58 protein-coding genes (1 of these 58 running past the window's edge) are annotated in these 55667 nt (G+C 62.7%); 36 read left to right on the top strand and 22 right to left on the bottom strand.

Going from position 1 to position 55667, the window contains the following annotated elements:
• Together recG and AAGW23_RS17260 are read right to left on the bottom strand one after the other, a co-directional pair.
• Positions 1-2004 carry the 5' portion of an ATP-dependent DNA helicase RecG gene (gene recG / locus AAGW23_RS17265; RefSeq protein ID WP_342407568.1) on the bottom strand. It extends 72 nt beyond the left edge of the window, so only the first 2004 of its 2076 coding nucleotides appear in the window; its start codon is at positions 2002-2004; its stop codon lies off the left edge, out of view.
• Between the two features lie 4 nt (positions 2005-2008).
• Positions 2009-2929: a hydrogen peroxide-inducible genes activator gene (locus AAGW23_RS17260; protein ID WP_342407567.1), complete on the bottom strand. Its 921-nt coding sequence runs from the start codon at positions 2927-2929 to the stop codon at positions 2009-2011.
• 168 nt (positions 2930-3097) lie between these two features.
• On the opposite strand from AAGW23_RS17260, the gene AAGW23_RS17255 reads away from it, so the two are divergent.
• Positions 3098-3958 (top strand): SDR family NAD(P)-dependent oxidoreductase, encoded by an 861-nt coding sequence (locus tag AAGW23_RS17255; RefSeq protein WP_342407566.1) that lies wholly within the window; start codon positions 3098-3100, stop codon positions 3956-3958.
• A 134-nt stretch (positions 3959-4092) separates the two neighbouring features.
• On the opposite strand, the gene AAGW23_RS17250 is transcribed toward AAGW23_RS17255, so the two are convergent.
• A complete protein-coding gene (locus tag AAGW23_RS17250) occupies positions 4093-4329 on the bottom strand; it encodes a hypothetical protein (RefSeq protein ID WP_342407565.1) in 237 nt (78 codons plus the stop codon).
• Between AAGW23_RS17250 and AAGW23_RS17245 the strand changes: the two genes are divergently transcribed.
• From AAGW23_RS17245 to AAGW23_RS17235, 3 genes are all read left to right on the top strand, one after another.
• Positions 4329-5501 (top strand): zinc-dependent alcohol dehydrogenase, encoded by a 1173-nt coding sequence (locus tag AAGW23_RS17245; RefSeq protein ID WP_342407564.1) that lies wholly within the window; start codon positions 4329-4331, stop codon positions 5499-5501. The two genes, AAGW23_RS17250 and AAGW23_RS17245, sit on opposite strands and share 1 nt — an antisense overlap.
• Positions 5502-5625: 124 nt before the next feature.
• Positions 5626-6150 carry a transcriptional regulator gene (locus tag AAGW23_RS17240; protein WP_342407563.1) on the top strand — a complete coding sequence of 175 codons (525 nt, stop codon included), beginning with the start codon at positions 5626-5628 and terminating at the stop codon, positions 6148-6150.
• Between the two features lie 207 nt (positions 6151-6357).
• Complete coding sequence (locus AAGW23_RS17235) at positions 6358-7290, top strand: AEC family transporter (RefSeq protein WP_342407562.1); 933 nt, start codon at positions 6358-6360, stop codon at positions 7288-7290.
• 43 nt (positions 7291-7333) lie between these two features.
• Here the strand turns inward: AAGW23_RS17235 and AAGW23_RS17230 are convergent, their stop codons facing one another.
• The gene (locus AAGW23_RS17230) at positions 7334-8281 is read right to left on the bottom strand and encodes a class I SAM-dependent methyltransferase (RefSeq protein WP_342407561.1); all 948 of its coding nucleotides are present in this window, start codon (positions 8279-8281) and stop codon (positions 7334-7336) included.
• Between the two features lie 24 nt (positions 8282-8305).
• Positions 8306-9754, bottom strand: a complete 1449-nt coding sequence (locus AAGW23_RS17225) for an iron-containing redox enzyme family protein (RefSeq protein ID WP_342407560.1) — start codon at positions 9752-9754, stop codon at positions 8306-8308.
• 189 nt (positions 9755-9943) lie between these two features.
• Here AAGW23_RS17225 and AAGW23_RS17220 point away from each other — a divergent pair, with 189 nt between their 5' ends.
• Together AAGW23_RS17220 and AAGW23_RS17215 are read left to right on the top strand one after the other, a co-directional pair.
• The gene (locus tag AAGW23_RS17220; protein WP_342407559.1) at positions 9944-10162 is read left to right on the top strand and encodes a hypothetical protein; all 219 of its coding nucleotides are present in this window, start codon (positions 9944-9946) and stop codon (positions 10160-10162) included.
• A gap of 178 nt (positions 10163-10340) precedes the next feature.
• Entirely contained in the window at positions 10341-10676 is a 336-nt protein-coding gene (locus tag AAGW23_RS17215; protein ID WP_102837165.1) for a PilZ domain-containing protein, read from the top strand.
• Here the strand turns inward: AAGW23_RS17215 and AAGW23_RS17210 are convergent.
• Entirely contained in the window at positions 10673-11989 is a 1317-nt protein-coding gene (locus AAGW23_RS17210; RefSeq protein ID WP_342407558.1) for an MFS transporter, read from the bottom strand. The genes AAGW23_RS17215 and AAGW23_RS17210 overlap by 4 nt on opposite strands.
• Before the next feature lie 254 nt (positions 11990-12243).
• Between AAGW23_RS17210 and AAGW23_RS17205 the strand changes: the two genes are divergently transcribed.
• Positions 12244-12939 carry a dienelactone hydrolase family protein gene (locus tag AAGW23_RS17205; protein ID WP_342407557.1) on the top strand — a complete coding sequence of 232 codons (696 nt, stop codon included), beginning with the start codon at positions 12244-12246 and terminating at the stop codon, positions 12937-12939.
• A gap of 213 nt (positions 12940-13152) precedes the next feature.
• Here AAGW23_RS17205 and flhA read toward each other — a convergent pair whose 3' ends face one another.
• The 7 genes from flhA to AAGW23_RS17170 form a co-directional block, all read right to left on the bottom strand.
• A complete protein-coding gene (gene flhA, locus AAGW23_RS17200; protein ID WP_342407556.1) occupies positions 13153-15249 on the bottom strand; it encodes a flagellar biosynthesis protein FlhA in 2097 nt (698 codons plus the stop codon).
• Positions 15246-16385, bottom strand: coding sequence for a flagellar biosynthesis protein FlhB (gene flhB / locus AAGW23_RS17195; protein WP_342407555.1), 1140 nt, complete (start codon positions 16383-16385; stop codon positions 15246-15248). Before flhB ends, flhA begins: the two co-directional genes overlap by 4 nt.
• A complete protein-coding gene (gene fliR, locus AAGW23_RS17190) occupies positions 16378-17157 on the bottom strand; it encodes a flagellar biosynthetic protein FliR (protein ID WP_342407633.1) in 780 nt (259 codons plus the stop codon). The genes flhB and fliR overlap by 8 nt, the downstream gene beginning before the upstream one ends.
• Positions 17158-17177: 20 nt before the next feature.
• On the bottom strand, positions 17178-17450 hold the full coding sequence (locus AAGW23_RS17185) for a flagellar biosynthetic protein FliQ (protein ID WP_342407554.1): 273 nt from the start codon (positions 17448-17450) through the stop codon (positions 17178-17180).
• Positions 17451-18381: 931 nt separating this feature from the next.
• Positions 18382-19137: a flagellar type III secretion system pore protein FliP gene (gene fliP, locus AAGW23_RS17180; RefSeq protein ID WP_342407553.1), complete on the bottom strand. Its 756-nt coding sequence runs from the start codon at positions 19135-19137 to the stop codon at positions 18382-18384.
• A complete protein-coding gene (fliN, locus tag AAGW23_RS17175; RefSeq protein ID WP_342407552.1) occupies positions 19134-19505 on the bottom strand; it encodes a flagellar motor switch protein FliN in 372 nt (123 codons plus the stop codon). The genes fliP and fliN overlap by 4 nt, the downstream gene beginning before the upstream one ends.
• Positions 19502-20341 carry a FliM/FliN family flagellar motor C-terminal domain-containing protein gene (locus AAGW23_RS17170; protein ID WP_342407551.1) on the bottom strand — a complete coding sequence of 280 codons (840 nt, stop codon included), beginning with the start codon at positions 20339-20341 and terminating at the stop codon, positions 19502-19504. The genes fliN and AAGW23_RS17170 overlap by 4 nt, the downstream gene beginning before the upstream one ends.
• Before the next feature lie 435 nt (positions 20342-20776).
• On the opposite strand from AAGW23_RS17170, the gene AAGW23_RS17165 reads away from it, so the two are divergent.
• The 17 genes from AAGW23_RS17165 to AAGW23_RS17085 all read left to right on the top strand — a co-directional run bounded on the left by AAGW23_RS17165 (position 20777) and on the right by AAGW23_RS17085 (position 35144).
• Positions 20777-22162, top strand: coding sequence for a sigma-54 dependent transcriptional regulator (locus AAGW23_RS17165; protein ID WP_342407632.1), 1386 nt, complete (start codon positions 20777-20779; stop codon positions 22160-22162).
• 22 nt (positions 22163-22184) lie between these two features.
• Positions 22185-22505, top strand: coding sequence for a flagellar hook-basal body complex protein FliE (locus AAGW23_RS17160; protein ID WP_342407550.1), 321 nt, complete (start codon positions 22185-22187; stop codon positions 22503-22505).
• 20 nt (positions 22506-22525) lie between these two features.
• Positions 22526-24205 carry a flagellar basal-body MS-ring/collar protein FliF gene (gene fliF, locus AAGW23_RS17155; protein WP_342407549.1) on the top strand — a complete coding sequence of 560 codons (1680 nt, stop codon included), beginning with the start codon at positions 22526-22528 and terminating at the stop codon, positions 24203-24205.
• Positions 24177-25244, top strand: a complete 1068-nt coding sequence (locus tag AAGW23_RS17150; protein ID WP_342407548.1) for a FliG C-terminal domain-containing protein — start codon at positions 24177-24179, stop codon at positions 25242-25244. Before fliF ends, AAGW23_RS17150 begins: the two co-directional genes overlap by 29 nt.
• A 6-nt stretch (positions 25245-25250) precedes the next feature.
• The gene (fliH, locus tag AAGW23_RS17145) at positions 25251-25949 is read left to right on the top strand and encodes a flagellar assembly protein FliH (RefSeq protein ID WP_342407547.1); all 699 of its coding nucleotides are present in this window, start codon (positions 25251-25253) and stop codon (positions 25947-25949) included.
• Between the two features lies 1 nt (position 25950).
• The gene (fliI, locus tag AAGW23_RS17140) at positions 25951-27282 is read left to right on the top strand and encodes a flagellar protein export ATPase FliI (RefSeq protein WP_342407546.1); all 1332 of its coding nucleotides are present in this window, start codon (positions 25951-25953) and stop codon (positions 27280-27282) included.
• Positions 27279-27704: a flagellar FliJ family protein gene (locus tag AAGW23_RS17135; RefSeq protein WP_046163481.1), complete on the top strand. Its 426-nt coding sequence runs from the start codon at positions 27279-27281 to the stop codon at positions 27702-27704. Before fliI ends, AAGW23_RS17135 begins: the two co-directional genes overlap by 4 nt.
• A gap of 131 nt (positions 27705-27835) precedes the next feature.
• Positions 27836-28111 (top strand): flagellar biosynthesis anti-sigma factor FlgM, encoded by a 276-nt coding sequence (gene flgM, locus AAGW23_RS17130; protein ID WP_342407545.1) that lies wholly within the window; start codon positions 27836-27838, stop codon positions 28109-28111.
• A complete protein-coding gene (locus tag AAGW23_RS17125; protein ID WP_342407544.1) occupies positions 28108-28548 on the top strand; it encodes a flagellar protein FlgN in 441 nt (146 codons plus the stop codon). Before flgM ends, AAGW23_RS17125 begins: the two co-directional genes overlap by 4 nt.
• Before the next feature lie 376 nt (positions 28549-28924).
• Entirely contained in the window at positions 28925-30232 is a 1308-nt protein-coding gene (gene fliD / locus AAGW23_RS17120) for a flagellar filament capping protein FliD (protein WP_342407543.1), read from the top strand.
• Positions 30229-30627, top strand: coding sequence for a flagellar export chaperone FliS (gene fliS / locus AAGW23_RS17115; RefSeq protein ID WP_342407542.1), 399 nt, complete (start codon positions 30229-30231; stop codon positions 30625-30627). The genes fliD and fliS overlap by 4 nt, the downstream gene beginning before the upstream one ends.
• Positions 30611-30934, top strand: a complete 324-nt coding sequence (locus AAGW23_RS17110) for a hypothetical protein (RefSeq protein WP_342407541.1) — start codon at positions 30611-30613, stop codon at positions 30932-30934. The genes fliS and AAGW23_RS17110 overlap by 17 nt, the downstream gene beginning before the upstream one ends.
• The gene (locus AAGW23_RS17105) at positions 30931-32118 is read left to right on the top strand and encodes a flagellar hook-length control protein FliK (RefSeq protein ID WP_342407540.1); all 1188 of its coding nucleotides are present in this window, start codon (positions 30931-30933) and stop codon (positions 32116-32118) included. The genes AAGW23_RS17110 and AAGW23_RS17105 overlap by 4 nt, the downstream gene beginning before the upstream one ends.
• 36 nt (positions 32119-32154) lie before the next feature.
• Positions 32155-32616, top strand: a complete 462-nt coding sequence (locus AAGW23_RS17100; RefSeq protein ID WP_342407539.1) for a flagellar basal body-associated FliL family protein — start codon at positions 32155-32157, stop codon at positions 32614-32616.
• Between the two features lie 10 nt (positions 32617-32626).
• Positions 32627-33361, top strand: coding sequence for a FliA/WhiG family RNA polymerase sigma factor (locus AAGW23_RS17095; RefSeq protein ID WP_342407538.1), 735 nt, complete (start codon positions 32627-32629; stop codon positions 33359-33361).
• A gap of 2 nt (positions 33362-33363) precedes the next feature.
• A complete protein-coding gene (gene motA, locus AAGW23_RS17090) occupies positions 33364-34236 on the top strand; it encodes a flagellar motor stator protein MotA (protein WP_342407537.1) in 873 nt (290 codons plus the stop codon).
• Positions 34233-35144: an OmpA family protein gene (locus AAGW23_RS17085; RefSeq protein ID WP_342407536.1), complete on the top strand. Its 912-nt coding sequence runs from the start codon at positions 34233-34235 to the stop codon at positions 35142-35144. The genes motA and AAGW23_RS17085 overlap by 4 nt, the downstream gene beginning before the upstream one ends.
• A gap of 322 nt (positions 35145-35466) precedes the next feature.
• On the opposite strand, the gene AAGW23_RS17080 is transcribed toward AAGW23_RS17085, so the two are convergent.
• The 5 genes from AAGW23_RS17080 to flgA all read right to left on the bottom strand — a co-directional run bounded on the left by AAGW23_RS17080 (position 35467) and on the right by flgA (position 39913).
• The gene (locus AAGW23_RS17080; RefSeq protein WP_342407535.1) at positions 35467-35949 is read right to left on the bottom strand and encodes a hypothetical protein; all 483 of its coding nucleotides are present in this window, start codon (positions 35947-35949) and stop codon (positions 35467-35469) included.
• Positions 35946-36785, bottom strand: coding sequence for a transcriptional regulator (locus tag AAGW23_RS17075; RefSeq protein ID WP_342407534.1), 840 nt, complete (start codon positions 36783-36785; stop codon positions 35946-35948). Before AAGW23_RS17075 ends, AAGW23_RS17080 begins: the two co-directional genes overlap by 4 nt.
• A 338-nt stretch (positions 36786-37123) precedes the next feature.
• The gene (locus tag AAGW23_RS17070) at positions 37124-38050 is read right to left on the bottom strand and encodes a flagellin (RefSeq protein WP_342407533.1); all 927 of its coding nucleotides are present in this window, start codon (positions 38048-38050) and stop codon (positions 37124-37126) included.
• Positions 38051-38139: 89 nt separating this feature from the next.
• Complete coding sequence (gene lafA / locus AAGW23_RS17065) at positions 38140-38982, bottom strand: lateral flagellin LafA (protein ID WP_200640460.1); 843 nt, start codon at positions 38980-38982, stop codon at positions 38140-38142.
• Between the two features lie 307 nt (positions 38983-39289).
• Positions 39290-39913 carry a flagellar basal body P-ring formation chaperone FlgA gene (gene flgA / locus AAGW23_RS17060; protein WP_342407532.1) on the bottom strand — a complete coding sequence of 208 codons (624 nt, stop codon included), beginning with the start codon at positions 39911-39913 and terminating at the stop codon, positions 39290-39292.
• Positions 39914-40192: 279 nt separating this feature from the next.
• Between flgA and flgB the strand changes: the two genes are divergently transcribed.
• Genes flgB through AAGW23_RS17000 form a run of 12 tightly spaced genes read left to right on the top strand, consistent with a single transcriptional unit; the run spans position 40193 to position 50688 of the window.
• The gene (gene flgB / locus AAGW23_RS17055; protein WP_342407531.1) at positions 40193-40558 is read left to right on the top strand and encodes a flagellar basal body rod protein FlgB; all 366 of its coding nucleotides are present in this window, start codon (positions 40193-40195) and stop codon (positions 40556-40558) included.
• A gap of 3 nt (positions 40559-40561) precedes the next feature.
• Positions 40562-40990, top strand: coding sequence for a flagellar basal body rod protein FlgC (gene flgC, locus AAGW23_RS17050; protein ID WP_021209033.1), 429 nt, complete (start codon positions 40562-40564; stop codon positions 40988-40990).
• Positions 40990-41673, top strand: coding sequence for a flagellar hook capping FlgD N-terminal domain-containing protein (locus tag AAGW23_RS17045; protein WP_342407530.1), 684 nt, complete (start codon positions 40990-40992; stop codon positions 41671-41673). Before flgC ends, AAGW23_RS17045 begins: the two co-directional genes overlap by 1 nt.
• Before the next feature lie 49 nt (positions 41674-41722).
• Positions 41723-42910: a flagellar hook protein FlgE gene (flgE, locus tag AAGW23_RS17040; RefSeq protein WP_342407529.1), complete on the top strand. Its 1188-nt coding sequence runs from the start codon at positions 41723-41725 to the stop codon at positions 42908-42910.
• A 9-nt stretch (positions 42911-42919) separates the two neighbouring features.
• Positions 42920-43648 carry a flagellar basal-body rod protein FlgF gene (flgF, locus tag AAGW23_RS17035; RefSeq protein ID WP_342407528.1) on the top strand — a complete coding sequence of 243 codons (729 nt, stop codon included), beginning with the start codon at positions 42920-42922 and terminating at the stop codon, positions 43646-43648.
• Positions 43649-43662: 14 nt separating this feature from the next.
• The gene (gene flgG / locus AAGW23_RS17030; RefSeq protein ID WP_019340569.1) at positions 43663-44448 is read left to right on the top strand and encodes a flagellar basal-body rod protein FlgG; all 786 of its coding nucleotides are present in this window, start codon (positions 43663-43665) and stop codon (positions 44446-44448) included.
• A gap of 8 nt (positions 44449-44456) precedes the next feature.
• Positions 44457-45119: a flagellar basal body L-ring protein FlgH gene (flgH, locus tag AAGW23_RS17025; RefSeq protein WP_342407527.1), complete on the top strand. Its 663-nt coding sequence runs from the start codon at positions 44457-44459 to the stop codon at positions 45117-45119.
• 21 nt (positions 45120-45140) lie between these two features.
• Positions 45141-46241, top strand: a complete 1101-nt coding sequence (locus AAGW23_RS17020) for a flagellar basal body P-ring protein FlgI (RefSeq protein WP_342407526.1) — start codon at positions 45141-45143, stop codon at positions 46239-46241.
• 59 nt (positions 46242-46300) lie between these two features.
• Positions 46301-47326, top strand: coding sequence for a transglycosylase SLT domain-containing protein (locus tag AAGW23_RS17015; protein ID WP_342407525.1), 1026 nt, complete (start codon positions 46301-46303; stop codon positions 47324-47326).
• Positions 47323-48690, top strand: a complete 1368-nt coding sequence (gene flgK, locus AAGW23_RS17010) for a flagellar hook-associated protein FlgK (RefSeq protein ID WP_342407524.1) — start codon at positions 47323-47325, stop codon at positions 48688-48690. The genes AAGW23_RS17015 and flgK overlap by 4 nt, the downstream gene beginning before the upstream one ends.
• Positions 48691-48727: 37 nt before the next feature.
• Positions 48728-49642, top strand: coding sequence for a flagellar hook-associated protein FlgL (gene flgL, locus AAGW23_RS17005; protein ID WP_342407523.1), 915 nt, complete (start codon positions 48728-48730; stop codon positions 49640-49642).
• Positions 49643-49656: 14 nt separating this feature from the next.
• The gene (locus AAGW23_RS17000; protein WP_342407522.1) at positions 49657-50688 is read left to right on the top strand and encodes a hypothetical protein; all 1032 of its coding nucleotides are present in this window, start codon (positions 49657-49659) and stop codon (positions 50686-50688) included.
• 20 nt (positions 50689-50708) lie between these two features.
• Here AAGW23_RS17000 and AAGW23_RS16995 read toward each other — a convergent pair whose 3' ends face one another.
• The 4 genes from AAGW23_RS16995 to AAGW23_RS16980 form a co-directional block, all read right to left on the bottom strand.
• Positions 50709-51890, bottom strand: coding sequence for a lactonase family protein (locus AAGW23_RS16995; RefSeq protein ID WP_342407521.1), 1182 nt, complete (start codon positions 51888-51890; stop codon positions 50709-50711).
• 78 nt (positions 51891-51968) lie between these two features.
• Positions 51969-52166, bottom strand: coding sequence for a hypothetical protein (locus AAGW23_RS16990; protein ID WP_342407520.1), 198 nt, complete (start codon positions 52164-52166; stop codon positions 51969-51971).
• Positions 52163-53290, bottom strand: a complete 1128-nt coding sequence (locus AAGW23_RS16985; RefSeq protein WP_342407519.1) for a PepSY-associated TM helix domain-containing protein — start codon at positions 53288-53290, stop codon at positions 52163-52165. The genes AAGW23_RS16990 and AAGW23_RS16985 overlap by 4 nt, the downstream gene beginning before the upstream one ends.
• Positions 53290-55503, bottom strand: a complete 2214-nt coding sequence (locus tag AAGW23_RS16980; RefSeq protein WP_342407518.1) for a TonB-dependent siderophore receptor — start codon at positions 55501-55503, stop codon at positions 53290-53292. Before AAGW23_RS16980 ends, AAGW23_RS16985 begins: the two co-directional genes overlap by 1 nt.
• Between the last annotated feature and the right edge of the window lie 164 nt (positions 55504-55667).

The raw sequence follows: 55667 nt of genomic DNA, 5'->3' as shown, positions 1-55667 counted from the left end.
TTCCAACAAAGCGTGCGCGGCATCGCGCACGGCGGGAAGCAGATCGGCATCACGCATCAGATCGGCGACCTTGAACTGCAGGAGGCCGGTCTGACGGGTGCCGAGCATTTCGCCCGGGCCGCGTAATTCCAGATCCTTTTCCGCAATGATGAAGCCATCGCAGGTCTCGCGCATGATTGTCAGGCGTTCACGGCCGATCTGCGACAGCGGCGGGTGGTAGAGCAGCACGCAGTGGCTTGCGGCACTGCCGCGACCGACCCGCCCGCGCAGCTGGTGCAGCTGGGCCAGGCCGAGACGTTCAGGGTTTTCGATAATCATCAGGCTCGAGTTGGGCACGTCGACGCCCACTTCGATCACGGTGGTGGCGACCAGCAGTTGCAAGCGCCCTTCCTTGAACTCGGCCATCACCGCGGCTTTTTCAGCCGGCTTCATGCGACCGTGGATCAGCCCGACGTTCAGATTGCCGAGCGCGGCGGAGAGGTCTTCAAAGGTGGTTTCGGCGGCCTGGCAGGTCAGCTCCTCGGACTCCTCGATCAGGGTGCAGACCCAATACGCCTGGCGACCCTCGTTGCAGGCCGAACGCACCCGCTCGATGACTTCCATCCGCCGGCTGTCTGCCACCAGCACGGTGTTGACCGGGGTGCGACCGGGTGGCAGCTCGTCGAGGATAGAGGTATCCAGATCGGCATAGGCGCTCATCGCCAGCGTCCGCGGAATGGGCGTCGCGGTCATGATCAGCTGGTGCGGGCAGAGTCGCCCCTCGACGCCCTTGCGCCGCAGCGCCAGCCGCTGCTGCACGCCGAAGCGGTGCTGCTCGTCGATGATCACCAGCGCCAGGCGGCTGAACTGCACCTCGTCCTGAAACAGTGCGTGGGTGCCGACCACCATCGGGCAACCGGCAGCGATGCGCTCCAGCGCCGCGGCACGGGCTTTGCCCTTGAGCTTGCCAGCCAGCCAGGCGACCTCGATGCCAAGCGGTTCGAGCCATTTGCAGAAGGTGATGAAATGCTGTTCGGCGAGAATTTCGGTAGGCGCCATCAGGGCGACCTGATAGCCCGCCTCGAGCGCTTGCAGGGCGGCGAGGGCGGCCACCACTGTTTTGCCGGCACCGACATCGCCCTGCACCAGGCGCAGCATGGGCTGGTCTTGAGCGAGGTCATAGGCGATCTCTGCACCGACCCGCTGCTGCGCACCGGTGGGTTGGAAACCGAGGTTTTGCAGATAACGCTGCGGTAACTCGCGGGCAGTCGGCAAGGGCGGTGCGTGCTGAGCGCGGCTGCTTTCGCGCAGGCGCTGCATCGAAAGCTGGTGCGTCAGCAATTCCTCGAACGCCAGACGGTGCTGCGCCCAGTGGCGGCCTTCGGCTAGTTCTTCCAGGTCGGCATCCGGCGGGGGGCGGTGCAGGTAGCGAATCGCTTCGTCCAGTTTGGCCAGGCGGTAATCGCGGGTCAGCTCGTCCGGCAACCAGTCGGGCAAGCTGTGCGGACCGAGCCGAGCCAGGGCCTGGGCGGTGAGTTGGCGCAGGCGCTGCTGGGTCAGGCCTTCGGTGGTCGGGTAGATCGGCGTCAGCGTCTGCTCGACCGCTACGGGCTCGCTGTCAGTGAGAGCACGGTATTCGGGGTGGTAGATCTCCAGCCCCGACGCGCCTGGACGGGCCTCGCCATAACAGCGCACCTGGGTGCCACGCTTGAGGGCTTCCTTCTGCGCCTGGCTGAAGTGATAGAAGCGCAGACTGAGGCTGCCGCTGCCATCGTGCAGGCGTACCAACAGACTGCGGCGGCGACCCATCACCACGTCGGCGCCGGTGACGGTGCCTTCGACTACGGCATCCTGGCCGGGCCGAAGCGCGCCGATGGGCACGATGCGGGTACGGTCCTGGTAGCGCAATGGCAGATGGAACAGCAGGTCCTGCAGGGTTTCCAGACCGACCTTGGCGAGCTTTTCGGCCAGGGCCGCGCCGACGCCCTTGATTGCAGTCACCGGGACTGCCGCCAGCTCGCTCATCGCGTCAGGCTTTGTCGGCAGGCTGTTTCGCCACCGAGCACAGGCGGATCGAATCGGCCAGCACCTCAATCGCCCGTGGGCGTGGGAAGCTGGCGCGCCAGGCGATGGCCACCGTGCGGAACGGCACCGGCGGCGTCAGCGGGCGGATGTCCAGCACACCGGCGGAGTAGTGATGGCTGTCGACTGCCGACAACGGCAGGATCGACACGCCCAGCCCGGAAGCGACCATATGGCGGATGGTTTCCAGCGACGAGGATTCGACCGTGGTGTGGCTCGGCGCCTCGCCCTTGCGGGTGGTCGGGCAGGCTTCGAGCACCTGATCGCGGAAGCAATGGCCTTCGCCCAGCAGCAGCAAGCTCTTGTCGTTGAGCATCTCGCTGTCGATGGTTTCCTTCTTCGTCCACGGGTGCCCGGCGGGCATCAGCACATAGAAGGGCTCGTCGTACAGCGGCAGGGTCAGCACGTCGGCTTCCTGGAACGGCAGCGCGATGATGATCGCGTCCAGCTCACCGGTGCGCAGCTTGTCGCGCAGGATGTGGGTGAAGTTCTCCTCGATATACAGCGGCATGTCCGGCGCCACGCGGTGCAGCTGCGGGATCAGGTGCGGGAACATGTAGGGGCCGACGGTATAGATGGCGCCGACCTTGAGCGGTGCGGCCAGCTGATTCTTGCCGGCCTGAGCCAGCTCGCGAATGCTCTGCGCCTGCTCTAGCACCTTCTGCGCCTGGGTAACAATGCCTTCGCCAACCGGCGTCAGCCGCACCGCGCTTTTAGTCCGCTCGAAAATCAGCACGCCAAGCTCGTCTTCGAGCTTCTTCACGCCTACCGACAGGGTGGGCTGGCTGACGTGGCAACGTTCGGCGGCGCGGCCGAAGTGGGATTCCTGGGCGAGCGTGACGATATAGCGCAGTTCGGTCAGAGTCATAGGGTTATTCCATTAGAGTGCGGGCTAGCATAGCCTTTGCTCGTGTTCGAACCAACTGGATAGCAGCCGTTCCCTTATTAAGTGATCAGCGTGAATCCTGCTGACAACAGTACACTCAATAATAGGCGGGCCGAATCGGTGGTCCGCATCGGTTATGGAGCAACCGCCATGGCAACTCGACCCTCTGTAATGATCGCCGGCTGCGGCGATGTCGGTATTCGCCTCGGCCTGCAGCTGAGCCGCGCAGGTTGGACGGTGTACGGTCTGCGCCGTCAGGCGGCGAGCCTACCCGTACCGATCCTGCCGGTACGTGGCGACCTCGCCTCGAGTGAGGTGCCGCGCGGCTGGCCCAATGGCAAGCTGGACTACCTGGTGTATGCCGCCTCGGCCAATCAGCATGACGAGCCCGGTTATCGGCAGGCCTACGTCGAGGGCCTGCGCCATGCGCTTGGCTGGCTGGAGCAGCGGGGCCAGCGCCCGAAGCGCGTTTTCTTTGTTTCCAGCACCGGTGTCTACGCGCAGAGCGGGGGCGAGTGGATTGATGAGACTTCGGCGACCGAGCCCACTGGCTACACCGGCAAGGTAATGCTCGAAGCGGAACAGCTGGCGCTGGCGTGCGGCTATCCGGCGACGCGGGTGCGCATGGCCGGGCTGTATGACCCGGTGCGGCCGTGGATGCAGAATCAGGTGCGCTCGGGTTTGCGGGTCGAGCGCGATCCGCCGCAATACAGCAACCGCATTCATCGTGACGATGCGGCTGCATTGCTCGCCTGTCTGCTACAAACCGATCTGGCCGGTGGCGATCTGGAGGATTGCTACCTCGGCGTGGATGACGACCCGGCTCCCCTTCACGAAGTGGTCGACTGGCTGCGCGAACGGCTGGGTGTTACCCAATGGGCCGAACAGACGATGACCCGTCGCGCCGGCAGCAAACGCTGCAGCAACGCCCGCGCCCGTGCCCTAGGGTGGGTGCCTCAGTATCCCAGCTATCGCAACGGCTACGCCTCCATTCGCCCCGGCAAGGGCTGAGCGACCAAGGCGCGGGCGTGATGGCGCGGTGATAAGACCGCGCCGCGCGGCGTCATACCCTTTTGCTCGTGAAGGCCCCAGGGCCTGGATTTGGCGGGCCGGGCAAAGGTGATCGAGCATCGGCGCTATCGCCATCACTGCAGCACCGGCACGTTCGGGCGCATGACAGCCCGTCGGCGACCTGTCCGATTCGTTTTCATTTGCCGCAACTCTGCCGCCATCGTGCTTACCAAAGATCTGATAGCACGCACGCCGTATACCCTGCCGCATGGCAGCAGTCGGGTCAGGAGCAGCTGCCGCAGCGCGGCGAAATCATCAGGAAGAACCACCACGGCGGCGTTTTCGAACACCGAAGCAGGAGATTTTTCCAATGAGAGCCCTTCGCTGGCACGGTAAGCACGATATTCGTTGCGACAACCACGTACCCGACCCCTCGATTGAAGACCCCCGCGATGCCATCATCAAGGTGTCGTCCTGCGCCATCTGTGGCTCCGACCTGCACCTGTACGACGGCTTCATGCCTGGCATGCAGCACGGCGACATCATGGGCCACGAGTTCATGGGGGAGGTGATGGAGGTCGGCTCGGCGAGCAAGAAGCTCAAGGTCGGCGACCGCGTGGTGGTGCCGTTTACCATCGTTTGTGGCGAGTGCGACCAATGCCGGCGCGGCAATTTCTCGGTGTGCGAGCGCACCAACCGCAACAAGGAAGTGGCTGACAAGGTCTTCGGCCATACCACCGCCGGGCTGTACGGCTACACCCACCTCACCGGTGGCTATGCCGGCGGGCAGGCCGAATACGTTCGCGTTCCCTATGCCGATGTAGGGCCTGTCGTGGTGCCCGACGGCATGACCGATGAGCAGGTGCTGTTTCTCGGCGACATCCTGCCCACCGGCTGGCAGGCCGCGGCGCAGTGCGACATCCAGCCCACCGACACCGTGGCCGTCTGGGGCGCCGGGCCGGTTGGCCAGTTCGCCATCCGCAGCGCGATCATGATGGGCGCCGAACAGGTCATCAGCATCGACAACGTGCCCGAGCGGCTGTCGATGGCCCGTGCCGGCGGCGCCATCACCATCAATTTCGACGAAGAAAGCGTGCTCGAGCGGCTCAAGGAGCTGACCCGCGGCAAGGGGCCGGAAAAATGCATCGATTCGGTGGGCATGGAGGCACACGCCGCTCGCTCCATCGACTCCATGTACGACCGCGCCAAGCAGGCGCTGATGATGGAGAGTGACCGGCCGCACGTGCTGCGCGAAATGATCTATGTCTGTCGCCCGGCCGGCATTCTCTCTATTCCTGGCGTCTACGGCGGCCTGATCGACAAGATCCCCTTTGGCGCGGCGATGAACAAGGGCCTGACCTTCCGCATGGGGCAGACCCACGTCAATCGCTGGACCGACGATCTGCTCAAGCGCATTCAGGACGGCCAGATCGACCCCTCCTTCGTCATTACCCACAGCGTCAGCCTCGAGCAGGGGCCGGAGATGTACAAGACCTTCCGTGACAAGCATGACGGTTGCATCAAGGTCGTTCTCAAACCCTGAGCCAGACCCTGTGAAAACGGCTGCGCTTGGCCAACCGCCTTGCCTGGTCATCGCTTGCGATCTTTTCACAGGGCCCGAGAGTGCCGTGCTCGCCATCTGAGGCGGCTACAGAGGAGGAATTTTCATGAGCGTTCCCCATCGTGTCACCCGTACCAACCATTCCGCCCGTACGCTGGCGCGTGGCCTCGGCTGGTTCAGCATCGGGCTGGGTCTGGCCGAAGTGCTGATGCCGGGCAAGCTGGCCCGCTTTCTCGGCGTGCCCGACAGCGAGGGTCTGATCCGCGCCTGCGGTGCGCGGGAAATCGCCACCGGCGTCGGCCTGTTGCTGACCGACGATCCCAAACCGTGGATCTACGGCCGCATCGGCGGCGATGCGCTGGATCTTGTAGGTCTGGGCTTGAGCATCGAAAAAGGCACTGAGCGGGTCAACGCGGCTCTCGCCGCCAGCGCTGTGGCGGGCATCACCGCGTTGGATATGTCCTGTGCCAAGGCGTTGGCAAGCGAAAGTCAGCTGGTCACTGAGTGGGATTACAGCGACCGCAGCGGCTTCCCCCAGGGCGCCGATGCCATGCGCGGTCGTGTCGAAGCAGAGTTCGCGGCAGGGCGGGCGGAGCCGAACGGGTATCCGGTGTCGACGTTGTTGCATTAGATCGAGGCTAGGTTGTCGCCAAATTTGCAAGGCAGGGTGTCGGTTGGACGTTTCGCTCATCGCCGTTGAAGCTGAACGCACAGCCGATACCTGTTCGCCTGTCGAGTGACGATCCGGCTCCCGGCATGCGATGAGCCATTTTTTGCTAAGGTCTGCTACCCCGCCTTATACCCCCACCCTCTGGCGGTCACCATCCGATGAGAGTCCATGTCCGCCGTCGTTAATGTCATCCTGCCGGTTTTTGCGCTGATATTCCTCGGTTTTATCTGCCGCCGCACTGGCCGCATGGGGCCTACTGGCGCCTCCGAGCTCAATCGTTTCGTGGTCTGGCTGGGGTTGCCGGCGCTGCTGTTCAGCGTGGTCGCCAATTCCACCTTCGAACAGCTCTGGCAGCCGGGCTTTATCACGGCGTTCTCGGTGGGCTGTCTTGGCGTATTCGGCGTTACGCTCGGCTATCGACTGTTGCAAAAGCAGCCGCTGGCCGATGCCAGTCTCGATGCGCTTGGGGCGTCCTATGCCAACACCGGTTACATCGGCATTCCGCTGTGCATGCTGGTGCTGGGTGACGAAGCGCTGCAGCCGGCCATGGTGGCTTCGATCATTGTGGTGTGCGTGCTGTTCGCCATTGCGCTGGCGTGCGTGGAAACCGGGTTGCACGCCGGGCAGGGCTTCAGCCGGACGCTGCGCAAGGTCAGCGTCGCGCTGCTGCGTAACCCGTTGGTGGTGGCGCCGATGTTGGGTGGTTTGTGGGCGGCGAGCGGGTTGGCTCTGCCGGTGCCGGTGGCGACACTGCTGAAGTTGCTGGGTGCGGCGGCTGCGCCCTGTGCGCTGGTTTCGCTGGGCTTGTTCCTTGCGCAGCCGCAGCCCGGCGACAAGGTCAGCGGGGTATGGCCGCTGGTTACGCTCAAGCTGGTGGTTCAGCCGCTGATCACCTGGTTCCTGGCTTTTCAGGTCTTCGAGTTGCCGACGCTATGGGCCTATTCGGCGCTGTTGCTCAGTGCGCTGCCCACCGGCACCGGGCCTTACATGCTCGCTGAGTTCTACGGGCGCGAGGCGTCGCGGGTGTCGCGCGTTGTACTGCTATCGACGCTCGGCTCGCTGATCACCCTATCGGCCTGCCTGGTGCTGCTGCCGGTGTAGGCGGAAAGCCGCAGGGTATCGAGCAGCCGGCCGCGCGCCGGCGTCAAGCCGCAGGGCGGGTCACTTCCAGCACCACCGCAGCGATGCGGTCGCACTCGGTATAGGCGCCGTCGAGCAGCTCCTCACCGAAGACGTCGGGGTCGACTTCTCGGTATCGCCATTCCAGACCATGGCCTTCGAGGCGTTGCTCGATCTCGCGGCGGAACGGGTCCTGATTGCCCTTCATCGCCACGCCGGTATACAGCAGCAGCGTCCCGCATGGAGCGAGGCGCTGCAGCGCACCGTCGAAAATCGCCAGGGACAGCCCGGCGCCCAGGGGACCACCACCGTGGCGGTAGGCGCGCTCGTCAGGATCGACAAGATAGGGGGGGTTGGCCAGGATCAGGTCGAATTCACCGTCGACATCATTGAGTAGATCGCTGTGGCAGGCTTTGAGGTTGTCGGCTCCGGCGAGCGCTGCGTTGGTGCGGGTCATGCGCAGCGCGGCCGGGTTTATGTCCACCGCCAGGACTTCTGCCTGAGGCCGAGCCAATGCTGTGAGAATAGCGCCGGCACCCGAGCCGCAGCCGATGTCCACCGCGCGCCCGATCTGCCCTTTGTGGTTGTTCAGATGGGCCAGGATCGCATTGGCGAACCGATAGGTATCCGGGCCGAAAAACACCGCGTCCGTTGCGTCGGTGGGGTAGGCCGAATGCACGAACAGCTGGCCATCGAGGCTCGACAACCGCACGCGGCTGCGCCAGCGTGAATCGCAAGGTGCAAGTACGCCGGCTTGATCCATCAGGCTGAAAATTGCGGGTGGCAACAGCTCATGCTGGAAGGGTCGGCTCCAGCCAAACACGCCCTCCAGATCGTTCGCCAGCTGATTTTCCACCCGAGCATTGACCCGTTCGTGGGTCAGTGGCGTGGGGGTGATGAAGTGGTAACCGCGCTCGCGCAGCGCCTGAGCCAGGTGCAGCAGCGCGCGGTCCTGGGCAGTTTCCGTGGTCATGTGAGGTTCCCTGGCGAATTCGCCTCAGTTGAACAATCCAGTAAAGATGCGGGTGGCCAGCAGACCAGCCGCGCTGTGATGGCGGGTCGGCGCCAGCAGCGGCAACAGGTGACGCATGCGCGCCTCGCGTGTTGGCAGCTGTGTCAGTTGTTGTTCGAGCAGCAACGCTTCCTGATCGAAGTCGCTGACCGCCGTGCCTTGCTGCACCAGTGCCGGCTTCGCCGGCCGCTCGGCTGTCGCTCGCCGGCGGGTATTGAACGGCACCTGGCGTTGCGCCAACGATGGGTGCGGTCTGCCGCGGGTGGCTGGCTGCTCAGCGAGCCAGTCGCCGGCGATCCAGTCGTGGATCAGTTGTTGTTCATGAGCACTGAACACGCCGAACATCGGCCCCTGTTCCCCGGTAATCAGTTGCCAGAAGCGGCTGTTTTGCGGGTCTTGGTGGCGCTTGATCCAGCTACGGCGTTGCAGCGTTTCGATGAATTGCGGGATCTGCTCGGGCTCAGCCAGCCACTGGTTCACGGTGCGCCCGTCGAAGCGGCAGTAATCGGAGTGCACGAACTGGCCGACGCCGGCCTTCTTTTCCAGCACCCGTATCACTTCCTGTTCGGGCTCGAAGCCACCGATTACCGAAAGCGTGCTCGCGCCGAGCTCGTTGAGCCGATAGCCGTTCATGACGCGGCGATAAAACTCATGGCTGTCGCCGACCTGCGGCCAGGCGGCGAGCAAACCCTGAATGGCCTTCTTCGCATGACCGTTGTCGGCGTTGTCGACCGTCACATGCAGGGTAAAGTAATAGGGATCAATGCCCAGCTCGGTGAGCTCGTACGAGCTGATCAAGAGATGCAGCGGGAGCTGTTCGTAGCCGAGGTTAAAACCAATCACCTCGGGCAGGAATTGCTCGGCGTGCTCGGCCAGTGCCAGCTGGATGGCCCCTTGGACGAAGTTGTCATCGTCCAGGTTCTGCCAGTCATCGCAGCCCTGGCCGGCGAGCAGCTTGCGGTAAAGCACCACGTGATTCTTTTCCGGCTGACCTTCTCCCAGTTCTTCCAAGTAGGTCTGGATCAGCGAGGTGAAGCGCGCGTCGTCCCAGCGTTGCAGCAGGCCATAGAGCCAAGCGCCATCGACCAGCTTGGTCGGCGCCACGCCGCGCAGAAAATGCAGTGCATGGGCCTTGCTGGTGAAATATCGGCGTGGCCCGCCGGCGCGACGTTCGTCGAGGTAGACCTGGTACTGACCGCCGATTCTCGCGGTATGCGCGTCCAGCCAGTCCCCAAGCCCGGTCGGATCTGGCGGCAGATCGCAGGAAAGCGTGGAGGCGGCGTCCAGCTGAGCATTGAGGTAATCAGCGGCGCGGTTGCGCACGACGGTGTCGTCGGGAGCGTCGAGCAGGGCAAAGTAAAGCGCCCTGGAAGGCGCTGCCACTTCGCATGTCACGGGCGTGGTATCGACGGGCAGGCTTCGAGTCAGTTGCATAGATTCACACGGCGGCAGTGGGGAAATCCCCAGATGATTTTTTGGCCGTCTTCAGGCCGGATTAGTTCAGCGTGTCTGCCGAATGGCCGGCCATCTCGACAACTCTGCATGCAACTTCTGCGATCGCGCGTCTTCCTAACCTATGGGGATGCCGAGCGGTGTCCGAATGTGCAACCAGACGGAGGTCCCATGAATCAATCCGAACGCGGCAAAGAAAACCTGGAAACGATCAAAGATCGCAACGAGGAGCGTGTCGACAAGGCGAGCAGAACCACCAATGGCGAAGCCGCTGGCGGTTATCGTGACGACGTTCCAGGCGGCGCCTACAACGTCCCGCCGGGCATGGCCGATGATGTCAGCGAGGAAGAGGCGCTCAAGCGCAACAAGCAGGACCGCCCCGAGCGCTGAGCAACGGCGGAGCGGAAGTTCGGCCTCGCTCCGCTAGCTGAAAAAAAAAGATGGATAGCTCCTTAACTTCTGCTGTGTTTCGGTCGCTTGCAGGCTGTAGGTACACCGCATGCCGTCATGCCGGGGAGCACGCTCTCTGCTGCAGTACTGCGGAATACAGGACTGCCAGAGCCTCGTCATGCGCCAACACAGCCGACTCACTTTTCGCCATCTCAGCCGTATTCAGGTCACCAATCGCCTCAGCGGCGACCCCATGGGTTACGTGGCCGACCTGTCGATGGGCGGGCTGCGTCTGGTCGCGAAGCAGCCCCTGGGCGTGAACGGCTGCTACGAAATGTGCCTGCACGTGCCCACCGTTGGCGATCGAACCCGTGAAGTGCAGGTCGTGGTGCTGTGCCAGTGGGTACGCAAGGATTCCCGCCGTGACAGTTTCGAAATGGGCTTCTCCCTGGACCGGCCAAGTGATGAATACACCCGGCTGATTGGTGAGCTGATGCCCAGGCGGCGCGACTAGCGATTGACCACCTTTGCCGGCAGCGCAATCACCAGCAGCGAGCCGAGCACCAGACACGCCGCGAAAAACCAGAGTGCCGCACCGCTTTCCCCGGTGAGGTCGAGCGTAAGGCCGATCAGCGTATTGCTGACCAGCCCGGCGATGTTCGCCAGTGAGCAGGCCAGGGCAAAGCCGGTCGCCGCCGCGGTGCCGGTGAGAAAGGTCGCCGGCAGGCTGAAGAACACCGGAACCGCGCCAATGATCGCGGCCTGGGCGATGGAGAACAGCAGCACCGTTGCCATCACGTTGTCGGTGAAGGCGGTACTGCTGGCCATGGCGGCGGCGCCGATCCAGAACGGCAGGATGATGTGCCAGCGCCGCTCGCGGAAGCGGTCGGAACTGGCGCCGAGCACCAGCATGCCAATCACCGCGGCGATGCTGGGCACTGCCGTCAGCAGGCCGATCTCTGAAACATCACTGACACCGGCATTGCGGATAAAGGTCGGCATCCAGAAGCCCAGCGCATAGGCGCTCAGCAAGATCGCGAAATCGATGCCGCCGAGCATCCACACCTTGAGGTTGAAGAAGCCCTGGCGGAAGGTTTCGCCGCTGGCCGGGCTCTGCGCCTCGTCGACGGCCAGGTCGCGCAGCACCTGACCCTGCTCGGTGATGTTCAGCCAGCCGGCGTGCTTCGGGCTGTCGGGCAACAGGCGCAGCGCCAGCAGTCCGAGCAGCACGCTGGGAATGCCCTCGAGCAGGAACAGCCATTGCCAGCCGCGCAGGCCCTGAACCTGATCGAAGGCACCGAGAATCCAGCCGGACAAGGGCGCGCCGATCACGCTGGACAGCGGTAACCCGATCATGAACAGCGCGATGATCCGCCCACGCCGATAGGTCGGAAACCACAACGTCAGGTAATACAGCACACCCGGCAGAAAGCCCGCTTCGGCGATACCCAAGAGAAAACGCACCACATAAAACTGGTTAGGTGTGGTGACCGTCATGGTGCAGGCCGACAGTACGCCCCAGGTGATCATGATCCGCGCGATCCAGACCCGCGCACCGACGCGCTTGAGGATCAGGTTGCTGGGCACTTCGAATAGGATGTAGCCGGCGAAAAACAGCCCCGCCCCGAGGCCGAACGCCGTTTCACTGAGCTGCAGCTGTTCGGCCATCTGCAACTTGGCGAAGCCGACATTGATGCGGTCCAGATAGGCCGCCAGGTAGCAGAAGCAGAGAAACGGGATCAGCCGCCAGGCGATCTTTCGGTAAAGACGCGGGTCATTCGGCTCGCCGCCAAGGTCATGAACGTCGGGCGCGGGCGCCTGGGGCATCGGTCGTCTCCGTGTTGGTAAGGGGGGCAAGCAAGCCCGGCATGTTAATGGAGCCGGGCTGTCGAGTCAGAACCTCTGACCCAAGGCGCGCGACGGAATGTTCCTCCTCGCCTCTGCCGTGATGACAGGCGGGCATAGCGTCACAGCACGAGCCCGCGCGAACTCGCCTCATTTGTGCCTGTCGCACCTGTTCGACCGGCGCGCTTCGATGCGCCTGAAATTGTCCGGCAACTCGCCACCCAACGGAGACAGGCATGACTTCACAGTGGATCGACATTCCCGCGCAAGACGGCAAGACCTTCAAAGGCTATCTGGCGCTGCCACCAGCCGGTCATGGCCCCGGCATCGTGCTCATTCAGGAAATCTTCGGTGTGAACGAGCACATCCGGTCGGTCGCCGATCAGTACGCCTCCGACGGTTACGTGGTGGTGGCCCCGGACCTGTTCTGGCGCAGCGAGCCCGGCGTCCAGCTCGGTTATGGCGAGGATGACTGGGAGCAGGCGTTCTCGCTGATGCAGTCGCTGGATTTCGACCTGGCAATCGACGATCTACGGCGCAGCGTCGAGCTGCTGCGCGGGCGCGATGACTGTAACGGCCGCGTGGCGTCGGTGGGCTATTGCATGGGCGGCGTGCTGTCGTTCTTGAGCGCGGCCAACGCAAGCGTCGATGTGGCGGTTTGCTATTACCCCGGCAGCATCGAGAAACGCCTGGACCAAGCCGAGCGGATCACCTGTCCGACACTGTTCCACTTCGCCGAAGAAGACGACCACATCGACTCCGACGCGGTAGCTGCCGTGCAGGAAAAAATGGCCCAGGTCGGTCAGGCGCAGATCGAGACCTACCCGGGCGTCGATCACGGCTTCAACTGCTGGGCACGGCCCATGTACAACCAGAACGCTGCGGCGCTGGCCCATGGGCGCAGCTTGGTGTTCCTGGCCGAGAATCTCTGAGCAATCCTGACGGCCCGTGTTTGCCCTGTGGGAGCAAGCTCTGGGTGCGACCTGCAGCCGCCAAGGGGCCCTTGATCGCGAACAAGGTCGCTCCTACAAAAGCAGCTCGGACAGGGAGCGGGATCGCCTCCCCGCACCCCTTGGGCCGCTGACAGGCCGCACGAAGCTGGGCGCCCCTTGGGCCGTCACTCGACGGGCCAAGGTTTCAACCGGTTAACCCAGCGTGCCGAGAATGTTTACCCCGACCCGATCCGGAATCTCGTTCTGAGACAATACGTGCAAACCGGGGCTGAACACCCGTGCGTAGCGCGACAGCAGCGGCCGCAGCTGTGGCATCACGGTGAGGATCGGCGGGTGGCCATCCTTGCGCAGCTTTTCCTTCACCACCGGCATGCTGTTCTGCAGCTGGTTGAGCAGACTCGGCTCCACCGGAATGTTGTCCAGGCTCACCTGCCCGGCTTGCTGGGCAATCGCCAGGGCATTTAGCAGCGTGTTCTCCAGTGCGTTTTCCAGCACGAACACCGCCAGTTCGCGACGATCACCGGCAATCATTGAGACGATGCTGCGGCGCAGGGCATAACGCACATCGGCCGCCAGCAGCACCGAGTCCTTGGTGGTTTCGCTGCATTCGAGCAGGGTACTGGCGATGGTTTCGATGTCGCGCAGCGGCACCTCTTCCAGCAATAACTGGCGGTACACACGCATCTGCTGGGTATAGCTCAGGGCATTCTTCAGGCTTTCGGCGAGCTTCGGGGCCTGCAGCGTCAGGCGCTGCATCAGATGCTCGACATCGTCGTGCTTGAACAGGTCCGGCAGGTGCTCGCGTATCACCTTGTTCAGGTGGGTGGCGACCACGCTGGCGCAGTCAATGACCTGATAACCCAAGTTCAGCGCGCGCGATTTGTCCGACGGCTGAATCCAGACTACCTGCATGCGGTAGGCCGGGTCGGTACCGAGAATGCCGTCGATCTCGCCGTATAACTCCGGCGACGGAATGGCCATCAGGCGGTCGGCGTGCAGTTCGGCGCCGTCGATCTTCTCGCCGTTGATGTAGATGTCGTATTGCGAAGCCTTGAGCCGCAGGCTGTCGCGGATTTGCACTTCCGGCAGCAGAAAGCCCAGATGCTCGGACAGTGTTTGGCGCACGCCACGCACCCGCGCCGGCAATGGCGCACCTGAGGCTTCGTTGACCAACCCGACCAGCTTGTAGCCCAGCGAGATCGACAAACGCTCGACCAGCGGGATGTCTTCCCAGGCCAGCGTCTGCGCCTTTTCCTTGTCCATCGCCTGGCCGATGGCCTGGATTTCCTTCAGGTCAGCGCCAGCAGCAGGCGGCTCGTGCAGCGACACCCGCCAGCCAATGAAGCCAATCAGTGCGGCAAAGCCGATGAACGCCAGGTGCGGCATGCCCGGCACCAGGCCGAGCACGAAAAGAATGCCGGCTACGGTGTACAGCGAAGCCGGATTGGCCAGCAGCTGGCGCTGAACCTGGCTGGTGATGTCGCTGGATTCGTTGATCCGGGTGACGATGATTGCTGCCGCGGTGGAAAGGAGCAGCGCCGGAATCTGCGCGACCAGGCCGTCACCAATGGTCAGCAGGGCGTACTGCTTGAAGGCTTCGCCGGCCGCCAATTCATGGACGAAGACACCGATGGCAAAGCCGCCGAAGAGGTTGATCAGCAGGATCAGGATGCCAGCGATGGCATCGCCGCGAACGAACTTCGAGGCGCCGTCCATCGCGCCGTAGAAGTCGGCTTCCTTGGCCACTTCCTGGCGGCGCGCCTTGGCTTCTTCGTTGGTCACCAGCCCTGCGTTGAGGTCGGCGTCGATGGCCATTTGCTTGCCCGGCAGGGCGTCCAGGGTGAAGCGCGCGGTCACTTCCGAGATCCGCTCGCCGCCCTTGGTGATGACGATGAAGTTGATGATCATCAGGATGATGAACACCACCAAGCCGACGATGAAGTTGCCGCCGATGACCACCTCACCAAAGGCTTCAATTACCTTACCTGCCGCGCCCGTGCCGGTATGACCCTCAAGCAGCACCACCCGCGTGGACGCGACGTTGAGCGTCAGGCGCATCAGCGTGGTGATCAGGATCACCGTTGGGAACAGCGAGAAATCCAGCGGACTCTTCGATGACACGCTGACCAGCAGCACCAGAATCGACATGGCGATGTTGAAGGTGAACAGCACGTCCAGCAGCTGCGGCGGCAGCGGCAGAATGATCATCGCCAGAATCGACAGGATGATCAGCGGGATCCCAATCCGTCCGCTGCTGAAGGTCGGCGTCAGTTTCTGAATCAAATTCATGATCGGGCTCGGTTGAACAGTTCTTCGGGAATATGGATGTCGCTGGCCAGCTTGGGCTTGGCCCGGCGGCCCTGCTTCCAGGCCTTGAGCTGGAGGATGTAGGTCAGTACATGGGCCACCGCGGTGTAGAGGGGCGCCGGAATCTGCTGGTTGACCTGGGTGCTGAAGTAGATCGCCCGTGCCAGCGGTGGCAGCTCGACCACTTCCAGGTTATTGGCCTGGGCCAGCTTGCGGATGTACAGCGCCGTTTCATCGACACCACGCGCGATGACGAAAGGTGTTTCGGCCTTCTTCGGGTCGTACTTGAGCGCCACCGCGTAGTGCGTCGGGTTGACGATCACCACGTCGGCATCCTTGATTACCCGGCTGATCTGTCGCTGGGCCAGCTGCCGCTGCAGCTGCTTGATGCGCGCCTTCACCTCCGGGCGACCTTCCTGGTTCTTGTGTTCTTCCTTGCGCTCCTGCTTGGTCATGCGCATTTTTTTCAGGAAGAAGAAGCGCTGCAGCGGGATATCGATCAGCGAAAACAGCAAAAACACCATCAGTAGCGCGATGGCCAGATCGAACGTCAGCGAGAAAGCGCTGCCAATGGCGTTACTGATATCGCTGCGCTGCAGGGCGATCAGCTTGGGCGCGGCGTAATACAGCTGACCGACGGCGATGCCGAGCAGGGCGGTGATTTTCAGCAGAGACTTGAGCAGTTCGGTCCAGTTCTGCGCGCCCACCATCCGGCCCAGGCCGGTAATGGGGTTGAGCTTGCTGAACTTGGGCGCGAAGTTCTTCGAGGCGAACACCCAGCCGCCCGGCACCAGAGCGAAGGCAATCACCAGAATCGGTGTCACCAGCAACGGCAGCAGCACGCTGATGAACACCAAGAGATTGTGGGTGAGGATCAGCTGCAAGTCATCGACGGTGATTTCGCTTTTGTGGAAGTCGATGTACGAGTAGGTGAACGCCTGCTGCAGGCCATCGAAAAAGAAGCCGAAGCTGAATTTGAGCACCAATAGCGTGGCCAACAGCGAGACGGTGGTGGCGACGTCCTTGGAGCGGGTGACCTGGCCATCGTCGCGACTCTTCTTGAGCTTCTGTTCGGAGGCCTCTTCAGTTTTTTCCTGGCTGCTGTTCTGCTCAGACATCACGGCTGCTCCGCAGAATCTCGCCGATATTGCTCAACAGCTCGCGGGTCAGGTGCAGGTAGGCTTCCGACAGGTTCGGCAGGGTCAGGTAGATCAGCGTCAGTCCGGCGATGATTGCCATGGGAAAGCCCAGCGAGAACAGGTTCATCGCCGGCGAAATACGATTGAGCAGGCCAAAGCAGAACTGCACCAGCGTCATGCAAAAGACGATCGGCAGGGCGATCAATAGCGCGGCGGAAATCACCCAGCTCAGGGACAGGGCGATGGTCTGCAGGCCGTCGAAGTGGATGCCGCTGCCGATCGGCCAGAAGATGAAGCTCTGATAGATGATGGTAACGACCACCAGGTGGCCGTCAGTGGCGAAGAACAGCAGCGCCAGCAGGATGAAATACAGCTGATAGACGATCGAGGCCGACGACACACCGTTCATGGGGTCGTTGAACACCGCCATGGACAGTCCCAGCTGGGTCGAGACGATGTCGCCGATCAGGGTAAATACGGTGAACACCAGCATCAGCGCCACGCCCAGCAGCAGGCCCATGGCGATCTGCTCCAGCGCCGTGAGGATGCCTTTCATCGACAGCGGGTCGATGGGGGCGGTTGGCGGCAGGGCGGCGGTGAGCACGACCGTCAGGGCCATGGCCAGCAACACCCGCACGCGGATGCTCAGCGATTTGTGGCTGAACATCGGCGCCAGGCTGAACACCGCCATGATCCGGCAGAACGGCCACCAGTAGCCCAGCAGCGACTGCAGGTACTGACCGGCCTGCATGATGGGTTCGTTGCCCACGGCTAACCGACCAGCCGCCCGGCTTGGGTGAAGGTTTCGATGAACAGGTCGCTGAAGGTGCGCAGGATCCAGTGCCCGGCGAACACCAGCATGCCGAGGGTGATCAGCAGGCGGGGGAGGAAGCTCAACATCTGTTCGTTGATTTGGGTGGCTGCCTGGAAAATGCTGATCAGCAGGCCGCCGAGCAGGCTCGGCACCACCAGCACGCAGACCACCATCACGATGACGTGAATGGCGTTGGAGACGATGTTGACGGCGGTGTCGGGGGTTAGCATGGGAGCACCTGGAAGGCGATGCAGCCGCTACAGGCCGCGGCGAGCCGGTGGTGGCTTTGGCCTCGGGTGCAATGGCTGCTTGTTTTAGTTGGCTGGGGCAGTGGTTTCGCCCTGCTGGCCGAGTCCCTTTTGGCAGTCGCCCCAAAAGGAACCAAAAGGTCTTGCCCCTGCATCCGGCCCCGGCTGCGCCGGGGTTCCCTCGCTCCGGTGACGTTCCAGGGGCCCGCGGCGACGGGCCATCCATGGCCCAACGCCGCTCTCGCGGCATCCATGCCGCTCAACCCCTTCCACGCCACCTGCGCTTGGCCTCCTGAAAGGGGCGGATCGATGGTGTCTGAGGGGCCGTGCAACGAAGCGGTTGCAGGAGCTAAACGTAGGGTGGGTAACGCGAAGCTTACCCACCGGTTTTTGTCGGCATAATTCGATACCGATTGCAGCGTCGATTGCGGTGGAAAATGCTTTGCAGTTTTCCACCCTACGAAGCCTGCCAAAGGTTGAAGCGCTTTGTTGCTGTCGCTGTTCGAGAACTTCCAGACGACTCGGTCCCGAGTCCCCTTCAGGAGGCCGAGCGTAGGCGTTGCGTAGGGGGTCGCGAGGCATGGATGCCGAGCGAGGAGCGATGGGACATGAATGTCGCTTCGCGACGCCCCCCGGAGCAGCGCCGGAGCGAGGGAAGTTTTGCGCAGCAAAACCCGGATGTAGGGGTGGCCTTCTTTTTGGTTACTTTTTCTTGGCCACACAAGAAAAAGTGACGCGCCGTGCAAGGCGCAACCTGTAGTCCCAGTCGAGGAAAGCGCGGCGTCGTGCACGAAGGCCTGCGCCAGCCCCTGATCGCGAGCAAAGACTAGGCGTCCCCCTACGCTCCTACGAAAAGCGATAGAGCGTTCACCGGCTGAGGCATAGGGGGAACGATGACTCATCACGGCGTCCCCTAAAACGGCTGAATACTGGTGGTCAGGGTCCCCATCAACAACGCCCACCCATCCACCAACACAAACACCATCAGCTTGAACGGCAGCGAAATCATCATCGGCGACAGCATCATCATGCCCATCGCCATCAGCACGCTGGCCACCACCAGGTCGATCACCAGAAACGGCACGAAGATCATGAAGCCCAGCTGAAACGCCGTCTTCAGCTCGCTCAGCACAAACGCCGGCAGCAACAGCGAGAAGTCCAGGTCGTCGAGGTTCTCCGGCACTTCCTCGCCGGCCAGCGACACCATGGTCTCCAGCGAGGTCTTGTTGGTCTGCGCCAGCATGAAACCTGAAAGGCTGGCTTTGGAAACGTCGAGCGCCTGCTCCAGGCTGATTTCGTCGTTCTGGAAAGGCTCAAAAGCGGCGCTGTGGATTTCCTGCCACACCGGGCGCATCACCAGCAGCGTGACGATCAGTGCGATGCCGATCAGCACCTGATTTGGCGGGCTCTGCTGCAGGCCGATGGCCTGGCGCAGGATGGCCAGCACGATGATGAAGCGGGTGAAGCAGGTCATCATCATCAGCATGGCCGGCAGGAAGCCCAGCAGCGTCATGATGATCAGGATCTGCAGCTTGATGCTGAATTCCTGGCCGTTCTCCGTATCGTTCAGGTTGAACAGGGTAATTTCGCCGCCGGCAGCCTGGGCTGCCAGCGGGAACAGGCTGATCAGCAACAGGCACAGCAGCGACAGCCCGCGGCGCAGCTTCATTGCGTCAGCGCGTCCAGACCGACACCGGACAGTTCGACGATGCGTAGGCCGTAGCTGCCGTTCATCACGACCACTTCCGCCTTGGCGAACAGGGTGCCATTGACCTTCACGTCCAGCGGCTCGCCGGCCACCTTGTCGAGCACGATGACGCTGCTGGTGTCGCACTCCATCAGTTCTTTCAGCGAAATTTCCGCCGAGGCCACTTCCAGGGTGACGTTGACCGGGATCTTGCCGAAGAAGCTCAGGTCCTGACGCGGTGCCTGGGGCTGTGGGGCCGGTGCAGCGGCTGGCTCGTCAGAGCCGTCGAGGCTCAGGTCGCCCTCGTTGATGAGGTTCTCGAATTCGTTGTCGGACAGTTGACCGGTCATTGGGATTTCACGCTTTCAAGTGAAGTGAGGAACAAGGCGCCGTCTTCTTCGAAGACAGTCCCCCGGAAGAGCTTCTGCTGGTTGATGCGCACCTCGTACCGATCCAGCGGGCGTACCATGAGAATGTCGTTGAGCTGCAGAGCAAGCACTTGCGACAACGGCATTTGTACCGAGGCGACTACGCAGTCCAGGCGTACCGGCAGGTGCTTGATGTGATCGACCGGGTTGCCAGTCAGCCGAGCAGGCACCGGGCCGGCCAGGCGACTGGTCAGTTCATCGACCAGATCGGTGTCCAGATGAATGAAAATCGACGAGCGGCTATGGGTCAGGTGGCTGATGTACTCGAACTCGGCGACATATTCCCAAGTGGTTTCTTCGTAATCATTTTCATAGCGCTCAAGTTCGCCGAACGTGTCGCCGGATAATATTGAGCGAGCAAAAATATAAGTCAGATCAAGACCCAGTCGATCACGCATCCGTTGTTCGGATGTACTGATCGGCGGTGCTTCCTGACTGGGCACTATGGTTCCGCCGTAATAGCACTCGAGTGCCTCGGTGAGCAGTGCCCGATCAATTGAAAAACCGACCTTGCCCATCGGCGACCGATAAATGCATTCCGGCGTTTTTTTTGCCGGTTCTTGAACGTCCACCTTGCTCAGCTCGAGGCTGATCCGGTAATTGCGCAAGAAGTAATCGCCCATCAAGCGTGGGTTCTTGTTGGTGGTTTCCTTGATGAACTGCGGAATCTTGTGATGATGCCGGCCAAGCTTCTGCGGTTTCAAAACAGTCAGGCTTTGGGCGGGCACGCCATGGTGGACTTTTGAATTGCCAGACATGTTGTGAGCGGTATTTCCTGGTTCTTGCACGGCGGGCACGGACCTGTCGCACGGGAATAAGCAGAAGAAGGTTTGGCCAGGGCGGGTGTGCGATGCCTGAGATCACGGGCACGGCTCTAGCGTGCCGCCAGTCTAGGCTTGGGCGCGAGGGAGGATTAAATCAATAGGTATCAATTGATCTTTTTTGAGATCAGCTATGAGCAATTGATTTAATTTTAGCGGAACTGATTGGGCGGTTCCGGGCGGGCTTGTTAGCGTGCGCGCAATTGTTTCGGAAGAGTCGGCTGCAGTTACCTGTCTCGTTCGGAAAGTTGGACAGGCAGGGCGACAAAAGTTCCGAAAGACTTAAATAATTTTTTAGCGAATCCGGCGTTGTGCTCGAGCAACAGGCGTAACAGCGCCAAGGTGGTCACATTGAATAGTGTCAGTCATGCAATGAACTACTCCCGCGAAGAGCTATTCGCTCCAGCGCCGGCGCGCAAGAAAATACTTATTGTCGGAAATCCCGCAGAGGCGGGTTGCGAGTTTCTTGAAGCGGGACTCCGCAAGGAAGGTTGCGCGGTATTTTCATATGCCGATCTGAATGATCTGGATAACGCCGCGTTGAAGGGCACGTCGCTGGTTTTTATCGTGATCAGCGGTATGCAACAGCCAACTCTATATACGCAGGTCGATTCACTGATTCGTCGAGGCCGCTCCGTCAGTGTTATCCCTGTCGTGCAGTACGCCGATCAGGAAAAGGCCGCCGCCTTACTTGAGCTGGGGTGTGTCGACTACTTGTTGTCGCCATTCAGCGAAAGCCAATTGAGCGCCTTGTTGCGTCGCCAGGAATTCGCTGACGCCGCGCAGGAAAGTTTCGTCTCCTGTTCCCAGGCTGGCCGCCGCCTGCTGGCCATGGCTCAGCGGGTATCGCTGACCCGGGCGCCGATTCTGATCACCGGTGAAACCGGCACCGGCAAGGAGCTGATGGCGCGCTACATCCACCGCTTCTCGTCCAGCGCCGAGGCGCCTTTCATCGCAGTGAACTGCGCGGCGATCCCGGAGCAGATGCTTGAATCGATTCTGTTCGGCCATGAGAAGGGCGCCTTTACCGGCGCGGTGGCCGCACAGCCGGGCAAGTTCGAACTGGCCAACGGTGGCACGCTGCTGCTTGATGAAATCGGCGAGCTGCCGCTGGGGCTGCAAGCCAAGCTGCTGCGTGTGCTGCAGGAGCAGCGTGTGGAGCGCCTCGGCGGGCGCAAGGAAATCGAACTCAACGTGCGCATCATCGCGGCTACCAACCGCGACCTGCAGGTGGAAGTTGCCGAAGGGCGTTTCCGTGCCGACCTGATGTTCCGTCTCGACGTGCTGCCGCTGCACATCAGCCCGCTGCGTGAGCGCAAGGAAGACGTGCTGCCACTGGCTCGCCGCTTCGTGGCCAAGTACGCGCCGCAGGAGGCCGGTGAAGAACTGTTCACCAGCGATGCCTGCCGCGCGCTGCTGCAGCACGACTGGCCGGGCAACGCCCGCGAACTGGAAAACACCGTGCAGCGCGCCCTGGTGTTGCGCAACGGCCTGTTCATCCAGCCGCAGGACCTCGGGCTGGCCGCACCGCCGCAAGCCGAAGCGCGTACCGAGCGGCTGCCGCTGCCCACGGTCGAGTCCGGCAAAGCCGCCCTGCGCGCCAGTGGCAAGTGGGCCGAGTACCAGCACGTGATCGACACCATCCGCAAGTTCGATGGGCACAAGACCAAGGCGGCGGCCAGCCTCGGCATGACCTCGCGCGCGTTGCGCTATCGCCTCAATGCCATGCGTGAGCAGGGCATCGAGCTGAATTTCTGAGTTTTACAAGGGAGAGCCAGCGATGAGTTCAATCACTCAGGTGCAGCAGGATCTGCTGGGCCGGATGCAGCAGCTTCAGGATGTCGCCAGTGGCACGGTCATCAAGCCGGCTGAACAGTCAGCACCCGATGCGGGTGGGCTGTTCATGGCGGCGATGCGTTCAGTCGATGCTCAGCAACACCAGGCTGGCGCTGCCATGGCCGCGGTGGACAGCGGAAAGAGCGACGATCTGGTGGGCGCGATGATCGACAGCCAGAAAGCCAGCGTGTCGTTTTCCGCGTTGCTGCAGGTGCGCAACAAACTGACCACGGCGTTTGACGACGTCATGAGAACGCCGCTTTGATCCGGCGTGAGAGCTAAGACGTGCTGCAGAAAATCAAAAGCAAGCTGCCTGCCGGCGGCCTCCAGCTCGACCCGCGGGTAATGCTCGCCGGCATGGCAGTGATTGCCGCCGCGCTGGCGGTCGCCGTGGCCTTTTACCTGTGGCGCGACAACGGGTCGTTCCGCCCGCTGCATGGCGCCGGTGAGGCCTTCCCGGTCGCCGAGGTGATGCAGGTGCTCGATGCCGAGGCTGTGCAATACCGCATCCACCCGCAGAGTGGCCAGATTCTGGTGCGTGAGGACCAGCTGTCCCAGGCGCGCATGCTGCTTGCCGCCAAGGGTGTGAAAGTTGCCCTGCCGGCCGGCTACGAGCTGTTCGACAAGGAAGAGCCGCTGGGCACCAGCCAGTTCGTTCAGGACGTGCGTCTCAAGCGTAGCCTGGAAGGCGAGCTGGCGCGCACCGTGATGTCGCTCAAGGGCATTCAGCATGCTCGCGTGCACCTGGCGCAGGAGGAGAACAGCTCCTTTGTGGTCAGCAAGCGTGCCCCGAGCACGGCGTCGGTGATGCTGCAGCTCGAGCCCGGCTACAAGCTGGGTGCCGATCAGGTTGGCGCCATCATCAATCTGGTGGCCGGCAGCGTGCCCAACCTCAAGCCCGAAGATGTTGGCGTGGTCGACCAGTACGGCGCCCTGCTGTCGCGCGGCTTGAATGTCGGCGGTGGGCCGGCGCAGAACTGGGGCGCGGTGGAGGACTACCAGCAGAAGGCGGTAGCCAACATTGAAGAAGTGTTGGCACCGGTACTGGGCAGCGGCAACTACCGCATCAGCGTTGCGGCCGACATCGATTTCAGCCAGAAGGAAGAGACGCTGCAGTCCTATGGCGAAACCCCACGTTTGCGTCGCGAGGTGCTGAGCAACGAAAGCGCGCTCGATCAGCTGGCGCTGGGCATTCCCGGCTCGCTGGCCAACCGCCCCGTTGCCCCACCGAAAGAAGGCGAAGAGCCCAAGGCGGTGCCGGGCGAGACCAAGGGCGCGACCTCCCTGCGCGAGGAATCCACCCGCCAGCTGGACTACGACCAGAGCGTGATCCATGTAAAGCATGCCGGTTTCACCCTGCGCCAGCAGAGCGTAGCGGTGGTGCTCAACGCTGCCGCTGCGCCCGAAGGTGGCTGGAGCGACGAGGCCCGCGCCGAGCTCGAGGCCATGGTGCGCAGCGCCGTCGGTTTCAAGGAAGCGCGTGGCGACCTGCTGACCCTCAGCGTGCTGCCCTTCGCCGCTGTTGAAACCGTCACTGAAGAAGTGCCGTGGTGGGAAAACAATCAAGTGCACGCCTTGGCCAAGCTCGGCGTGGCCGGCCTGATCGCGCTGCTGCTGTTGTTGATCGTGGTACGTCCGGCTGTTCGCAGCCTGACCCAGCGCAACGCGCCAGCCGAAAAGGATCCGGTTGCACTGGAAGGCACCCTGGCGGCTGCGCCAGGACCGCTGCCCATCGAGGCCGAGACCCGCGCGGCATTGGCCAGCCCAAGGCCCAGTGGCGACGGCATCCACGTATTCGGCGAACTCAATCCGCTTTCGGAAATTCGCCTGCCAGCGCCCGGTTCGGGGCTGGAGCTACAGATCGAGCATCTGCAGATGCTCGCCAAGAACGACCCGGAGCGCGTTTCGGAAGTCATCAAGCACTGGATAGGCCGCAATGAAAGAGACCTCAACCCAGCCAGCTGAGTCGGTCACCGGCTCAAGCAAGGAAATCAAGGCGCGCCCGGTGCAGTTGCGCTCGGTGAGTTCGCTGGACCAGGCGGCCATCCTCATGCTGAGCATGGGCGATGACATTTCGGCCGGCATCCTGCGCAACTTCTCCCGCGAGGAAATCATCAGCATCAGCCAGGCGATGGCGCGTCTGTCCAACGTCAAGCAACCGATGGTCTCCGATGTGATCAGCCGCTTCTTCGATGACTACAAGGAGCAGAGCAGCATTAAGGGGGCCTCGCGCACCTACCTGTCCGGCATGCTCGGCAAGGCGCTGGGTGGCGACATCACCCGTTCGCTGCTCGATTCCATCTACGGCGAAGAAATTCGCGCCAAGATGGCGAAGATGGAGTGGCTCGACCCCAAGCAATTTGCTGCGCTGATCGCCAAGGAGCACGCGCAGATGCAAGCGGTGTTCCTCGCCTTCCTGCCGCCGGGCATGGCCACCGACGTGCTCGAGTGCATGCCGGCCGAGCGTCAGGACGAGCTGTTGTACCGCATCGCCAACCTGAGCGAGGTCAACAGCGATGTGATCGCCGAGCTGGAGCAGCTGATTGATCGCAGCCTGCAAGTGCTCACGAACCAGGGTTCACAGGTGCGTGGCGTCAAGCAGGCCGCAGACATCATGAACCGCTTCAAGGGCAACCGAGACCAGATGTTCGAATTGCTGCGCGCGCACAACGAAGAGCTGGTCGGCAAGATCGAAGATGAAATGTACGACTTCTTCATTCTGTCCCGGCAGAACCAGGACGTGCTGCAGACACTGCTGGAAGTGATCCCGCTGGAAGAGTGGGTGGTTGCGCTCAAGGGTGCCGAGCCGGCGCTGGTCAATGCCATCCAGGGTGCGCTGCCCAAGCGGCAAGCGCAGCAGATGGAGTCGATCAACCGTCGCCAGGGCCCTGTACCGCTGTCGCGGGTGGAGCAGGTGCGCAAGGACATCATGGCCGTGGTCCGGGACATGTCCAACGAAGGCGACCTGCAGGTTCAGCTGTTCCGCGAACAGACCGTCGAGTAAACGCCGATGAGCATCAAGATCATCAAGGGTGAAGGCCGCTCCTGGCGTCCGTTCCGCTTCCCGCCCCGCGTGCGCAGCGCAGCTGAACTGGCCGACAGCATGGCCGGTGACCCGGCGGCACTGCAGCGCGCCGTGGCCGATGGCTTTCAGGAGGGCATCGACAAGGGCTACGAACAGGGCCTGGAGCAGGGGCGTGAGGCCGGTCATCGCGAAGGTTTCGAGCGCGGTATCGAGGACGGCAAGGCGATTGGGCGCGAAGAAGGCCGTGTTATGGGGCGTCGCGCCTTCGACGAAGCGGCCCGTCCTATGGATGAATTGGTCGAGCGCTTCGAGCACTTCCGACAGGAATTCGAACAGGCGCGTCGCGAGCAACTGCTGGAGCTGGTGCAGAAGGTTTCCAAGCAGGTGATTCGTTGTGAACTGACCCTGCATCCGACGCAGTTGCTGACCCTGGCTGAGGAAGCGCTGGCGGCTATGCCGGGTGATCAGGAAGACGTACGCATTCTGCTCAACCCCGAGGAATGCACCCGGATCAAGGAGCTGGCACCCGAGCGTGCGGCGGCCTGGCGTCTGGTGCCGGATGAGAAGCTTGCGCTCGGTGAGTGCCGCGTGATCACGGCGCAGGCCGAAGCCGATATCGGTTGCCAGCAGCGCCTTGACTCATGCATGGACACCCTGGGCGAGCACATCAGGGCGGAAGCCTGACATGTCCCTGCGCGAGAGCTTCCGGCTCGACGAGGCGTTGCGCTCGCTGGACACGGTGCAGCTGGCGAAGGTCAGCGGTCGGCTGGTGCGTGTCTCCGGCATGCTCTTGGAAAGCCTCGGTTGCCAGCGCATGACCGGCCAGCGCTGCTTCGTCGAACAGGGCGACGGCAGCATGCTCGAAGCGCAGGTGGTGGGCTTCAACCGCGACATCACCTACCTGATGCCCTTCAAGAAACCGGTGGGGCTGACGTCCGGCTCGCGGGTATTTCCGGCGCCGGATGACGCCAAGCTGCATATCGACGAATCCTGGCTGGGACGCGTGGTGAATGGGCTCGGCGAGCCACTGGACGAAATGGGCAAGCTCAGCGGGCGCGATCCGCTGCCCACCGAACTTCCGTCGGTCAATCCGCTCAAGCGCAAGCCGGTCAGTGAGCCGCTGGACGTCGGCGTGCGGGCGATCAATGCCATGCTCACCCTCGGCAAAGGCCAGCGCGTCGGCCTGTTCGCCGGTTCCGGAGTGGGCAAGAGCGTGCTGCTGGGCATGATCACTCGCCAGACCAAGGCCGACGTCGTGGTGGTCGGGCTGATCGGTGAGCGCGGGCGCGAGGTACAGGAGTTCCTGCTGCACTCGCTGGGCGAAGAGGGCCTGAAGAAGGCCGTGGTGGTGGTGGCGCCGGCCAACGAATCGCCGCTGATGCGCCTCAAGGCCACCGAGCTGTGCCACAGCATCGCTGCTTATTTCCGCGATCAGGGCAACGATGTGTTGTTGCTGGTTGATTCGCTGACCCGCTACGCCATGGCCCAGCGCGAAATCGCCCTGGCCCTTGGCGAGCCGCCAGCCACCAAGGGCTATCCACCGTCGGTGTTTGGCATGCTGCCGGAACTGGTGGAGAGCGCCGGCAACGGTGCCAACGACAATGGCAGCCTGAGTGCGCTGTACACCGTACTGGCCGAAGGCGACGACCAGCAGGACCCGATTGTCGATTGCGCACGGGCGATTCTTGACGGACACATCGTCCTGTCACGTCGCTTGGCCGATGCCGGGCATTACCCGGCCATCGACATCTGCGCCTCAGTCAGCCGCTGCATGAGCCAGGTTGGGCAGCCGCCGCATCTCGGCGCGGCGCGCCAGCTCAAGGAGTTTTACAGCACCTACGAGAAGATCAAGGAGTTGATCCCGCTGGGTGGCTACAGCCCGGGCGCGGACCCCAAGACTGACCGCGCGGTGAAGCTGGCTCCCACCATCGAGCGCTTTCTGCGCCAGGAAGTGGGCGAGGCCGCGGAGCTGGAAACCAGTCTCACCATCCTGCAGAGCATCATCAAACAGCCATGAAGCAGCAGATCGAAACGCTCACGCGCCTGGCCAGCCTGCGTGGCAACCGGGTCAAGCAGATGCTCGGGCAGGTTCAGTACCAGCAGAACCTTTGCCAGCGCTATCGCAACAACATCACCGGGTTGAGCCGCCTGTGCGGCTTTAGTGTGCCGATGAGCACCCCACTGCAGCGCGACAACCAGCAGCGCTACAAGGCCACGCTGTACAAGATGGTCGAGTTGCAGCGCCGTGAACTGGCGGTGGCCGAGCAGGCGCTGACGCGCATTCAGCAGGAGCTGCTGCAGGCCATGCGCAGCGAGAAGGTGGTCGAGCATGTGATCGAGGCCAAGATGCAGCAGTGGCAGCAACTGTTGATGGCGCAAGAACAGAAGATTCAGGACGGCCTGGCGGCGCAGACCTGGTGGCGCAATCAAATCGCCTGATGTTAAGTGCCTTAACACGGTGTTTGGGGAAGGCGTCAGACGGTCCGCCTGTCAGCCCCAGTAAAAAACATTTAAGGTTTCCGCCTTAGCGGTCGCTTGTTTGGCAGTAACCACTGAGTTGGAACGAAATCATGGAAATCAGCCGGCAGTTCAAGCCCGCCATTGCAATACCCACCGATACCGCTTCGGCGCGTCCGGCCAGCGCGCGCCCCACGACCCAACCTGCTGCGCGTCCGGCCGCAAGCCTGCCGTTGGAGCAGATGCACGACGCCCTGCGCGCCATGCCCGAGGTCGATCTGGACCGGGTGGCGGCCATCAAGCAAGCGCTGCAGCGCGGCGAGATCACTGCCGACGTGGGTGATCTGGCCAGCAGCATGCTCAGCTACCACCGCGGAAACGATGCGTGAGCCAGCGCGATAAGCTGCTGGCAGTCGTCGATGACGACCTCCAGCAGGACTGCGGCGACTACCTCGCCTTGCGCGAGCTGATGCAGGCGCTCTACGGGCGTCTGCTCGAACGCGACGTGCCGGAGATCGATCGCATCAACCTGCAGATCACCGTGCGTGTCGAAGCCATTGCCGCGCGCGCCCAGCGACGCAGCAAGGTGCTGGCCGCTTTCGGTCTGGAAAACTCGGGTGCTGGCATGCGCCGCCTGCTGTCCAGCTGCACGGGTGAGCGCGGTGATTCCCTTCAGCAGCATTGGCGGCAAGTCGGTGATCTCGCTGTGCAGTGTCAGCAATTCAACGAGCACAACGGTAAGCTGCTCGCGATGCATCACGACATCCTTCAGCAGCTGCTCGCCGGTGGGCAGGATGCACGGCTCTATTCGCCGCAGGCCTACTGAGGCGCAAAGACATTCGTCCGCGTTTTGGCGGATTCTCAGCTCCCGTTAGCTCCTGCCGCTACATCCTTCTCTCTCCCCACGCCCACAGCGATCCCCATCACGACGGCTTGTTAGAGGCACTTTGCCGCGAAAGACCTATCGTCGCCGCCGAGGAATTAATCCTTTTCGGTTTAGCCTTTAACTACCTCACTCCTGACGTCGCCTTTACAGACAGATGCTTCGCCCTTCGTCGAGGCGGAAACGGTGCTTCCCCGTTTCCTCGTCCTGTCGCGGTGCGGAAGCCTTTTTTCTGCATTCCGTTAGCTCTAATGCCCGTAGTACGGGCGTTTGCGACCTGGCATGCAATCTGCTCTAGAAACAGCAAGAGGGGATGGTAATGGCTATAAATTCTGATTACGTACAGCAGATGTCGACGCAACTGGCGACCTACGAAGTTCAGTCTTCGCTGGATCGGCTTAATCGCAACGAGTCCCGCTACAAGGCCCAGCGTGACGCGCTGAATTCGCTGCGCACGTCGATGACGACTTTCAAATCCGCCATCACCAAGCTCAACAGCAGCACGTCGAGCATGCTGACCAACAGCGCAACCTTCAGCCAGGAGGGTTACGCCACGGCCACAGTGGGCACGACCGCAAAGGCAGGTACCTATGACTTCTTCGTCGAGCGCCTGGCCAGCAAGCAGCAGGTCGCGGTACAGGGCCTGGTCGATGGCAGCCTGAGCGGCACCCTGACGCTGAATGCCCAATCGTTCGACCTGAGCCAATACGCCACGCTGGGCGATGCCGCCACGGCGATCAATGACGCCGGTCTCGGTGTGCAAGCGACCCTGGTGCGCAGCAACGGCGCGGTCAGCTTGGTAGTCAGCAGCGAGCAAACCGGCGCCGCCAATGCCTTCAGTCTCAACATGACGGGCAACGCGGCCGTGACCACGACCGAGCTATCGACTGCCCAGGACGCGATGGTCCGTCTGGGTGGCAGCTATGGCGCGGGCGGCATCGAGCTGACCAGCGCCAGCAACACCTTTACCGACGTCATCGACGGCGTAAGCCTGACCGTGAGCAAGACGCATGCGGCGACTGACACGCCGTTGACCGTCACCGTGGGCCAGGACAAAGCCGGCACTCAGGCCAAGGCGCAGACCTTTATCGACGCCTTCAATGCGCTGATGACCAGTTTCGATTCGCTGACCGCCAGTGGTGGCGACAGTGCGAAACGCGGCGCACTGGCCGGCGACTCGAGCGTGCGCTCCATCGAAAGCCGCCTCAACAGCCTGTTGCGAGCCGACTTCGGCGGCAAGAGCCTGATCGAATTCGGCATCAGCGCCGACCGTAACGGCAAGCTGACCATCGATGCCAAGCGTTTCGAAGCGGCTGTCGCCAATGATCCAGCGGGCTTCGAGGAGCTGTTCACCGGCACCGACAAGCTGCTCGACAGCATGGACAAGACTGTTGCCAGCTACACCAGCAGCACCAATGGCCTGCTGAAGAACCGCATGGACACGCTGGACATGAGCCTGCGCCGCATCGACGAGCAGTTCGAGACGCTCCAGCAGCAGTACGACACCCATTACAGCCGCTACCTGCGGCAGTTCACCAGCATGATGCAGACCATGCAGAGCATGGAGCAGACCAGCGGAATGTTCTCGATGCCCACCACATCGCAAGCTAACGGATTGTTCTCATGAACAGCTATCACCCCAACGACAGTTATGACAGCTACCGCTCGGTAGACCTCGAGGCGCGTGCCGCCTCGGCTTCGCCCTACGAACTGGTGCTGGTGCTGATGGACGGCCTGCTGGACGAGCTGGCTCGCGCCCGCGGCCACATCGAACACAAGCGTTACCAGCAGAAGGGCGTATCGCTGGAAAAATGCATGAACATCCTCAACGGTCTCAACGGTGCGCTCGATGAAGAGGGCGGCGGCGAGGTGGTTCAGGGGCTGTCGCGCCTCTATGAATACTGCATCTACCGCCTCTCGGACGTCAGCGTGTCGCTGTCGCTGGAAGGGCTGGACGAAGTGACCAACCTGCTCGGGGTTCTCCGCGAGGGCTGGGAGGGCGTCAGTGCCGCCCGTAAGTGACAGCGAGCGCCTGATGGCGCTGCACGGCGAATTGCAGGCGGCGTTGCAGAGCAATGACTGGACTGCCGTGGCCACGGTTGATGCGGCGATCCGTCAGTGTCTCGAAACGCTTGCCGTTCGGCTTGAACTGGACGAACCGACGCACGCGGCCAAGAGCCGCCTCAAGCAGCTCCACGGAGAGGGTCTGCAAGCCTGCGCCGAAGAGTGCGAGCGTCTGCGCCTGCTGCTGTTGAACCACCTTGAGCACGCCGAAGGCCGTGCCGCCTACCAGCGCATTGACATGTTCCAAGGCGGAGACAGGGGATGATGATCCAATCGATTTCAGCAACGCGGGCGACAGCCGGTGGCGAGTCCGCAGTGCCGGTTGCGGCGCGTGTGGGCCAGGGCGGGCAGGCCACTGCCGGTCGGGCCATGGCTGGCGATCCCATACGCGGATTCGGCGAGCGCATGCTGCTGGCATCGAGCGCAGGTGACGATCTGTCTTCCGATATTCCTGCCACCGCGCTGCAAGGCCCACTGCCGCTGTTGGCCGCCGAGCAGGGCCAGGTGCTGAAGGCCGGCGGCAGTGCCAGCCAGGGCAGCGAAACACCTCAGGAACTGACCCCTGAACAATGGCTGCTGGGCATGCTGGATCAGCAAGTAGCAGAGATTCAGGCGCGTGACGCCGCGCAAGCGGGCACCTTGTCCGGGCCGGCGCAACAGGTCCTGCCGGACACCAGTACAACCGATGCCGACGCGCTGTTTGCCGGGTTGTCGGGGCTGCCCCCGCTTCCCCAGGCGGTTTCCGTGGCGCATCGAGCCGAGCCGCTGGACAACACCTTGATGGCCGCCGGTCTCCAGCGCCGCGCTGTAGAGATCAGCCCTTTGGCGGTGGCCATGATCAAGCCCACTGGCGAAATGGGCATCGCGCAACCTGCCGGCGTCACAGCCCCGCCGGTTGACGCTTTGCCGACCGCCGCGCTGGAATCGCTGCTGGAGGCGGCCGAGCCCGTGGAGGCCGGAGACCCTCTGGCCGCAACGGTCGAGCGCGGGCAAGCCACACCGCTGCAAACGGCTGATCGTGCGCTGAAATTGCAGGCACCCGAAGCCAAGTGGGGCGAGCAGATGCTCCACGCCTTGCGCGAAAACGTCGATCTGCAAATCCAGCAGAAGATCCAGAGCGCCACCATCCGCCTCGATCCGCCGGAACTGGGCAGCATGGAAATCCTGCTCAGCCACGAGTCAGGCCGGCTCAACGTGCACCTGTCCGCGGCGAATGCCGATGTGGCGCGCCTGCTGCAGCAGACCAGTGAACGTCTGCGCCAGGAGCTGGTGGGTCAGCATTTCGTCCAGGTCAACGTGCAGGTCGGCGCCGACGGCGGCGGTCAGCAGGGCCAGCAGCGCCAACGCCCGGTGCCGGCAGGGGAAGAAACACCTCTGGCGGCCCGACCGCAGGAGCAGGCGCCGGAACGGGAAAGTGCCCGGGCCCAGGACGTCCTGGTAACCGTCTGAGCCGATTCAACCTAATTAGCCATTTGTGAGTGTGTTATGTCGACGCCCCGTATTGTTCTGCTGATGCTGTTGCTCAACGTCCTGACCGTTGCCGGTGGCGTGGGCGCCAGCTACTGGCTGCTCAAGCCCGGCCTGCAAGGCAGCAGTCCGGAGGAAGTCGCGGAGGCCGAACCGGTCGAGCCCTCGGAATACGTGTTCTTCCCGGTGCAGAAAGTCATCGTCAGCGTGCGCGGCGACGGACGTGAGCACTATTTCGTGCTGGACCTGGCGCTGCAGGCGGAGGTATCTGACGAGCCGCCGAAGTTCGAGCAGGCCGAGCCCATCGTGCGTAACTCGGTGGTGGGCTACCTGTCGTCCCTGCCTTTCGATGAATTGCGTGGGTTGAAGATCGGCGAGTTGCAGGAGCGGCTGGAGAAGGCGCTCTTCGCCGACTTCGCCAGCAAGAATGCAGCGGTGCCCTTCGAGCACGTGCTGGTCAACAAGCTGATCGTGCAGTAAAGGCCCCGCCATGAGCGCCACTTGCCCCATCGACTACTACGGCGCTACGCCTGCTGCCCCTTCGGTGTTCGCGCCGGCGGTCGAGCAGCGCTGGCTGATGCAGTACCTGCCGCTGGTCAAACGCATCGTTCGCCAGCTGTCACTGCAGGCCAACCAGGTGCTCGACCGCGAGGACATGGAGCAGATCGGCCTGATGGGGTTGCTCGAAGGCTTGCGTCGTTACGGCGAGCCGGACGAAGGCTTCGGCAAGTTTGCGTCCCTGCGTATTCGTGGCGCGATTCTCGATGAGTTGCGCCGCCAGGACTGGCGTCCGCGCCAGGTGCGCCAACAGGCACACAAGGTGCGCGATGCGATCCGCGAGCTGTCGCGACAGCTGGGCCACGAACCCAGCGACGAGGAAATCAAGGCCCACACCGGTCTCGATGAAAAGGAATACCAGGCGTTCCTTTGTGCGGATTCATCAGAGGCCATCGAGAGCCTCGACGAGCTGTTGCAGAGCGGCCATGAACATTTCCCGGACACTGCCGAACTGTTCGAGGAACGTCTGATCAAGGAGCGCGTGCTGGCGCAGGCGCTGGCACGGCTGGATGAGCGTGAGCGCTTGGTGCTGACGCTTTATTACCAGCACGAACTGAGCCTGAAAGAAATCGCCCTGGTGCTGGAAGTCAGCGACGCCCGGGTCTGTCAGCTGAGCAAACAGGCGATCGGCAAGGCCTGTCGATTCCTAACCGAGAGAAGTCAGTAGTCATGCAGAAAGTAATAGGCGCCTTCATCATCATCGGCTGCGTGCTGGGCGGCTACGCCATGGCGAATGGCGACATGCGCATGCTCTGGCAACCGGCCGAGGTGGTCATCATTCTCGGCGCCGCGCTCGGCAGTCTGGTCGTGGGCAACCCCAAGGAAGTCCTGATCGAGATGCTGCATCAGATCAAGGGCGTCTTCTCCTACCAGCGTCGTGGTGAGGAGTTTCAGCGCCAGTTGCTGATGCTGCTCTACGAACTGCTGGAAATGGTCGACGTTGGCGGCCTCAAGGTGCTCGATTCGCATATCGAGGAGCCGGAGCAGAGCGATCTGTTCGTTCGCTACCCGCTGATCCTGCAGGAAAAGAACCTGATGGCCTTTATCGCCGACAATTTCCGGCTGATGGCGATGGGCAAGATCAGCGCTCACGAGCTGGAAGGCTTTCTTGAGCAGGAACTCGAAGCCATGGAGCACGCCCTGCTGCAGCCGGCGCGCTCATTGCACAAGATCGGCGAAGCCATGCCCGGCTTCGGCATCCTCGCAGCGATCATGGGCATCATCATCACCATGGGCAGCATCGGCGGCAGCGTCGCGGAAATCGGTGCTCACGTAGCGGCAGCGCTGGTCGGTACCTTCCTCGGCATCTTCTTTTGCTACTGCCTGATGGACCCGCTGTCCAACGCCATGAGCCAGCGGATCAAGACCGAGCTCTCGGCGCTCGAATGCGTGCGCACCACCCTCGTCGCCCACGTGGCCGGCAAGCCGACACTGCTGGCGGTCGACGCGGGTCGAAAGCTGATCGAGCAGGACGTCAAGCCGGCCTTCCGCCAACTGGAAAATTGGGTGACCCAGTATGAGGAAGAAAGGGACGCCGCATGAGGAGCCGGGACAAGAACAAAGGCGGCGAGCACGAGATCATCATCAAACGCCGCGGCAAGAAAGGCCACGACGATGAGCACGGCGGTGCCTGGAAAGTGGCCTTTGCCGACTTCACCCTGGCGATGATGGCGCTGTTCATGGTGCTGTGGATCATCCAGCCGCAGATGAATCAGACCAACCCGTCCTACGGTGAGATGGAGAGTAATCCGCTGGTCGATGGCGGTGCGGGTATCTTCGACGGCACCAGCACCTCACCGCTGGAACTCGACGGCGTGCCGGTGCGCCCGCCACAGGCCGACGAAACCGACCGCATGGACGGAAAAACCGACCAGGACGGCAGCCATAACTACGGTTCGACCGAAGAGCTGAAAAAGCTCGCTGAGTTGATGCGTGAGGTCGCCAGCGAAGTCGATGCGTTAGCGAATCTGGAAGTGGACGTGGTTCCGCAGGGGCTGCGCATCCTGATCAAGGACGACCAGCAGCGCTTCATGTTTCAGCGCGGTAGCGCGACGCTCAACCCGCATTTTCAGAAGCTGCTGGGCGTGCTCGCCGGCGTGCTGGTAAAGGTCGATAACAAGCTGATCATTAGCGGCCATACCGACGCCACGCCCTATCGGCAGAAGAACGGTTACAACAACTGGAACCTCTCTGGCGACCGCGCCTTGCGCGCCCGCAATGCACTGGTCTACGCCGGTCTCGGTGAGCGTGCGGTGCTGCAGGTGACGGCCCAGGCTGACGTCATGCCGCTGCAGCCCGAAGATCCGCAGAACGGTGCTAATCGCCGGGTGGAGATTCTCTTGCTCACCGCTTCGGCCGAAGCGCTGTACAAGGAATTATTCGGTGACAGCTACGGCAAGGTGCGCTTCTCCGAGAGCGGAGCGAGCTATAGCGGAGCGTCCGCGGACTAATTAGTTTGCGGGCGGTGGGCGCGAATGACCGCCTGTGGAGCGGGTCACTTAACCTTGCACCGGGAGCAAGCTCGCTCCTGCAGGATCGGCCGATGGCTGGCCCGGAATACGGAATACCATCTCGGGATAGGATCCAGCAGGTATGCCGTTCGTAGGAGCCAGCGTGCTGGCGAATGGGCGTTATCGGTGCTGGATCGCGCGAGCGCTGTTACGGTTCGGGCGCTGATGCTCACGGCTAGGCATGGGATGGGTTTCAGCGCCTGATAGCGATTCCGATCGGCGCCGCTATCAGGCACATCGCTACCGCTGGTTGCGGTGTACTTCAGCCGCGGTTGGGGTGGTCGTCAGCGCAATAAACCTGGCGGGTTTCGACGCCATACAAGCAGGCGCCGACCTGTTCGAGCGTAATGCGCGCGCCCTTGTGGACGCCGTAGAACAGGTTGAACACCAGTTCATCGTCCATTTCGTCCTTTGATCCCAGGCCGTGCACCTGGCCTTCTTCCACCACCAGCGATGCCCGCCCGAGTAGATCGGTTTCCAGGCGCCCGGACGCCTCGACGATGGCCGGCGCGTTGCGTGTCATGGAATAGAAGCGGCCCTTGTTGAAGACCAGACTCTGACTGACCTTGAGGGCCGTGCCATCGCTCAGCAATACATGCCCGCTGGAACTGTAGTGACCATCAAGGCTCGATGAAGCCGTACCGGTGGTGCCCATCGCCACGAGGGCCCATAGCAGCAACGCAGCAGGTGCCATTACCCGCAGCATGCGTTTGCCGACTGCGCCGGTCTCGTTCTGGCTATTCATTGCAGGCACTCTTGTAAATGGTCGCTGGGAATCGTCTGCACGCGGCTCTTGTGAACCTTGAGCCAATTGACCCGGCCGTCACCTTGCAGGCAACGAATCTCGTAGAAACCCGGGGACATGTTGACGATAAGACGGGCCGGTTCGGCACTCATGTTGGCCATGGTATCGACCAGAGGTCGGGTTTCCTTAACCAGCGAGTCGAGCAAGTGCTGGCTCTTCTCCACATAGAGCACCTCAAGCGCGCCGACATCGACCGTCTGCATGAACGATGGCACCGAACTGCTGGCCAGGCGAAAGCCAAGCGTTGCCAGGCCCAGCAGGATCAACATCCCTGTTCCGGCAAGTGCTGCGGTTTGCCAGGACCCGAAGCGTCGGCCCGGGCGCGCGGGGCTGGCAGCCACCGGCGAACTGGGCGCGGGAAATTCTGCGGGTACGGCGTTCGCTTCCGCAGGCTTGGTTTCCCTCGCCCTTAGATACTGCGGATTGAACAGGTAGCCACGGCGCGGCAATGTTTGAATGATCTGGTTACCGGAATCGAACAGGGCCTGACGCAGCGTATAAATCTGCTGATTGAGACTGCCCTGGCCCACGACTCGCCCTTCCCAGGCGTAAGTCATCAGCTCTTCGCGGGAGACGACCTCACCTGGAACGTGCAGCAGTCGCTCCAGCACGCGACTACCCGAGAAGCCCAGGTCGAGTGTGTCTTCGTTTTCTTCATGGGTCAGCACCAACTGGTAGCGCGCGCGATCAAAGCGAGCCACGCAGCCGGCATGGCCGGTTTTCAATAGGGGACAGGCAAAGGCATCGGTGGCCGAATGGGTCAAGGATGAAGTCATGAGCGCCTGAGTTCGAGTTTCGCTAGAAAATTATTTACCCGTGTGATCGCTTTGGCAAAACGGGCGGCGGCATATTGGCGTCGTTTTTTTGATAGTACAAGCCGATTTTCTAGTCAATGGGCACAATTGGTGTGTGGGTTTATCGCAGGCGAGCGTAAGAAGTGGGTTAATGCATGGAATTTGGAGCGATTTGCTCGCTGTCGGAAGAAAAATTACCGGTTGCGTCAGCTTGCCGTTGGTCAGATGCGTTGTATTTGCAGCGGCTGGAAAGCAAAAAGCCCCGAACCAGTCGGGGCTTTAGGGTGCCGGCCTTAACGACCGGCGGTACAGCGTGCGGCTTAGCCTAGCAGGCCCATGACCATGCCTGGCATCTGACCAGCTTGCTTGAGCATGGAGATACCCGACTGCATGAGCATGGAGTTCTTGCTCATGTTGGCGCTTTCGATGGCGAAGTCGGCGTCCATGATCCGGCCTTTGGCCATTTCAGTGTTGTCCTTCATGTTCGCCAGGTTGTTGTTGACGTGGCTCAGGCGGTTGATGCTTGAGCCGAACTGCGCGCGCACTTCACCGAGTGAGTTGAGCACGGTTTCCAGCTTGGTGATCGTGGCGTTGGCGTTGTTGACGGCTGTTTCTGGCGGGCCAGCGGTGATGGTCGCGATCTCGGTGCCCACTGCTGCGGTGCCGTTCGCTGTGAAGATCGCTGAAGCTGCACCCAGATTTGTGGCTAGCGTGCCGAGCTTGGCCGAAGCGTTAACAACCATGGTTTCGCTGGCGCTGGAGCCTATCTGGAAGGTCACGCCAGCGGCCAGACCGAACTTTCCAGTGGCGCCATCGTTGGTCGTGCCGTTGCTGAACAGGCCTTCACCGGCATACTTGGTGTTCTTGAAGATGTTCAGCAGTTCCTTGCCAAGCTCGTCGTACTCAGACTGGATCGACTTGAGATCTGCAACGCCATTGGTGCCGTTGGCGGCCTGAGTCGCCAGGTCTTTCATGCGCTGGGTGATGTCGGTCATCTCGCTGAAGGCGCCTTCAGCGGTCTGCAGCATCGAGGTCGCATCGCCGGTGTTGCGCATCGCGACACCCATGCCGCGGCTCTGGGCATTCAGTCGGGTGGCGATCTGCAGACCCGCGGCATCATCGGCGGCAGAGTTGATGCGCAGCCCAGTACCCAGACGCTGCTGGTTAGTCGCCAGTGAGCTGTTCGACTTGTTCAGCGCCGTGTTGGTAGTCAGCGCGGAATAATTGGTGTGGATGGACAGTGCCATGGTCTAAATCCTTCTGATCAGCGAGCGTTCAGCTCGTAAAAGCGCGTTGCGGCGAACCCGTCGAGGTATCGCCGCTAGGTCCGAGCGGCTTAACCCAGCAGGCCCATGACCATGCCTGGCATCTGGCCGGCTTGCTTGAGCATGGAGATACCCGACTGCATAAGCATGGAGTTCTTGCTCATGTTGGCGCTTTCGATGGCGAAGTCGGCGTCCATGATCCGGCCCTTGGCCATATCAGTGTTGTCCTTCATGTTCGCCAGGTTGTTGCTGGTGTGGTTCAGGCGGTTGATGTTTGCGCCGAACTTGGCTCGCATCGAACCGACGTTGTTCAACGCGGTTTCCAGCGCTGTGATGGTGGTGCCAGCGTTAGCAGCGGTGTCCATGGTGCCGGCTTGGACAGTGGTGGTCAGCTCGGTGCGCAGAGCTGTCATATCAGCGGTAACGTCCATGGTCAGCTTTTCGGCAGCGGAAGCGCCGATCTGGAAGTTGACCGCAGCGGAGAACTTGCCGCCAGCTGCAAATAGCGCTTCACCAGCGTATTTAGTGTTATTGACGATGTTGACGAGTTCTTTGCCCAGCTCGTCGTACTCGGATTTCAGCGAGGTACGGTCGGATACGCCATTGGTGTCGTTCGCGGCCTGGGTCGACAGATCCTTCATGCGCTGCAGAATGTCCGTAACTTCGCTGAAGGCGCCTTCAGCGGTCTGCAGCATCGAGGTGGCATCGCCTACGTTACGCATGGCGACGCTCATGCCGCGGCTTTGAGCGTTCAGGCGAGTCGCAATCTGCAGACCTGCGGCGTCATCGGCAGCGGAGTTGATGCGCAGGCCGGTGCCCAGGCGCTGCTGGTTGGTGGCCAGGGAGCTGTTCGACTTGTTCAGTGCAGTGTTGGTGGTCAGCGCGGAGTAGTTGGTATGAATGGACAGTGCCATGAAGATGATCCTTTTTGCGTTGGGCTGTTAGGAGCTGGCTTGACTGCCTGCTGAAAGGAAAGGGCGACAGCACCGCGCAAGGGATTAAATCCTGACGTCAAATTTTTTGAGATCGACCGGCGCGCCGATTGGGGCGTCTGTTTGGTCGGGGTTTGGGCTGTAGGGTTAAGCCTCGTATGCACCGCTTATTGCCGCCTGTATCGCCAGCAAGCTGGTTTCTACACAACGCCCACGCTAGCCCTGATTGCTTCGTCAGGCCGACACGACCACGTTGCCTTCTACAGACTACAGAGGCGGACTCGATCAACTAGAACGTACTGGTCACCACACCCTGCTCAAGCACCTTCGCGTCGATGACCTTGCCGCTACCGACATTGCGCACGCGGATGACGTCGCCTGGTTGGCCGTCGGCCAGGGCTTCGCCGGAGGTGGAGGCTTCGATGCCCTCGTTGCTGGCGACGATCTTCACCGGCTGGCCGCGTTTGACCGCCATGGCCTGTTCGAGCAGTGCCGGGGTGATGGTCTGGCCAGCGCGGATGCGGCGTTTGGCTGCCAGACCGACCACCTCTTCGATTTGGTTGTAGTAGCCGCGACGGGCCTTGGCGATGTTGATGCGCTGCAGCTTTAGGTCGCCCGCCGTCAGCGTCTGGCCGCGGTCGATGATGCCTTCGGCGTGAACGGCAGGCAGGAAGACGTGGGCCTGCCCCGTGGCGTTCGTCGACCAGCCAGGTGTGTCGACGCAACGAATCTGCAGGGTCTGTCGTTCCATGGCCGACGGCGCCTCGCCTGTTGCCTGGACCTGCAGTGCGTCAGAGCAAGGCGGCAGGTTGGCGGCGCTGGCCGGCACGCTGATTTCGTAGCGCAGTTGCATGCCTTGCCAGCCCTGACGCGCGGCCTGCTGTTCGAGCATCAGTCGCAGGTGATTCTCCACTGCCTGCTGAACCTGCGTTGTGGCGTCCGCGTGCGCCTGCGACGTGACACTCAACAGCAGGAGGATGACGATCGACCATGCGGAAGACGCTTTTCCGCTTCCGCATGCTGGCCTTTCGCCAAGCGGAAGTAAGCGCTTGTTGCGTTCTGGTTCGGTGGCTTTTTCAGCGTTGTAAATCAATGGCTTACCTGTATCTGTGGGTTCGGCACGCTTTCTGCAGGACGTCTTGAAAGCAGCGGGCTGGGTTCAGCCTGCACAGGCTGCACAGGGTATCGGCAAATGAGTATACGGATTGATGAGGCGCTGGGCGTTCACGAGCGTGCCCTCGGTTTGCGCATGCAGCGCAGCGAGATTCTCGCGGCAAACCTGGCCAACGAAGACACCCCGGGCTTCCAGGCGCGGGACATCGATTTCAGCAAGGAGATGCAACGGCTCGACAGCAGCATCTCGCCGCGTGCCAGCCTCGCCGGGACCGATCCGCGACTGCTGTTTCGCGTACCGGGGCAAGCCTCGCAGGACGGCAACACCGTCGAGCTGTCGACCGAGCAGGCGCAGTTCTCCCGTAACTCGATGGATTTCCAGACCAGCCTGACCTTTGTCACGATGAAATTCCGTGGCTTGAAGCAAGCCATCGAGGGCCGTTAAGCCATGTCATTCGATTCCATTTACCGCATCGCAGGCTCGGCGATGAATGCCCAGACCGTCCGTCTGAACACCGTGGCGAGCAACCTGGCCAACACCGATTCGGCCGCCAACAACGCCGCCGACGTCTACCAGGCGCGCAAGCCGATGTTCGCGGCCGTGTACGAGAACAACTCGCTGACCCGCGGCGTCGGCCTCGGTGGTGCCCATGTGCAGGTGTTGGACGTGGTGACCTCCGGCGCGGAACCCAAGCGCCGCTACGAGCCCGGCAATCCACTGGCTGACGGCGACGGCTACGTCTATTACCCCGACATCAACGAGATCGAAGAGATGACCGACATGATGTCGGCCACGCGTAGTTTCGAGACTGGCGTGGAGGTGCTCAACCGCGTCAAAAGCATGCAGCAGAGCCTCTTGCGGCTGGGAGAATCCTGATGGCGGTGACCAATAACCTTCAGGGCAGCGGTCTGTCCGGCAGCCATGCCAGTGACCTGCCCAAACAGGCCGTGAACGTCAGCGATTCCATGCAGATGGAGAACAACTTCATCAGCCTGATGGTCGCGCAGATCAAGTACCAGGACCCGACCAAGCCGGTCGACAGCACCGAGTTTCTCAACCAATTCTCGGCGATGTCCCAGGTAAAGAGCATGGAGAACCTCGCGACCCTGGCCAAGAACAACCTGGTCCTGACCGACAACCTGCAGACCCTGACGGCTGCCGGTCTGGTGGGCCAGCAGGTCAGTGTCGCAGTCGAGTCGCTGGAGCTTAGCGGCCAGCCGGTCAGCGGTGGGTTCGATCTGAGCCATGCCTCGCCCCGCACGGCACTGCTGCTGACCGATTCCAATGGCACCCAGACACGCATCGAGCTGGGCGCGCAATCCGCTGGCAAGGTGCCTTTCGTCATCGATCCGGCCAAGCACGGCCTGCGCGACGGCCAGTACAGCGTCAGCATCGAGTCGGAAAACGGCGAGTTCCCCCGGGTGGAAGTCGCCGGTCAGGTCTCGAACGTGCGCGTCAGCGCCGAGGGCCCGGTGCTTCAGGTCAAGGGCGTCGGTTCGGTGCCCTTCTACAACATCCTCGAATTTGCCCAGGCCGACGCCGGGCTGCTCGGGGGCTGAGTCCCTGGGTTCGCCAGTCTTCATTTCCTTTTAAGTACGAGATCAGCCCATGAGCTTCAACATCGCCCTGACCGGCCTGTCCGCCGTCAACGAACAACTCAATACCATCGGTAACAACATCGCCAACGCCGGTACCGTGGGCTTCAAGTCTTCGCGCGCCAACTTCGGCAGCCTTTACGCCGAGAGCCAGGCGATGGGTGTTGAAGTCACCGGCACCAGCCAGAGCATCAGCCAGGGCGGCGCGCTGACCACCACCAACCGCAGCATGGATCTGGCCATTTCCGGCGGCGGCTTCTTCGTCACCCGCGCCAGCAATGGCGATGTGAGCTACACCCGTGCCGGGGTGTTCGGCACCGACAAGGACAGCTACCTGACCAACAGCCTCGGCCAGCGTCTGCAGGGCTACCCGGCCGATGCCACCGGCAACCTGCAAACCGGCACCGTCAGCGACCTGCAGCTCAAGGCCGGCGGACTGCCCGCCAAGGCCACTGACGAGCTGAGCTTCGTCGCCAACCTGGATGCCAATCAGGAGGTGCCGGCAGTGGCCTTCGATCCGCTGGTAGCCGACAGCTACAACTCTACCTACACCACCAAGCTGTACGACTCCCAAGGCAAGGAACACACCCTGACCCAGTACTTCGCCAAGACCGCTGACAACAGCTGGAACGCTCACTATTACGTCGACGGAACCGCCATCGCTGGGCCGCAAGCGCTGACCTTTGACGGCGCCGGCACGCTGGCCGCGCCCATCGGCAAGGTGGCGCTGAACGCCACGCTGACCGGCGGCGTCGATCCGCTGGCCATTCAGCTCGACTACAGCGGCACCAGCCAGTACGGCTCGGAATTCAGCGTGACCAGCAACCGCGCCAGCGGCTATTCGGCCGGCGAGCAGACCGGCATGAGTGTCGAGAAAGACGGCAAGGTCTACGCCAGCTATTCCAACGGCGAGCGGCTGCTTCAGGGTCAGGTGGTGCTGGCCAGCTTCGTCAACGCCGAAGGCCTGAAGAACATCAGCGGCACCGCCTGGACCGAGACGGCTGCCTCCGGCGCGGCCATGCTCGGAGCACCGGGTGTCGGCCAGTACGGCAACCTCGCCAGCGGCGCGCTGGAAAGCTCCAACGTTGACCTCACCCAGCAGCTGGTAGGCCTGATGGAAGGCCAGCGTAATTACCAGGCAAACACCCAGGTCATTTCCACCAACAAGGAACTGACCCAGGTTCTGTTTAGCGCACTCTGAGGCTGATCCATGGATCGTTTGGGATACACGGCGATGACCGCTGCCAGCCGCACGATGATGTCGCTGCAGGTGCGCTCGAACAACCTCGCCAACGTCAACACCCCCGGCTTTCGTGCCGACCTCGAGCGCGCCCAGGCCGTCGCCGTGGAGGGCTACGGTTATGACAGCCGGCACATGGCGGTGGTCGAGAACAACGGCGTTAGCCTCGCCGCCGGCCCGATGGTCGCCACCGGCCGCGATCTGGATTTTGCGGTCAAGGGCACCGGTCTGATCGTCCTGCAGGACGGCGAAGGTGAAGCCTACACCCGTCAGGGCAGCATGCAGGTCGATGCCGAGGGTCGCCTGACCCTCAATGGCCGCGCCGTGATGGGCGAGGGTGGGCCGATCGAGCTACCCGAACATGAACGGGTTGAAATCGGCAACGACGGCACCGTGTCGATCATGGCGCCGGGCGACTGGATGATGGCCGAGGTTGACCGCATCCGCCTGGTCGACGTCGCAGCGGCCGATCTGATGAAGAACGAGGCTGGCCTGCTGGTGACGCGCAACGGCGAACCGGCCGCGCCCAGCGAAAACGTGCGCCTGGCCAGCGGTTTTCTCGAGTCGAGCAACGTCTCGGCGATCGACGAGCTGGCCTCGACCATGAGCCTCAACCGCCTGTTCGAAACCCAGGTAAAGATGATGAAAGCCGCCGAGGACCTTTCCGACGCCGGCAACCGAATGATCCGCGGCAGCTGATCGGGAGATAACGCATGAATTCCGCACTTTGGGTCAGCAAGACCGGCCTGGCTGCACAAGACACCGCCATGGCGACCGTCGCCAACAACCTGGCCAACGTCAACACCAACGGCTTCAAAGCCGACCGCGCGGTCTTCGAGGATCTGTTCTACAGCATCGAAAAGCAGCCCGGCGCGCAGGCGGATGAGATCAACACCGTGCCGTCCGGCATTCAGCTGGGCAGCGGCGTGCGCGTCGCCGGCACCCAGAAGGTGTTCACCGAGGGCAGCATTCAGACCACCGGCCAGCCGATGGACTTGGCGATTGTCGGGCGTGGCTTCTTCCAAGTCGAATCGCCCAATGGCGACATTCTGTACACCGAGAATGGTCAGTTCCAGCTCAACGCCGAAGGCGTGATGGTCAATGCCCAGGGCCTGCCGCTGACGCCTGCCATCGAAGTGCCGCAGGGCAGCACCGGCTTCACTGTCGGCGCCGATGGCATCGTTACCGCCGTTCTGCCCGGTGACACCCTGCCGTCCGAGCTGGGCCAGATCACCCTGGTCAACTTCACCAATCCAGGTGGCCTGGAAGCACTGGGCGGCAACCTCTATCGCGAAAGCGTCGCCAGCGGCGAAGCGGTGGAAGGCGTGCCGGGCGAGGAGGGCCTCGGTCAGCTCAAGCAGGGCGTGCTGGAAGGCTCCAACGTGCAGGTGGTCGAGGCGATGGTCGCGATGATAGCCATCCAGCGCGCCTATGAGGCCAACGCCAAGGTCCTCGATGCCGCCAGTGGCATGCAGCAGTTCCTCAACCAGACCGTCTGAGAATAGCGATGCGTACGCCCATTCTGCTCGTCGTGCTGATCTTGCTCGGCGGCTGCGCCAGCTTCAACGAAATGCTGCCGGAAGCGCCTTCGACCGAGTACGAGCCGCTGGAGCTGGATTACAGCCTGCCGCCGACCACCGGTGGCGGCCTGTTCCGCTCCGGCTACAGCGGTTCGCTGATCAGCGACCGGCGTGCCGTGCGGGTGGGTGACATCCTGACCGTGGTACTGGACGAATCGACCCAGTCGAGCAAGAGCGCCGGCACCAGTTTCGGCAAGGAATCGAGCATCGGCATCGACGTGCCAACGGTGCTCGGCAAGGCCTATCCGGACGTGGCGACCTCTGCCGGTGCCGAGCGCGACTTCAAGGGTTCGGCCAAGAGTTCGCAGCAGAACACCCTGCGCGGCTCCATCGCCGTCAGCGTGCACCGGGTACTGCCCAACGGCACCTTGCTGATCAAGGGCGAAAAAGCCCTGCGCCTGAACCAGGGCGACGAATACATCCGCCTGACCGGGCTGGTGCGCATCGACGACATCAACCGCTACAACCAGGTGTCCTCGCAAAGCGTGGCCAACGCCAAGATTTCCTACGCCGGTCGCGGCGTGCTCAACGACAGCAACTCGGCCGGCTGGCTGACGCGGTTCTTCGCGTCGCCGCTGTTCCCTCTCTAAGCCTTGAACATGAGTAGCCCGATGCGATCGCTCAAGCTGTTTTTCACCGCCTGTGCGCTGTGCTGGCAACTGCCGGCTCAGGCTGTGCCGCTGATGGACCTGGTGGATGTCGAGGGCATCCGTGGCAACCAGCTGATCGGCTACGGTCTGGTCGTGGGTCTGGATGGCACCGGTGACAAGAACCAGGTGAAGTTCACCAGCCAGTCGGTGACCAACATGATCAAGCAGTTCGGCGTGAATCTGCCGCCGAACGTCGACCCGAAGCTGAAGAACGTCGCCGCGGTGACCATCACGGCCACGGTGCCGCCGTCCTACAGCGCCGGCCAGTCAGTAGATGTCACCGTTTCCTCGCTGGGCGACGCCAAGAGCCTGCGCGGCGGTCAGCTGCTGATGACTCCGCTGCAAGGCGTTGACGGTGAAATCTATGCGCTGGCCCAAGGTGCGGTGATCGTCGGTGGCGTCAATGCCGAAGGCGCCAGTGGTTCCAAGGTCGCCATTAATACCTCCAACACCGGTTTAATCCCGAACGGCGCGACGGTCGAGCGGATGATTCCCAGCGACTTCACCGACCGCCCCGAGGTGATGCTTAATGTCCGCCAGCCAAGCTTCCAGACCGTTACCCGCGTGGTCGATGCGGTGGACGCCTATTTCGGCAAAGGCACCGCCACGGCGCTCAACGCCACCAAGGTGTCGATCCGTGCGCCCCTTACCAGCACTCAGCGCATGAGCTTCATGGCCATGCTCGAACGTCTGGAAGTCGAAGAGGGCCGCACCCGACCGAAAGTGGTGTTTAACAGCCGCACCGGGACTGTCGTGGTCGGCCAGGGTGTGCGGGTCAAAGCCGCTGCGGTGGCTCACGGCAGCCTGACCGTGACCATCAGCGAGAAGCCCCAGGTCAGCCAGCCGAATGCCTTTGCCGGCGGCGAAACCGTGGTCACGCCGCAGTCGGACGTCACCATCGAGCAGGACCGCAAGGCCATGTTCAAGTGGCCCGAAGGCGCCAGCCTGGAAAGCATCATCAACACCATCAACAGTCTCGGCGCCACACCCGACGACGTGATGAGCATCCTGCAGTCGCTGGAGCGCGCCGGCGCACTGAACGCCGAACTGATCGTGATGTAAGACCGCCGTATCCGGCCGCCCGCTATGGCAGGCCGGTCACGCAGCCGATTGAGAAGACCATGAGCATCGTATCCCTCCCGCAGCACCTTGCCTCCATGCGCAACCGCGCCGACGGCCCGACCGTGGCGCGGCGCCAGCAGCTGGAAGTCGTCGCCGAGCAGTTCGAAGCGATGTTCCTGCAGCAGATCCTCAAGCAGATGCGCAAGGCCGGCGACGTGCTCGGTGCCGGCAACCCGATGCGCAGCCGCGAGCTGGATACCATGCGCGACTTCTATGATGAAGTACTCGCCGACACCCTGGCCGGCAAGCGCCAGACCGGGATCGCCGACATGCTGGTTCAGCAGCTAAGTGGTGAAGCCGGCAGCGCGCCCGCGCCGACGGCATTGGCCGGTCACGTTGGCAGCGGTTTGCAGGGCGGCGGGTTGCATGCGCTGCGTGGCACCTGGCAGCGCGGCGTCGATGCGCTGGACAGTGCCTGGGAAAGCGGCAAGGCCGGCTTCAAGTCGCTGGTCGACAGCGTGATCAAGCACGAGTCCAGCGGCAACATTGCGGCGGTGTCGCCAAAAGGCGCGCGCGGCCTGATGCAGCTGATGCCCGGCACCGCACGGGACATGGCGGCCGAGCTCGGCCTGCCCTTCAGCGAGGCGCGGCTGACAACCGACGCCGAATACAACAAGCGTCTCGGCAGCGCTTACCTGAACAAGATGCTCGACCGCTACGACGGCCATCAGGCGCTGGCGCTGGCGGCCTATAACGCCGGCCCTGGCCGAGTGGACGAATGGCTGAAGAGCCACGGTGACCCACGCACTGGCGAGATCGGCACCGGCGCCTGGGTGCAGAAGATCCCCTATGCGGAAACCCGCGAATATACCCGCAAGATCCTCAACGATCTGAGCGCGGCTGTACCCCGGCAGCCCGAACCACGGGCTCAGCTGCAGGCCGTTCCGCCTGTTGCACCATCGTCGTTTAATTCCGCCAATGATTCGGTCGCTCTTTCAACAGGGCGCAGTGTTGTTGCTGGCGCCCGTCTCTCGGTGGCGTTCGCGCAACCGATCCGGATCGAGCCGAAGGAAGTCGTGTCGTGAGTATTCTTGGTCAAATTGGCTACAGCGGCGTACGCGCCTCGCAGATCGCCCTCTCGGCGACCGGGCAGAACATCGCCAACGTCAACACACCCGGCTTCAGCCGCCTGCGGCCAGACCTGCAATCGCTCGGCGGGCAGACGGCGGTCAGCATTGGCGGCGGCGTGCAAGTCGGCAGCATTCGGCGGCTGTCCAACGACTTCCAGAATCAGCAGCTCTGGCGCGCCGGCACTGACCAGAACTACTTCAATACCAGCCAGCAATACCTCTCCGCGCTCGAAGGCCTGATCGACAGTGAAGGCTCGAGCGTCAGCGTTGGCCTGGACAACTTCTTCGCCGCGCTCAGCGAAGCCAGTTCCACCCCCGAGTCCATCGCCCTGCGCCAGCAGATCATCGGCGAGGCCAAGCAGCTGGCGCAGCGCTTCAACGGGCTGAATAGCAATATCGGCACCCAGCTCAACGCCCTGCAGGGCCAGCGCGTGGCGATGACCAGCGAGATCAACGGGCTGTCCGGCAACATCGCCGAGCTGAATGCGCAGATCCGCGAGATGGAATCCTCGGGCCGTGATACCGCGACCCTGCGCGATTACCGCGAGAACCTGATCAAGGACCTCAGCCAGTATGCCGGTATCCGCGTGCAGGAAGCCGCCGACGGCACCCTCAGCGTCTCGCTGGCCAACGGGCAGCCACTGGTCGCTGGGGCAACGGCGGGGCAGTTGAAGATCAATGCCAATCTCGCCGGTGAGCAGGAGATGACGCTGGTCTTCGCCAAGACCACCTTTCCGCTGGACCAGCAGGGCATCGGGGGCTCGCTTGGCGGCCTCTACGACATGGAATATGGCGCACTGCGCCCGGCCCAGCAGGACCTGCACGACATGGCCTCGGCCGTGGCGACGATGATCAACGACGCCCTCGCCGGTGGCTTCGACCTCAACGGTAATCCCGGCCAGCCCCTGTTCAGCTACAACGCCGGTAGCACCAGCGGCATGCTGGCGGTCAACGCCCTGGGCGCCTCGGAACTGGCGTTCTCCGGCACCGCAGGCGAGGTTGGCAACAACAAGACCCTGCTCAGCATGCTTGATCTCAAGTCGGCGGGTGTCACGGTTGCCGGCAACACCGTACCGCTCAACGACGCCTACGCCGGCCTGGTGGGCCGTGTCGCCAGTGCCAGCCGGCAAAACCAGGCGGACCTGCGCGCCGCGACCACGGTAGCCGAGCAGGCCCAGGCCCAGCGCGACAGTGTCAGCGCGGTCAACCTGGACGAAGAGGCCGTCAACCTCATGGCTTACGAGCAGGCCTACCAGGCCAACATGAAAGTCATCAGCACTTCCAACGATCTGTTCAACGCCGTACTGGCGATGTTCTGAGCCGGCGCGAGCCGGTTCGACTGACGAGAAAGACACCATGCGCATCTCCAACGCCCAGATCACCGCCATGATGCACGGCTCGATGAACACCAGCTCCGAAAAGCTCGGCAAGCTGATGCAGCAGATGGCCACCGGCGAGCGCATGCTGATGCCCTCGGACGACCCGATCTCTGCCGTGCGCGTGCTGCGCATCCAGCGCGAAGAAGCGACGCTGACCCAGTACCGAACCAACATTGCCAACGTGTCCGGCAACCTGTCCAAGCAGGAAGCCAACCTCAAGGCGGCGTCGGACACCATGCTCAATGTGCGCGACCTACTGCTGTGGGCAGCCAACGGCAGCAACACCAGTGAAGACCTGGCGGCCATCGCCAACGAGATGGGCAATCTGGAACGGACCATCCTCAGCTTCGCCAACGTGCGCGACGAGGAAGGTCGTTATCTGTTCTCCGGTACCCTCAGCGACCGCCCGGCCATCGCCTTCGACGCGGCCACCCAGAGCTACGGGCTGACCGGCAACGATCAATATCGTCAGGCGGCAGTCGCCAATGGCGTACTGGTCGAGGAGAATGTCACCGCCGCACAGGTCTTCGGTGGCGGCGTCGGTATGCTCAACGACCTCAACACCCTGGTGAAAATGCTCGCCGATCCGGCGCTGGACGCCAACGACCCAGCGGTGCAGGCATCGATCAGCGCCACGCTCAACAGCCTCGACAAGACCCACGGCGACCTGCTCGGTGCAGTGTCGGAGCTGGGCGGGAGGCAGAACACCCTGACGTTGCTGTCGAGCAGCAACGAGGACGTCTCGCTGGTAAACCAGAAAATCGACGGCGAGCTGTCGCAACTCGACTACGCCTCGGCCAGCATCGACCTGAACAACTATCAGCTGTCGCTGCAGGCGACGCAGAAAACCTATTTGAAGATCAACGGGCTGTCGCTGTTCGGCATGCTCTGACCGAGGTAGCGTGAATGAAGATTGGCAAGCAGCTCCCCGCTGTTTCCGCAATCAACCCACAGGAACGCCGCGAGGCGCTGCTGAGGGATGCGCCTGCGCCGCTGCGGGCCGGTGCGCCGGCTGACACGCCGCACACCGAGACGACGCCCAGCAAGAACACCAGCTTCAGCCTGCAGCTCAATCAGCAACTGTCCTCGATGCAGTCGGCCGACAGCTACCTCGGCGATCTGCAAACGCGTCTGTCGCAACTCAAGCTCAACCTCAGTCGCCAGATCAGCTCGCCGCAGCCCAACGGCGAGGAAAGCATTCGCCAGACCGTGCAGCAGGTCGGCGAGTTGCTCAAAGAGCGCAGCAAACGCTCCGGCAATTCTCTGGACGCCAATCTCAAACTGCGACTGACCGAGCCGGTCCGCAGCCGCTTCAGCCTGCAAGGGCTGGAGTCGCTGGAAAAGATTCGCCAGTCAGGCCGCGAGACGCTGCTGTTCAGCGGCGGTCGCCAACTGGCCGAGCCGGTGGCCGTGGTGCTCGACGATGAGATGAGCGACGAGCAGATTCTGCGCCGTTTCAACGGCAGCCTGGGCCAGGCCGGGATCCGCGCCGAACTGGACCCGAACGGTGAACTGAAGTTTTCCGCCCGAGAAGGCGACTGGCAGAAGCTCAAGGGTCAGCTGGCGGTACAGGGCGAGGGCAAGCTGTTCGACAAAGGCCGATACGTTCGTGTGCCGAGCGAGAACGAGCAGCTGCTGAGCTTCCCCGAAGAGCTGCAGCTCGACTCCTTCCGTGAACTGCGCCGCCTGCTCGACTCGGTGGTGGCCGGGCTCGACAAGGTCACCTCGCTGCGCGAGCAGCTGAGCAACCGCCAGCAGGAAATCCGCGAATTCCTTGCCCGCCAGGCTCATGCCGATGAGAAGCAGTGGGCGATGGACTTCTCCCGCTCGGTGTTCAACCTGATGCAGCGCAGCCCTTCCAGCTACGCGGCGGTCACCCAGACCGTTGTGGCCCAGGCGACCATCAGCCGCTTCGCGGTGGTCAGTCTGCTGTCCTGATCGATTCTGCGCCGGGCTGCTTACGGCCCGGTGCGATCGATAAATTTCACATCCGAAGGCCGTCCCATCGGCAGCGTCTGCACGGTATCGCCCAGCTTGCCGCTGTCGGGGTCACGTGTCAGTACCACCATTGCATCGCTCTTCTGATTGGCAATGAGCATGAACTGGCCACTCGGGTCGATGGCGAACTCCCGCGGCTCGCGGCCTTCACTGTCGCGCTGCTGAATCTCGCGCAGGGTGTCGTTCTCCTCGATGGCATACACCATGATGCGGTTCTTCTCGGCGCGGTCACTGACGTAGAGAAAGCGACCGTCCGGCGAAGGGTGGATGGCGCCGGGCGAATGCAGACTGACGTCGCCGCCCGCGGCAAGATCCACCAACTGACGCTGCACCAGGCTGCCGTCGACATGGTCGAAGCGCGCGACCTGAGCGCTCAGCTCCAGCGTCGCATAGGCCTGGCTGCCGTCGGGGCTGAACGCCAGATGACGCGGGCCGCTGCCATCCGGCAGGCTGATGAAAGCCGGCTCGGCTGGTGACAACGGGCGCTCCGCGTTGGCCGGGTCGTAGCGATAGACGAAGATCTTGTCGGCGCCCAAGTCGCTGACGAACAGGGTCTTGCCATTCGGCGACATCACGGCCGAATGCACGTGAGCCGATTGCTGGCGCTCGGGGTGCACTTCGCTGGCTTTGTGTGTGGCGATCTGGGTGACCGGCAAGAGCGTCCCATCCTTGGCCAGCGGGACCACCGCGAGGCTGCCACCCGGGTTTGCCCGCGAGCCGTAGTTGGAGACGAACAGGTAGCGCCCGTCGCGGCTCTGGCTCAGGTGGGTGGGCTCGTCGCCCAGCGTGATCTGTTGCTCCAAGACCGATAATTTGCCGCTGGTCGGCGCCAGGATGAAAGCGCTCACACGTCCCACCGGATCAGGGTGCCCCGGCCCGTTCTCGTTCACCGCGTAGACCCGGTTGCGGTTGAGGTCGAGGGTCAGCCAGGACGGGTTGTGGGTGCGTACGACCTGTAGCGGTTGCGGTTCGATCTGGCCGCTTTCGGCATCGAACTGCATGCGGTAAATCCCTTCGCTGTCTCCTTCACTGGTGTAGCTACCGATCAATACTTGATACATGGGTGCTGCTGCTCCCGAGGTGCTGAATGCCAGGGTCCCGATCAGGGCACACTGGCGCAGGGCGTTGATGAGGTGGCGCATGGCGCATCTCCAGACAGACGTGAGCATATGACCGCGGGCAGGCGGCAATGCTCCGGCCGAAGGAGGCCACGTTGCCCCTCAGCCCTGTGCGCGCACGTTCAACCCGCGCCGGCTCTGCGGTTTGCAGCGGCGCAAGCCATGCAACGAAATCACCACCGGTACGGCGAGCGCCAGCCAGCTCAGCCGGTCTCCTGCGCCTTCGGACACCAGCCCGGCAATCAGCCCGACCAAGGAGAGTACGGCGATCACCACGGGCCACAGCCAGATGCGCATCATACTCGACCCTCCTTCGCGCCGCGTTTGAGCCACAGGTACAGACCGCTGCCGAGCACGACGATGGTCAGGATATCCAGCAGGCCCCAGAGGATCTTCAGCGGCAGCCCGCCGTAGTCACCGAAATGCAGTGGTTCGGAGAGCTGCAGCGCCGTGACATACCAGGGCCGGGCCCCGGCTTCCAGTATCTCGCCATTGGCCGGATCGACCAGCAGTGCCTGGGTCAGGCGCGAGGTTAGCGGTGTGTCGCCGCGCAGGATCACCGCGACATGTTCCGGCGTGGCGCGCAGCGTGCCGGGGTAGGCGATCATCGAGACGGCCATGCCTGGGGCGGCGGCCAGCACCCGGTCGACGGCGGTCTGCAGCGAGCCGTTCGCGGCTGGAGCATCGTCGGCATCGGCAGCCAGCAAGACGCGCGTTTCGCCGGCCTGCAGCGAGGCGACCTGCTCGGCCTGCCAAGCCTGGAAGATCAGGTCTGCCCAGGTGTTGATCACCCCGGTAAACCCCACTGCCAAGGCCCACACCAGGGTGACGATGCCCAGCAGGTTGTGCAGGTCCAGCCAGCGGGTGCGCGCGGTGCGTTCCTGGCGCACCTCGCCGAAGCGCAGCTTGCGCATGAAGGGCGCGTAGAGCACCACGCCGGAGACGATCGCCACCACCAGCAGCAATCCCATAAAGCCGAGGAACAGCTTGCCGGGCAGGCCGGCGTACAGGTCCACGTGCAGGCGGTACATGACGCTCATGAAGCCTTCGTCGAAGTTCGGCGCGCCGAGCACCTCGGCCGTGCGGGCATCGGAGAGGATCAGCGTCGATTCGCTTTCATCGGTATCGACCCGCGTGTCCAGCTTGACGTACCAGAGGTTCGGCTCGTCTTCCTCTGCGAAGAAGTACAGCGGCACCAAACCGGGGTAGGCCTTCACCGCTTCGTCGGCGACACGATCGACCGCAGCACGCGGCGAGCCCTCTGGCATCGACGGCGCCTCGATCTCGTTGCCGGTGAGGTGATCGATCTCGTGGGAGAAGATCAGCGGCAAGCCGGTCAGGCACAGCATCAGGATGAACAGCGTAGAGGCGAGGCTGGACCACTTGTGGACCCAGCCCCAGCGCCGCAGGGTGACTGCCTGCATCAGAAATCGACCGTGGCGCTGACTGTCAGGGTGCGTGGAGCGCCGAGGACGAGGTAGCTCTGATCCGGATAGCCGCCAGCGGAGGCCCAGTAATCGCGGCCGGTCACGTTGTCCAGGTTGGCGCGCAATGTCACGTCACGCTGCTCAACCACCATCCGGTAGCGGGCGCCGAGGTCCAGGCGCGTCCAGGACGGCAGCTTCAGGTCATTTGCAGCATCGGCGTACTGGCTGCTGGTGTACACGACCTGGCTGGTCAAGGTCAGGCCGTTGGTGCCAGTTACGTCCCACTCACCGCCAATGTTGGCTTGGGTGCGGGGCACGCCAATGGCGCGATTGCCTTCGTTGAGTCCGTCCTGTGTGCGGGTCAGTTCGGCGTCTAGCAGTGTCACGCCGCCCAGCAGGCGAACGCCGTAAGTTGGTTCACCGAAGACTGACAGCTCGATACCGCGGTTGCGTTGCTCACCACCGTCGCTGAATACACCGTTTTCGAGCGTGCTAAAGGGGCGGTCTGTGGTGAAAACGGCCAGGCTGCCGCCCAGGTAACTGCCGTCATATTTGAGACCGAGCTCGGTCTGCTTCGATACATAGGGCTGCAGTGCCGTACCGGCATTGACAACCGGAACGCCACCGCTGCTGGCTGGTGCGATGTCGCCCTTGACCAGGGCCTCGATGTAGTTGGCATACAACGAGAGTTCATCGGTCAGCTTGTAGACAACCGCCGCTGACGGCGTGGTTTCGTAACGGTTGTAGGACGAGGCGCGCAGGCCCAAGTTGTAGTCGTAGGTCTTGGCTTCGATGCCTTGGCGGCGGGCACCGAGGGTCACCAGAAGACGGTCGTCCATGAAACCGAGGGTATCGGCGATGGCCAGGCTCTGGGTGTGGGTGCGTTCAGTGACATGCGGGTTGGACATCGAGCCGCCGAGGAAGAAGTCCGCAGCCGGCATCGCGGTGTCATAGGGGTTGTACAGGTCATTGCCGAAGCCGGCGAAATTGGAGAATGCGTAAGCGTTGCGCGCTTCGATGTCGAACATCGCCGCCGAGACGACCCACTGGTGTGACACCTCGCCGGTTTGCGCGAGGCCGCGCAGGCCGACCTCGCTGGTGAACACCTCTTCCTCGCGCACGTTGTCGAAGCGGTAGGCGGTGAGGTTGCCGTTGGCGTCCGACCTCGGGTTGGCCAGGCGGTTCTTTTCCTCGCCTTCGCGCACGCCCGTGGCCAGCCAGCCAGTCAACGCATCGGAGAAGTCATATTCAGCGCGGAAGGTGCCAAAGGTCTGCTTTTCTTTGGAGTAGGTCCAGGACTGGGCGTAGTTGTCCTCCGCGTCAGGTGCGCTGGGAATACCGCCGCTGGGGGTTACGCTCGGGCGCGGTTTGTCGATGAAGTGGTACTGATGGCCGACGTCCGCGGACAGGCGCAGGTTGTCGCCTTGGAAGTCCAGTCCGAGGGCGAACATGTCGAGGGTGCGCTTCTCGTTGTCGACGCTGGTTTCACCGTCGCGCTTGGCTGCGTTCAGGCGCACGCCGAAGCGCTCTTCCTCGCCGAAGCGGCGGGCGATGTCCGCCGATGTGGTGAACTGCCCGCCGCTCTCGGCGCCGACCGACAGGCGCGTCAGTGGCTCGTTCGGTGCGCGCTTGGGCAGGATGTTGATCGCACCGCCGATGCCGCTGCCACCGGGCGCTGCACCGTTGAGAAAGGTGTTGGCGCCGCGGAACACTTCCACGCGCTCAATGAACTCGGCGGCCACGTACTGGCGTGGCAGCAGGCCGTATAGACCGTTGTAGGCGATGTCATCGGAATACACCGGGAACCCGCGCACCACGTATAGCTCCTGAAAATTGCCGAAGCCGCGCGCGACCCGCACGGACGGGTCGTTCTGCAGAACGTCCGACACGCTTCTCGCCTGCTGGTCCTGGATCAGCTTGGAGGTATAGGACGTAGAGGTAAACGGCGTCTCCATATAGTCCTGATTGCCGAGGATGCCGACACGGCCGCCGCGGGCGACCTGGTCGCCAGCGTAGGGTTCGGTCAGGCCGTCGGCCGAGGCGTCGGCGCTGGCGGTGATTTCCACCGCTTGCAGTTCGACCGGCTCGGCGGCAGTACCTCGAGATTGTTCTTCGAGTTGCTCCTGAGCCATGAGCGGCGAGCCAGCGAAGCTGGCGGCAAGGCAAACGGGCAGCAGTGCGGTTTTACGCGGGAAGCGAAGAGTGGACATGGCGGACCTGACCGGACGTTGGGCTTTGAGGGTGGCGGACGGCACGATGGGCAGTTGAGAGTCTGTGCCATCTGAGAGCCACTATCATATTTCAATGCTAACAATTCGCAACCGTATTCCGTCCAGTGGCGGGGGGGGGGGGGGGGGGGGGGGGGGGGGGGGGG

This window comes from Stutzerimonas chloritidismutans, assembly GCF_038562055.1.
GTDB classification, from domain to species: Bacteria; Pseudomonadota; Gammaproteobacteria; order Pseudomonadales; family Pseudomonadaceae; genus Stutzerimonas; species Stutzerimonas chloritidismutans_A.
This window is presented reverse-complemented; position numbering and strand designations above follow the sequence as displayed.

Bases quoted from the DNA above. Each gene is read 5' to 3' on its own strand.
- AAGW23_RS17245 (WP_342407564.1), top strand. From the start codon at position 4,329: ATGAGAGCCCTTCGCTGGCACGGTAAGCACGATATTCGTTGCGACAAC.
- AAGW23_RS17015 (WP_342407525.1), top strand. From the start codon at position 46,301: ATGAGCATCGTATCCCTCCCGCAGCACCTTGCCTCCATGCGCAACCGC.
- AAGW23_RS17215 (WP_102837165.1), top strand. From the start codon at position 10,341: ATGCGCCAACACAGCCGACTCACTTTTCGCCATCTCAGCCGTATTCAG.
- AAGW23_RS16985 (WP_342407519.1), bottom strand. From the start codon at position 53,290: ATGCAGGCAGTCACCCTGCGGCGCTGGGGCTGGGTCCACAAGTGGTCC.
- AAGW23_RS17000 (WP_342407522.1), top strand. From the start codon at position 49,657: ATGAAGATTGGCAAGCAGCTCCCCGCTGTTTCCGCAATCAACCCACAG.
- AAGW23_RS17045 (WP_342407530.1), top strand. From the start codon at position 40,990: ATGGCGGTGACCAATAACCTTCAGGGCAGCGGTCTGTCCGGCAGCCAT.
- AAGW23_RS17205 (WP_342407557.1), top strand. From the start codon at position 12,244: ATGACTTCACAGTGGATCGACATTCCCGCGCAAGACGGCAAGACCTTC.
- AAGW23_RS17075 (WP_342407534.1), bottom strand. From the start codon at position 36,785: ATGACTTCATCCTTGACCCATTCGGCCACCGATGCCTTTGCCTGTCCC.
- AAGW23_RS17220 (WP_342407559.1), top strand. From the start codon at position 9,944: ATGAATCAATCCGAACGCGGCAAAGAAAACCTGGAAACGATCAAAGAT.
- flgG (WP_019340569.1), top strand. From the start codon at position 43,663: ATGAATTCCGCACTTTGGGTCAGCAAGACCGGCCTGGCTGCACAAGAC.
- fliR (WP_342407633.1), bottom strand. From the start codon at position 17,157: ATGCAGGCCGGTCAGTACCTGCAGTCGCTGCTGGGCTACTGGTGGCCG.
- AAGW23_RS17080 (WP_342407535.1), bottom strand. From the start codon at position 35,949: ATGAATAGCCAGAACGAGACCGGCGCAGTCGGCAAACGCATGCTGCGG.
- AAGW23_RS17255 (WP_342407566.1), top strand. From the start codon at position 3,098: ATGGCAACTCGACCCTCTGTAATGATCGCCGGCTGCGGCGATGTCGGT.
- AAGW23_RS17135 (WP_046163481.1), top strand. From the start codon at position 27,279: ATGAAGCAGCAGATCGAAACGCTCACGCGCCTGGCCAGCCTGCGTGGC.
- fliP (WP_342407553.1), bottom strand. From the start codon at position 19,137: ATGAAGCTGCGCCGCGGGCTGTCGCTGCTGTGCCTGTTGCTGATCAGC.
- motA (WP_342407537.1), top strand. From the start codon at position 33,364: ATGCAGAAAGTAATAGGCGCCTTCATCATCATCGGCTGCGTGCTGGGC.
- AAGW23_RS17095 (WP_342407538.1), top strand. From the start codon at position 32,627: ATGAGCGCCACTTGCCCCATCGACTACTACGGCGCTACGCCTGCTGCC.
- AAGW23_RS17170 (WP_342407551.1), bottom strand. From the start codon at position 20,341: ATGTCTGGCAATTCAAAAGTCCACCATGGCGTGCCCGCCCAAAGCCTG.
- AAGW23_RS17240 (WP_342407563.1), top strand. From the start codon at position 5,626: ATGAGCGTTCCCCATCGTGTCACCCGTACCAACCATTCCGCCCGTACG.
- AAGW23_RS16995 (WP_342407521.1), bottom strand. From the start codon at position 51,890: ATGCGCCACCTCATCAACGCCCTGCGCCAGTGTGCCCTGATCGGGACC.
- AAGW23_RS17085 (WP_342407536.1), top strand. From the start codon at position 34,233: ATGAGGAGCCGGGACAAGAACAAAGGCGGCGAGCACGAGATCATCATC.
- flgM (WP_342407545.1), top strand. From the start codon at position 27,836: ATGGAAATCAGCCGGCAGTTCAAGCCCGCCATTGCAATACCCACCGAT.
- lafA (WP_200640460.1), bottom strand. From the start codon at position 38,982: ATGGCACTGTCCATTCATACCAACTACTCCGCGCTGACCACCAACACT.
- AAGW23_RS17225 (WP_342407560.1), bottom strand. From the start codon at position 9,754: ATGCAACTGACTCGAAGCCTGCCCGTCGATACCACGCCCGTGACATGC.
- AAGW23_RS17235 (WP_342407562.1), top strand. From the start codon at position 6,358: ATGTCCGCCGTCGTTAATGTCATCCTGCCGGTTTTTGCGCTGATATTC.
- fliS (WP_342407542.1), top strand. From the start codon at position 30,229: ATGAACAGCTATCACCCCAACGACAGTTATGACAGCTACCGCTCGGTA.
- AAGW23_RS17100 (WP_342407539.1), top strand. From the start codon at position 32,155: ATGTCGACGCCCCGTATTGTTCTGCTGATGCTGTTGCTCAACGTCCTG.
- flgF (WP_342407528.1), top strand. From the start codon at position 42,920: ATGGATCGTTTGGGATACACGGCGATGACCGCTGCCAGCCGCACGATG.
- AAGW23_RS16990 (WP_342407520.1), bottom strand. From the start codon at position 52,166: ATGATGCGCATCTGGCTGTGGCCCGTGGTGATCGCCGTACTCTCCTTG.
- fliI (WP_342407546.1), top strand. From the start codon at position 25,951: ATGTCCCTGCGCGAGAGCTTCCGGCTCGACGAGGCGTTGCGCTCGCTG.
- AAGW23_RS17210 (WP_342407558.1), bottom strand. From the start codon at position 11,989: ATGCCCCAGGCGCCCGCGCCCGACGTTCATGACCTTGGCGGCGAGCCG.
- AAGW23_RS17150 (WP_342407548.1), top strand. From the start codon at position 24,177: ATGAAAGAGACCTCAACCCAGCCAGCTGAGTCGGTCACCGGCTCAAGC.
- AAGW23_RS17185 (WP_342407554.1), bottom strand. From the start codon at position 17,450: ATGCTAACCCCCGACACCGCCGTCAACATCGTCTCCAACGCCATTCAC.
- AAGW23_RS16980 (WP_342407518.1), bottom strand. From the start codon at position 55,503: ATGTCCACTCTTCGCTTCCCGCGTAAAACCGCACTGCTGCCCGTTTGC.
- flhB (WP_342407555.1), bottom strand. From the start codon at position 16,385: ATGTCTGAGCAGAACAGCAGCCAGGAAAAAACTGAAGAGGCCTCCGAA.
- AAGW23_RS17020 (WP_342407526.1), top strand. From the start codon at position 45,141: ATGCGATCGCTCAAGCTGTTTTTCACCGCCTGTGCGCTGTGCTGGCAA.
- AAGW23_RS17260 (WP_342407567.1), bottom strand. From the start codon at position 2,929: ATGACTCTGACCGAACTGCGCTATATCGTCACGCTCGCCCAGGAATCC.
- AAGW23_RS17165 (WP_342407632.1), top strand. From the start codon at position 20,777: ATGAACTACTCCCGCGAAGAGCTATTCGCTCCAGCGCCGGCGCGCAAG.
- AAGW23_RS17230 (WP_342407561.1), bottom strand. From the start codon at position 8,281: ATGACCACGGAAACTGCCCAGGACCGCGCGCTGCTGCACCTGGCTCAG.
- flgC (WP_021209033.1), top strand. From the start codon at position 40,562: ATGTCATTCGATTCCATTTACCGCATCGCAGGCTCGGCGATGAATGCC.
- flhA (WP_342407556.1), bottom strand. From the start codon at position 15,249: ATGAATTTGATTCAGAAACTGACGCCGACCTTCAGCAGCGGACGGATT.
- flgL (WP_342407523.1), top strand. From the start codon at position 48,728: ATGCGCATCTCCAACGCCCAGATCACCGCCATGATGCACGGCTCGATG.
- flgE (WP_342407529.1), top strand. From the start codon at position 41,723: ATGAGCTTCAACATCGCCCTGACCGGCCTGTCCGCCGTCAACGAACAA.
- fliH (WP_342407547.1), top strand. From the start codon at position 25,251: ATGAGCATCAAGATCATCAAGGGTGAAGGCCGCTCCTGGCGTCCGTTC.
- fliN (WP_342407552.1), bottom strand. From the start codon at position 19,505: ATGACCGGTCAACTGTCCGACAACGAATTCGAGAACCTCATCAACGAG.
- AAGW23_RS17160 (WP_342407550.1), top strand. From the start codon at position 22,185: ATGAGTTCAATCACTCAGGTGCAGCAGGATCTGCTGGGCCGGATGCAG.
- flgB (WP_342407531.1), top strand. From the start codon at position 40,193: ATGAGTATACGGATTGATGAGGCGCTGGGCGTTCACGAGCGTGCCCTC.
- fliD (WP_342407543.1), top strand. From the start codon at position 28,925: ATGGCTATAAATTCTGATTACGTACAGCAGATGTCGACGCAACTGGCG.
- flgH (WP_342407527.1), top strand. From the start codon at position 44,457: ATGCGTACGCCCATTCTGCTCGTCGTGCTGATCTTGCTCGGCGGCTGC.
- AAGW23_RS17105 (WP_342407540.1), top strand. From the start codon at position 30,931: ATGATGATCCAATCGATTTCAGCAACGCGGGCGACAGCCGGTGGCGAG.
- AAGW23_RS17070 (WP_342407533.1), bottom strand. From the start codon at position 38,050: ATGGCACTGTCCATCCACACCAATTATTCCGCGCTGACTACCAACACG.